The organism is Glycomyces paridis (genome assembly GCF_004912155.1).
GTDB classification, from domain to species: Bacteria; Actinomycetota; Actinomycetes; order Mycobacteriales; family Micromonosporaceae; genus Glycomyces; species Glycomyces paridis.
Genome location: NZ_STGX01000004.1, coordinates 57,081 through 111,628 on the forward strand (window position 1 = coordinate 57,081; position 54,548 = coordinate 111,628).

Annotated in this window: 61 protein-coding genes and 2 tRNA genes (2 of these 63 cut by a window edge); 21 read left to right on the forward strand and 42 right to left on the reverse strand. The window is 69.8% G+C overall.

Features of this window, described 5'->3' with window-relative positions; genetic code table 11:
• Positions 1-518, reverse strand: partial view of a YqjF family protein gene (locus tag E9998_RS06350; protein WP_136528874.1) — the 5' portion only. 220 nt of this gene lie to the left of the window's left edge; only the first 518 of its 738 coding nucleotides appear in the window; its start codon is at positions 516-518; its stop codon lies beyond the left edge, outside the window.
• Between the two features lie 20 nt (positions 519-538).
• The gene (locus E9998_RS06355; RefSeq protein WP_204745294.1) at positions 539-964 is read right to left on the reverse strand and encodes a DUF2000 domain-containing protein; all 426 of its coding nucleotides are present in this window, start codon (positions 962-964) and stop codon (positions 539-541) included.
• A 49-nt stretch (positions 965-1,013) separates the two neighbouring features.
• Between E9998_RS06355 and E9998_RS06360 the strand changes: the two genes are divergently transcribed.
• Together E9998_RS06360 and E9998_RS06365 are read left to right on the forward strand one after the other, a co-directional pair.
• Complete coding sequence (locus tag E9998_RS06360) at positions 1,014-1,793, forward strand: helix-turn-helix transcriptional regulator (protein ID WP_240037523.1); 780 nt, start codon at positions 1,014-1,016, stop codon at positions 1,791-1,793.
• A 76-nt stretch (positions 1,794-1,869) separates the two neighbouring features.
• Entirely contained in the window at positions 1,870-2,841 is a 972-nt protein-coding gene (locus E9998_RS06365) for an aldo/keto reductase (protein WP_136528877.1), read from the forward strand.
• Here the strand turns inward: E9998_RS06365 and E9998_RS06370 are convergent.
• A complete protein-coding gene (locus E9998_RS06370; RefSeq protein WP_136528878.1) occupies positions 2,834-3,481 on the reverse strand; it encodes a nucleotidyltransferase domain-containing protein in 648 nt (215 codons plus the stop codon). The two genes, E9998_RS06365 and E9998_RS06370, sit on opposite strands and share 8 nt — an antisense overlap.
• A 22-nt stretch (positions 3,482-3,503) precedes the next feature.
• On the reverse strand, positions 3,504-4,667 hold the full coding sequence (locus E9998_RS06375) for an FAD-dependent oxidoreductase (protein ID WP_136528879.1): 1,164 nt from the start codon (positions 4,665-4,667) through the stop codon (positions 3,504-3,506).
• An 87-nt stretch (positions 4,668-4,754) separates the two neighbouring features.
• Here E9998_RS06375 and E9998_RS06380 point away from each other — a divergent pair, with 87 nt between their 5' ends.
• Positions 4,755-5,351: a TetR family transcriptional regulator gene (locus tag E9998_RS06380; protein ID WP_136528880.1), complete on the forward strand. Its 597-nt coding sequence runs from the start codon at positions 4,755-4,757 to the stop codon at positions 5,349-5,351.
• Here the strand turns inward: E9998_RS06380 and E9998_RS06385 are convergent.
• Positions 5,334-5,762: a hypothetical protein gene (locus tag E9998_RS06385; RefSeq protein WP_136528881.1), complete on the reverse strand. Its 429-nt coding sequence runs from the start codon at positions 5,760-5,762 to the stop codon at positions 5,334-5,336. The two genes, E9998_RS06380 and E9998_RS06385, sit on opposite strands and share 18 nt — an antisense overlap.
• Before the next feature lie 402 nt (positions 5,763-6,164).
• On the opposite strand from E9998_RS06385, the gene E9998_RS06390 reads away from it, so the two are divergent.
• Positions 6,165-7,049, forward strand: coding sequence for a phosphotransferase enzyme family protein (locus E9998_RS06390; RefSeq protein ID WP_136528882.1), 885 nt, complete (start codon positions 6,165-6,167; stop codon positions 7,047-7,049).
• 24 nt (positions 7,050-7,073) lie between these two features.
• Here the strand turns inward: E9998_RS06390 and E9998_RS06395 are convergent, their stop codons facing one another.
• The 3 genes from E9998_RS06395 to E9998_RS06400 form a co-directional block, all read right to left on the reverse strand.
• On the reverse strand, positions 7,074-7,673 hold the full coding sequence (locus E9998_RS06395) for an Imm21 family immunity protein (RefSeq protein WP_158299710.1): 600 nt from the start codon (positions 7,671-7,673) through the stop codon (positions 7,074-7,076).
• Positions 7,674-7,701: 28 nt separating this feature from the next.
• Positions 7,702-9,231 carry a tetratricopeptide repeat protein gene (locus E9998_RS25175; protein WP_158299711.1) on the reverse strand — a complete coding sequence of 510 codons (1,530 nt, stop codon included), beginning with the start codon at positions 9,229-9,231 and terminating at the stop codon, positions 7,702-7,704.
• A 107-nt stretch (positions 9,232-9,338) separates the two neighbouring features.
• Positions 9,339-9,965 (reverse strand): TetR/AcrR family transcriptional regulator, encoded by a 627-nt coding sequence (locus E9998_RS06400; protein ID WP_136528884.1) that lies wholly within the window; start codon positions 9,963-9,965, stop codon positions 9,339-9,341.
• A gap of 80 nt (positions 9,966-10,045) precedes the next feature.
• On the opposite strand from E9998_RS06400, the gene E9998_RS06405 reads away from it, so the two are divergent.
• On the forward strand, positions 10,046-10,510 hold the full coding sequence (locus E9998_RS06405; protein WP_136528885.1) for a hypothetical protein: 465 nt from the start codon (positions 10,046-10,048) through the stop codon (positions 10,508-10,510).
• Between the two features lie 38 nt (positions 10,511-10,548).
• Here E9998_RS06405 and E9998_RS06410 read toward each other — a convergent pair whose 3' ends face one another.
• Positions 10,549-11,331, reverse strand: coding sequence for an SDR family NAD(P)-dependent oxidoreductase (locus E9998_RS06410; protein ID WP_136528886.1), 783 nt, complete (start codon positions 11,329-11,331; stop codon positions 10,549-10,551).
• A 441-nt stretch (positions 11,332-11,772) separates the two neighbouring features.
• Between E9998_RS06410 and E9998_RS06415 the strand changes: the two genes are divergently transcribed.
• The 7 genes from E9998_RS06415 (at position 11,773) to E9998_RS06445 (ending at position 18,684) form a co-directional block, all read left to right on the forward strand.
• The gene (locus E9998_RS06415; protein ID WP_136528887.1) at positions 11,773-12,123 is read left to right on the forward strand and encodes a hypothetical protein; all 351 of its coding nucleotides are present in this window, start codon (positions 11,773-11,775) and stop codon (positions 12,121-12,123) included.
• A gap of 72 nt (positions 12,124-12,195) precedes the next feature.
• On the forward strand, positions 12,196-12,882 hold the full coding sequence (locus E9998_RS06420; RefSeq protein WP_136528888.1) for an ABC transporter ATP-binding protein: 687 nt from the start codon (positions 12,196-12,198) through the stop codon (positions 12,880-12,882).
• Positions 12,879-15,140: a hypothetical protein gene (locus tag E9998_RS06425; protein ID WP_136528889.1), complete on the forward strand. Its 2,262-nt coding sequence runs from the start codon at positions 12,879-12,881 to the stop codon at positions 15,138-15,140. Before E9998_RS06420 ends, E9998_RS06425 begins: the two co-directional genes overlap by 4 nt.
• Positions 15,141-15,414: 274 nt before the next feature.
• Positions 15,415-16,200, forward strand: a complete 786-nt coding sequence (locus E9998_RS06430) for a hypothetical protein (RefSeq protein ID WP_136528890.1) — start codon at positions 15,415-15,417, stop codon at positions 16,198-16,200.
• A 134-nt stretch (positions 16,201-16,334) separates the two neighbouring features.
• Positions 16,335-16,958, forward strand: coding sequence for a hypothetical protein (locus tag E9998_RS06435; RefSeq protein WP_136528891.1), 624 nt, complete (start codon positions 16,335-16,337; stop codon positions 16,956-16,958).
• A gap of 50 nt (positions 16,959-17,008) precedes the next feature.
• Complete coding sequence (locus E9998_RS06440) at positions 17,009-17,893, forward strand: sulfotransferase domain-containing protein (RefSeq protein ID WP_204745295.1); 885 nt, start codon at positions 17,009-17,011, stop codon at positions 17,891-17,893.
• A 113-nt stretch (positions 17,894-18,006) separates the two neighbouring features.
• Complete coding sequence (locus E9998_RS06445) at positions 18,007-18,684, forward strand: GOLPH3/VPS74 family protein (protein WP_136528892.1); 678 nt, start codon at positions 18,007-18,009, stop codon at positions 18,682-18,684.
• Between the two features lies 1 nt (position 18,685).
• Here E9998_RS06445 and E9998_RS06450 read toward each other — a convergent pair whose 3' ends face one another.
• On the reverse strand, positions 18,686-19,144 hold the full coding sequence (locus E9998_RS06450; RefSeq protein WP_136528893.1) for a hypothetical protein: 459 nt from the start codon (positions 19,142-19,144) through the stop codon (positions 18,686-18,688).
• A gap of 186 nt (positions 19,145-19,330) precedes the next feature.
• Between E9998_RS06450 and E9998_RS06455 the strand changes: the two genes are divergently transcribed.
• Positions 19,331-20,047: a DUF981 family protein gene (locus E9998_RS06455; protein WP_136528894.1), complete on the forward strand. Its 717-nt coding sequence runs from the start codon at positions 19,331-19,333 to the stop codon at positions 20,045-20,047.
• A gap of 41 nt (positions 20,048-20,088) precedes the next feature.
• Here E9998_RS06455 and E9998_RS06460 read toward each other — a convergent pair whose 3' ends face one another.
• The 3 genes from E9998_RS06460 to E9998_RS06470 form a co-directional block, all read right to left on the reverse strand.
• Complete coding sequence (locus E9998_RS06460) at positions 20,089-21,207, reverse strand: sulfotransferase family protein (RefSeq protein ID WP_158299712.1); 1,119 nt, start codon at positions 21,205-21,207, stop codon at positions 20,089-20,091.
• Between the two features lie 345 nt (positions 21,208-21,552).
• Complete coding sequence (locus tag E9998_RS06465) at positions 21,553-22,350, reverse strand: NADPH-dependent oxidoreductase (RefSeq protein ID WP_136529175.1); 798 nt, start codon at positions 22,348-22,350, stop codon at positions 21,553-21,555.
• Between the two features lie 20 nt (positions 22,351-22,370).
• Entirely contained in the window at positions 22,371-23,402 is a 1,032-nt protein-coding gene (locus tag E9998_RS06470; RefSeq protein ID WP_136528896.1) for an aldo/keto reductase, read from the reverse strand.
• 164 nt (positions 23,403-23,566) lie between these two features.
• On the opposite strand from E9998_RS06470, the gene E9998_RS06475 reads away from it, so the two are divergent.
• On the forward strand, positions 23,567-24,631 hold the full coding sequence (locus E9998_RS06475) for an LLM class flavin-dependent oxidoreductase (RefSeq protein ID WP_136528897.1): 1,065 nt from the start codon (positions 23,567-23,569) through the stop codon (positions 24,629-24,631).
• A 1-nt stretch (position 24,632) separates the two neighbouring features.
• On the opposite strand, the gene E9998_RS06480 is transcribed toward E9998_RS06475, so the two are convergent.
• The 8 genes from E9998_RS06480 to E9998_RS06510 all read right to left on the reverse strand — a co-directional run bounded on the left by E9998_RS06480 (position 24,633) and on the right by E9998_RS06510 (position 34,056).
• Positions 24,633-26,354 carry an AIPR family protein gene (locus E9998_RS06480; protein ID WP_136528898.1) on the reverse strand — a complete coding sequence of 574 codons (1,722 nt, stop codon included), beginning with the start codon at positions 26,352-26,354 and terminating at the stop codon, positions 24,633-24,635.
• Complete coding sequence (locus E9998_RS06485; protein ID WP_158299713.1) at positions 26,351-29,653, reverse strand: helicase HerA domain-containing protein; 3,303 nt, start codon at positions 29,651-29,653, stop codon at positions 26,351-26,353. Before E9998_RS06485 ends, E9998_RS06480 begins: the two co-directional genes overlap by 4 nt.
• Complete coding sequence (locus E9998_RS25180; RefSeq protein ID WP_158299714.1) at positions 29,650-30,303, reverse strand: hypothetical protein; 654 nt, start codon at positions 30,301-30,303, stop codon at positions 29,650-29,652. The genes E9998_RS06485 and E9998_RS25180 overlap by 4 nt, the downstream gene beginning before the upstream one ends.
• A 138-nt stretch (positions 30,304-30,441) precedes the next feature.
• Positions 30,442-30,852: a cupin domain-containing protein gene (locus E9998_RS06490; protein WP_204745297.1), complete on the reverse strand. Its 411-nt coding sequence runs from the start codon at positions 30,850-30,852 to the stop codon at positions 30,442-30,444.
• A 121-nt stretch (positions 30,853-30,973) separates the two neighbouring features.
• Complete coding sequence (locus E9998_RS06495; protein ID WP_136528900.1) at positions 30,974-31,318, reverse strand: thioredoxin family protein; 345 nt, start codon at positions 31,316-31,318, stop codon at positions 30,974-30,976.
• Positions 31,319-31,369: 51 nt separating this feature from the next.
• Complete coding sequence (locus tag E9998_RS06500) at positions 31,370-31,798, reverse strand: winged helix-turn-helix transcriptional regulator (protein ID WP_136528901.1); 429 nt, start codon at positions 31,796-31,798, stop codon at positions 31,370-31,372.
• A 65-nt stretch (positions 31,799-31,863) separates the two neighbouring features.
• Entirely contained in the window at positions 31,864-33,123 is a 1,260-nt protein-coding gene (locus tag E9998_RS06505) for a DUF2786 domain-containing protein (RefSeq protein ID WP_136528902.1), read from the reverse strand.
• Positions 33,124-33,276: 153 nt separating this feature from the next.
• The gene (locus tag E9998_RS06510; protein WP_136528903.1) at positions 33,277-34,056 is read right to left on the reverse strand and encodes an MBL fold metallo-hydrolase; all 780 of its coding nucleotides are present in this window, start codon (positions 34,054-34,056) and stop codon (positions 33,277-33,279) included.
• Between the two features lie 63 nt (positions 34,057-34,119).
• On the opposite strand from E9998_RS06510, the gene E9998_RS25185 reads away from it, so the two are divergent.
• Positions 34,120-34,758 carry a TetR/AcrR family transcriptional regulator gene (locus E9998_RS25185; RefSeq protein ID WP_158299715.1) on the forward strand — a complete coding sequence of 213 codons (639 nt, stop codon included), beginning with the start codon at positions 34,120-34,122 and terminating at the stop codon, positions 34,756-34,758.
• 14 nt (positions 34,759-34,772) lie between these two features.
• On the opposite strand, the gene E9998_RS06525 is transcribed toward E9998_RS25185, so the two are convergent.
• The 4 genes from E9998_RS06525 to E9998_RS06540 all read right to left on the reverse strand — a co-directional run bounded on the left by E9998_RS06525 (position 34,773) and on the right by E9998_RS06540 (position 38,781).
• Positions 34,773-35,708: a sigma-70 family RNA polymerase sigma factor gene (locus E9998_RS06525; RefSeq protein WP_136528904.1), complete on the reverse strand. Its 936-nt coding sequence runs from the start codon at positions 35,706-35,708 to the stop codon at positions 34,773-34,775.
• A 10-nt stretch (positions 35,709-35,718) separates the two neighbouring features.
• Positions 35,719-36,897 (reverse strand): NAD(P)/FAD-dependent oxidoreductase, encoded by a 1,179-nt coding sequence (locus E9998_RS06530; protein WP_136528905.1) that lies wholly within the window; start codon positions 36,895-36,897, stop codon positions 35,719-35,721.
• A gap of 130 nt (positions 36,898-37,027) precedes the next feature.
• Positions 37,028-37,876 (reverse strand): ABC transporter permease, encoded by an 849-nt coding sequence (locus E9998_RS06535; protein ID WP_136528906.1) that lies wholly within the window; start codon positions 37,874-37,876, stop codon positions 37,028-37,030.
• Positions 37,873-38,781, reverse strand: coding sequence for an ABC transporter ATP-binding protein (locus E9998_RS06540; protein WP_136528907.1), 909 nt, complete (start codon positions 38,779-38,781; stop codon positions 37,873-37,875). Before E9998_RS06540 ends, E9998_RS06535 begins: the two co-directional genes overlap by 4 nt.
• 367 nt (positions 38,782-39,148) lie before the next feature.
• Here E9998_RS06540 and E9998_RS06545 point away from each other — a divergent pair, with 367 nt between their 5' ends.
• The 3 genes from E9998_RS06545 to E9998_RS06555 all read left to right on the forward strand — a co-directional run bounded on the left by E9998_RS06545 (position 39,149) and on the right by E9998_RS06555 (position 40,687).
• Positions 39,149-39,352, forward strand: coding sequence for a cold-shock protein (locus E9998_RS06545; protein WP_136529177.1), 204 nt, complete (start codon positions 39,149-39,151; stop codon positions 39,350-39,352).
• Positions 39,353-39,472: 120 nt separating this feature from the next.
• Positions 39,473-40,228: a helix-turn-helix transcriptional regulator gene (locus E9998_RS06550; RefSeq protein ID WP_204745298.1), complete on the forward strand. Its 756-nt coding sequence runs from the start codon at positions 39,473-39,475 to the stop codon at positions 40,226-40,228.
• Between the two features lie 48 nt (positions 40,229-40,276).
• A complete protein-coding gene (locus tag E9998_RS06555; protein WP_136528908.1) occupies positions 40,277-40,687 on the forward strand; it encodes a VOC family protein in 411 nt (136 codons plus the stop codon).
• A 206-nt stretch (positions 40,688-40,893) separates the two neighbouring features.
• Here the strand turns inward: E9998_RS06555 and E9998_RS06560 are convergent, their stop codons facing one another.
• From E9998_RS06560 to E9998_RS06645, 17 genes are all read right to left on the reverse strand, one after another.
• Positions 40,894-41,973 carry a tyrosine-type recombinase/integrase gene (locus tag E9998_RS06560; RefSeq protein WP_136528909.1) on the reverse strand — a complete coding sequence of 360 codons (1,080 nt, stop codon included), beginning with the start codon at positions 41,971-41,973 and terminating at the stop codon, positions 40,894-40,896.
• On the reverse strand, positions 41,973-42,188 hold the full coding sequence (locus E9998_RS06565) for an excisionase family DNA-binding protein (protein WP_136528910.1): 216 nt from the start codon (positions 42,186-42,188) through the stop codon (positions 41,973-41,975). The genes E9998_RS06560 and E9998_RS06565 overlap by 1 nt, the downstream gene beginning before the upstream one ends.
• Positions 42,185-43,543, reverse strand: coding sequence for a replication initiator (locus E9998_RS06570; protein WP_136528911.1), 1,359 nt, complete (start codon positions 43,541-43,543; stop codon positions 42,185-42,187). The genes E9998_RS06565 and E9998_RS06570 overlap by 4 nt, the downstream gene beginning before the upstream one ends.
• Before the next feature lie 99 nt (positions 43,544-43,642).
• Positions 43,643-44,101, reverse strand: a complete 459-nt coding sequence (locus E9998_RS06575; RefSeq protein WP_136528912.1) for a Pycsar system effector family protein — start codon at positions 44,099-44,101, stop codon at positions 43,643-43,645.
• Positions 44,098-44,478, reverse strand: coding sequence for a hypothetical protein (locus E9998_RS06580; RefSeq protein WP_136528913.1), 381 nt, complete (start codon positions 44,476-44,478; stop codon positions 44,098-44,100). The genes E9998_RS06575 and E9998_RS06580 overlap by 4 nt, the downstream gene beginning before the upstream one ends.
• 87 nt (positions 44,479-44,565) lie before the next feature.
• Positions 44,566-45,519 carry a hypothetical protein gene (locus tag E9998_RS06585; RefSeq protein ID WP_136528914.1) on the reverse strand — a complete coding sequence of 318 codons (954 nt, stop codon included), beginning with the start codon at positions 45,517-45,519 and terminating at the stop codon, positions 44,566-44,568.
• Positions 45,520-45,551: 32 nt separating this feature from the next.
• A complete protein-coding gene (locus E9998_RS06590) occupies positions 45,552-46,946 on the reverse strand; it encodes an FtsK/SpoIIIE domain-containing protein (protein ID WP_136528915.1) in 1,395 nt (464 codons plus the stop codon).
• A 127-nt stretch (positions 46,947-47,073) separates the two neighbouring features.
• Complete coding sequence (locus tag E9998_RS06595) at positions 47,074-47,286, reverse strand: hypothetical protein (protein ID WP_136528916.1); 213 nt, start codon at positions 47,284-47,286, stop codon at positions 47,074-47,076.
• Between the two features lie 26 nt (positions 47,287-47,312).
• Positions 47,313-47,585, reverse strand: coding sequence for a hypothetical protein (locus E9998_RS06600; RefSeq protein ID WP_136528917.1), 273 nt, complete (start codon positions 47,583-47,585; stop codon positions 47,313-47,315).
• 245 nt (positions 47,586-47,830) lie between these two features.
• Entirely contained in the window at positions 47,831-48,187 is a 357-nt protein-coding gene (locus E9998_RS06605; RefSeq protein WP_136528918.1) for a hypothetical protein, read from the reverse strand.
• Positions 48,184-48,429, reverse strand: coding sequence for a hypothetical protein (locus E9998_RS06610; protein ID WP_136528919.1), 246 nt, complete (start codon positions 48,427-48,429; stop codon positions 48,184-48,186). The genes E9998_RS06605 and E9998_RS06610 overlap by 4 nt, the downstream gene beginning before the upstream one ends.
• Positions 48,429-48,653: a hypothetical protein gene (locus tag E9998_RS25190; RefSeq protein WP_158299716.1), complete on the reverse strand. Its 225-nt coding sequence runs from the start codon at positions 48,651-48,653 to the stop codon at positions 48,429-48,431. Before E9998_RS25190 ends, E9998_RS06610 begins: the two co-directional genes overlap by 1 nt.
• On the reverse strand, positions 48,650-49,015 hold the full coding sequence (locus E9998_RS06620; RefSeq protein ID WP_136528920.1) for a hypothetical protein: 366 nt from the start codon (positions 49,013-49,015) through the stop codon (positions 48,650-48,652). Before E9998_RS06620 ends, E9998_RS25190 begins: the two co-directional genes overlap by 4 nt.
• A 320-nt stretch (positions 49,016-49,335) precedes the next feature.
• The gene (locus tag E9998_RS06625; RefSeq protein ID WP_136528921.1) at positions 49,336-49,701 is read right to left on the reverse strand and encodes a hypothetical protein; all 366 of its coding nucleotides are present in this window, start codon (positions 49,699-49,701) and stop codon (positions 49,336-49,338) included.
• Between the two features lie 1,003 nt (positions 49,702-50,704).
• Entirely contained in the window at positions 50,705-51,397 is a 693-nt protein-coding gene (locus tag E9998_RS06635; RefSeq protein ID WP_136528923.1) for a GntR family transcriptional regulator, read from the reverse strand.
• Positions 51,398-52,045: 648 nt separating this feature from the next.
• Positions 52,046-52,133, reverse strand: a tRNA-Ser gene (locus E9998_RS06640).
• Positions 52,134-52,207: 74 nt separating this feature from the next.
• Positions 52,208-52,987: a CPBP family intramembrane glutamic endopeptidase gene (locus E9998_RS06645; RefSeq protein WP_136528924.1), complete on the reverse strand. Its 780-nt coding sequence runs from the start codon at positions 52,985-52,987 to the stop codon at positions 52,208-52,210.
• Between the two features lie 344 nt (positions 52,988-53,331).
• Here E9998_RS06645 and E9998_RS06650 point away from each other — a divergent pair, with 344 nt between their 5' ends.
• From E9998_RS06650 to mshD, 3 genes are all read left to right on the forward strand, one after another.
• Positions 53,332-54,150 carry a ferric iron reductase gene (locus tag E9998_RS06650; RefSeq protein WP_136528925.1) on the forward strand — a complete coding sequence of 273 codons (819 nt, stop codon included), beginning with the start codon at positions 53,332-53,334 and terminating at the stop codon, positions 54,148-54,150.
• 42 nt (positions 54,151-54,192) lie between these two features.
• Positions 54,193-54,284: transfer RNA gene (locus E9998_RS06655), tRNA-Ser, on the forward strand.
• A gap of 121 nt (positions 54,285-54,405) precedes the next feature.
• Positions 54,406-54,548: the beginning of a mycothiol synthase gene (gene mshD, locus E9998_RS06660; protein ID WP_136528926.1), read on the forward strand. 793 nt of this gene lie beyond the right edge of the window; only the first 143 of its 936 coding nucleotides appear in the window; it begins with the start codon at positions 54,406-54,408; its stop codon lies beyond the right edge, outside the window.

The window sequence follows — 54,548 nt, forward strand, 5'->3', positions numbered from 1 at the left end:
AAGTGTTCGAGGTCGGTGGGCTCGCGCAGCGGCTCGCCGATGCGCACGCCGATGCGCGAGCGGGTGCCGCGCGGCCCGGGCCACCGGCGCTCGCCGGTGTAGACGCGCGTGTCGCCGGTCGACTCGATCCCCATGCGCGCCCACAGGTACGGGAGCCGGAAACCGATGCGGGCGGCGAGGACCGGGACGAGCCGGGCGGCGTCGAGGGAGCGGAAGACGACGCCGCGGCGGCCCTCGCCGTCGACGGAGTACAGGCGGATGTTCGTCTCGGGGAACGGCCCGAAGTAGGGGATGCCGGGCAGGCGCAGCCAGCCGACGCGGTGCATCCGGAAGGCGACGAGGCCGACGTACGAGACGCCGTCGAACGTGTCGGGCCGCGTGCCCGCGGGCAGGTGCGGCGCGACGGCGTCGGTGGGCACGGCCCAGTGCAGGAAGGCCGCGTCGAGCCAGGTCTGGGTGAGCATCGGGCGGTCGATCCGATGCGGCGGACCGGGTGTGACCGGCTCGGTAGGGCGCATGGCCCCAGCATCGCAGACGGTCAGGGGTGCATCCGGGCGCCCTTGACGACCCGGTCGACGGCGTTGCGCGGGCCGTGGAGCCCGATGCCGACGAGGTCGAGCCCTGCGGTCGGCACGGCCCGGACGGCGGCGCGGTTCTCCTCGTCGTTGCCGGTGGCGAAGAGCTCGGCGGTGAAGACCGAGAGGTGGAGGCCGCGCGCGAGGGCCTTGGCGTGGGCGGCGGCCAGGAGGTCCTTCGCGCCTTCGAGGACGACCACGGGCTGGCGGAACATGGCGAGGTAGGCGGCCTCGTCGGCGTCCTCGTACGGTTCGCCGACGACCTCGGGCGCGGCGGTGCCGATGCCGGAGACGAGGAAGGCGGTCACGTTGAGGCGCTGCCAGGTGGCGAGGTCCTCGCGCAGGAGCACGGCGATCTTGGTGTCGAAGCGGACTGGTTCGGTTGCCATGCCCGCAACGCTACGGAGCGCCGGGCGCGGGGTCTTGTACGTTCTTAACGTGGTCGGTTCGGTGGTCAGGGCGTGGCGCCCCGCGGTGGGCGGCATCGCGGAGGCCTTCCACGCGCGGTTCACCGACCACGCCTATCCGATGCACGTCCACGACACGTGGACGCTGCTGCTCGTCGACGAGGGCGCGGTGCGCTACGGCCTCGACCGGCACGAGCACGGCGCGATCGTCCGCACGGTGACGCTGCTGCCGCCGCGGGTCGCGCACGACGGTCGGTCTGCCACGCCGCACGGCTTCCGCAAACGGGTGCTGTACCTCGACACGACGCTGCTGGACGAGTCGTTGACCGGCCGCGCGGTCGATGGTCCGGAGATCGCCGATCCCGTACTGCGCGAACGCATCCACCTCCTGCACGAGACGCTGCGGCTGCCGGGCGAGGAGCTGGAGGCCGAAAGCCGCGTCGAGTTCGTCGCCGAACGGCTCCGCGGTCACCTGCGGAGCGCACCGGTCGAGCCGCGACGCGACCGGCGCCTGGCGCTGCGCCTGCGAGAACTGCTGGACGAACGCGTCACCGCCGGGGTGAGCCTGCGCGAGGCGGCGGGGATGCTGCACGCGCACCCGGTGCACCTGGTGCGGGCCTTCGGCGTCGAGTTCGGGATCGCGCCGCACCAGTACCTCGTCACGCGCCGCGTGGACCGGGCGCGGCGGCTGCTGCTCGCCGGGGAGGCGCCGCACGCGGTCGCCGCCGCCACCGGCTTCTACGACCAGGCGCACCTGACGCGCCACTTCAAGCGCGTGGTCGGCACGACCCCCGCGAGATTCGCGGCCTGACCTGCGGCGGGTCCGATGCGCCGCCGACGCGCCTACCATTGGCGGCCTACGACCGCATCGCGAGAGGAGTCGCAGCATGGAGTACACGAGACTCGGGTCCTCAGGGCTCAAGGTCAGCCGGATCGCACTGGGGTGCATGAGCTTCGGCAGGATGCCCGACGAGCCGGGAGGATGGGGGCTCGACGCGGACGCCGCGGCGCCGCTGTTCCGCCAGGCCGTGGAGCTGGGGATCGACTTCTGGGACACCGCGAACATGTACTGGGCGGGCGACTCGGAGCGGATCGTCGGCGAGGCCGTCGAGCGGTACACGCGCCGCGAGGACGTCGTGCTCGCCACGAAGCTCTTCTTCAAGGTCCATGATGGACCTGGCGGTTCGGGCCTGTCCCGCCGGGCGGTGTTCGAGCAGATCGACGCCTCGCTGCAGCGGTTGAAGACCGACTACGTGGACCTGTACCAGATCCACCGGTTCGACCCCGACACGCCGGTCGAGGAGACCATGGAGGCGCTCCACGACCTCGTCAAGGCCGGCAAGGTCCGCTACATCGGCGCGTCCTCCATGTGGGCCTGGCAGTTCGCGAAGATGCAGCACGCCGCCGACCTCGGCGGCTGGACCAGGTTCGTGTCCATGCAGGACCAGTACAGCCTCCTCCAGCGCGAGGAGGAGCGCGAGATGTTCGGCCTGCTGGCCGATCAGGGCGTCGGGTCGCTGCCGTGGAGCCCGCTCGCAAAGGGGCGCCTGGCCCGCGAATGGGGCGCGAGCACGACCCGTTCGCAGGCCGACCCGATGGGCGGGCGCTACGACGGCGAGGAGAACCGGCCGATCGTCGACGCGGTCCGCAAGATCGCCGAGGCCCGGGGCGTGCCGATGGCGCAGGTCGCGCTGGCCTGGGTCCTGCACCAGCCCGTGGTGACCGCGCCGATCGTGGGGCCGACGAAGTCGCACCACCTCGCGGACGCGGTCGCGGCCTTGGACATCGACCTCTCCGACGACGAGGTCGAGGCCTTGGAGGCGCACTACACTCCTCGCCTGCCCAGCGCGTTCAGTTAGTCGGTACCCCGCCGGAGCTCCGGCTCCGGCGGGGCCAGTCACCTTCGAGACGGTCGATCCAGACGTGGCCGGGGTGGGTGAGCGCGAGGGACTCGCGGAGCCACCGGCGCTGCGGTGAGTCGAGGACGGGCAGGGCCGCCGCGAAGTCCGCTTCGTCCTTGGGACGCAGGCCCTTCGCCTTGTAGAAGAGCTGGATCTCGGGCGCGAGGTACGGCAGGCCGTCCGGGCCGGTGCGGCCGATGGCGGCCACCGGGCGCCGGATGCGCGGGTCGCGCCGCGAGACCCATTGGCCGCCTTCGGATTCGTCGAGCATGAACTGCAACGCCCAGGGCCGGTCCGGGCCCGGTCGGCACCAGACGTCGTGGACGTCCGCGGGCAGGGTCTCGCCGATCTCCCAGGGCCGCAGTGTTCCCGGCGGGTCGGCCGCCCACCACTCCCAGTCCGGCAGCGCCCGCTGCGCGGCGAGCTGGTCGGTCCGCAGCAGCAGGACGTCGACGTCGCCGTGCGCGCGGAACGGCGTCCCGACGGCGAGTTCGATCGCGTAGCCGCCCGCGATCCACCACGGCGCGCCGACCGGCGCCATCCAGTCGCGCACCGCCGCGAGCGACGCGGGCTCCCAAGCCCCGAGCACATCCCCCATGTCGCCCCCTTCTGCTGCGAGCCTATCGGGAGGCGCGGATCGCGCGCTGCACGAGTTGTCGGATGCCGGGCACCTGGATGGCGCGCATCGTGAGGTCGTTCATCCAGATGTGCGCCTTGGTGGGCGGCGCGAACTGAGCCATGCCGCGCCGCGCGAGCGCCTGGCGCTTGCGCACCTCGGGCCGCAGCAGCGGCTCCCATTCCGCAAGCGCCGCCGGGACGTCGTCGCCGTGGCGCTCCAGTGCGTCGCCGAGGAGGTCGGCGCCCGAGAGCGCCAGCGCCGCACCGTATCCGGCGAAGAGCGTCACGCACCAGGCGGCGTCGCCGAGCAGCACCACCCTGCTTCGACTCCATGCGTCGGTGACGATCTGGCTCACCGAGTCGAAGTAGACGGTCTCGGGACGCATCTGCCCCAAGGCTTCCGGTGCGCCGCCGCCGAGGTCGCCGAACGCGGCGCCGAGCGCCGCGGCGGGTCCGAGCGCGAGTGCCGCTTCGGCGTCGTCGGTGCGGTAGGTGAAGAACGCCGAGGAGCGGCCGGGCCCGAGGTTGACGACCGCGGCGGTGCGGCCGGGGCCGATGAAGGTGGTGCCGGAGCCTTCGGCGAGGCCACTGGGGACGGTGTCGAGCGGGAAGGCGCCGACCATGTGCCGCATGTCGACACGGTGGTCGGACTCGGGCCCGAAGACCAGGCCGCGGACGCTGGAGTGGAGGCCGTCGGCGCCGATCAGGAGCTCGGCCCGTTCGGTCAAGCCGTCGCTGAGGGTCGCGACCACGGCTTCCGATTCCTGTTGCACCGCTTCGACGGTGGTGGCGAAGCGGAACTCGGCGGTATCCTCGACCGCCTCGTACAGGACCGTCTCCAGGTCGCCGCGGAACACGCTGAGCGCGCGCGGGCCCACGGCGGCCTCGACCACGGCGGCGGGGACCGTGAACTTAGGGCTGCCGTCGGCGCGGACGAGGATAGAGGTGAAGACGCCCAGGTCGCGCAGTTTGAGCGCGGGGATCAGCCCGAGCCGCTCGGCCGCGTCGTAGCCGCCGCCGAGGAGGTTGACCATGTAGCCGCTGCTGCGCCGCGCGGGGGCTCGTTCGACCACGAGCGTCTTCCATCCGGCGCGGTGGAGCCGCATCGCCGCGGCGAGCCCTGCGATCCCGGCCCCGACCACGATCGCCCGTCTGCCGTCCGCCATCTCGTCCTCCTCAGAATGAACAAGTGTTCATCCGAGTATGAACCATCGCTCAAACCTGCTTCCGGAGGGGCCGATAGACTGGCCGCCATGCCCAGAGGAATCGCGATCCCCCAGCTCAGGCAGCAGTTGTTCGCCGCCGCCGAACAGGTGGTCCTCCGCGACGGCCCGGCCCGCCTCAGCGGACGCGCCGTCACCGTCGAAGCCGGGGTCGCGGCCGGGCTGCTCTACGCCCACTTCACCGACCTCGACGACTTCCTCACCGCCTACGCGGTCGACCGCGCCTTCACCGTCAGCGCCGCCGCGGCCGCCCTCCCCGAACGCGCCGGCCGGGCCACGGTCGCCGCGAACCTCGCCGACGCCCTCCTGACCATCCCCCGCCCGGCCCTCACCGCCCTGGCGAAACTCCTCATCCTGCGCCCCGACCTGGTCCCCCGCGTCCACGCCGTCCTCGGCGAGGAGACCGCGGGCCTCGACGCCGTCGAACGCTCGGTCGCCGCCTACCTCGCCGCCGAACAGCGCCTCGGCCGCGTCCCGCAAGCAGCCGACCTTGCCTCGCTGGCCCTGGCGGCCGTCGCGGTCCTGCACCACCTGGTGCTCACCGAAGCGGACGCCGACCGGCTCAACGCAGCGGTCGCGGCCCTGCTCCCGAGCGCCGCAGAGCGCCGATTACGGACGGTCCACTGAGGCCTTCCGATCGAGGACCGCGGCGACGACGAGCAGCACCACCGGCACCGACACGAGCATGAACCCGCTCGGGCCGATGAGCCACACGCAGAACGACACCCACGCGAGCAGCGCCACCGGGAACCACAACCCGATCGCCTGCCGCTGTCGCCCGAAGCGGATCATCAAGAGCCCCAACAGGATCACCGGCACCGCCAGCCCGCCCGGCAGCGCCCAGAACGTTGCGATGGATTCCCAGTCCTCTCCAAGGACGCGAAGCGACCCGTCGAACCAGTCGGCCCAGGCCGCGGACGGCGCGATAGCGGCGATGTGCAGCAGCCCGATCGCGACCACCGCCCACCCGGCAATGACGGTCAACCGCGCGGCACCCCTGGTGGTCCGGCGGATCGGCACGAGATCGATATCGTTCATGCCCCCGAAGCTATGCGCCCCAGGACCCCCGCAACTCCCCCTGAAGCGCCACCCCACTCCCCCACCCGGGGGACCGACCAACCAAACCCGTCGAGCGCCCCGACATCCTTCACGCCCTCGCCGATTTCGCTCGGGCGTTGACGCACCGAGGCGACCAAACCACCGGTCCCGACGCCTCCCCCGAACGGGATGTCGCCACCGAGCGCCTCAGAACCGATCGAACCGACCCTGATCAGAAACGCCCGGCGCAGATCGCGGACCGCTCATCCCTTTCCGACCGCAAGGAGACCGACCCCGGCCGTACACGAAGCGTCCTCCGCGCGTCGTGAAACGCCCTACGAGACCGGCGCCCCGCCCGATAAGGCGTTGCGGTGGCGCCTGGCCGGTGATTGACTGCGGCGCATGATCAGTGAGGATCGCTTGCGCACCTGTCTCGGGGACCATTGGGGGCTTCACGGAGTCCGGGTCGAGCCGCATCACGGCGGCATGAACTCGGGCACCTGGTTCGTCACCGCGGGCTCGCACCGGTGGGTCGCCAAGGCCGTCGAGTGCGACACGATCTTCGACTTCGCGAGCGGACTCGCCGCCGCGGCCGTGCTCGACCGGCCCGATCTGCCGACCGGCGCCCCTGAACGCAGCCGCGACGGCCGCTACACCGTCGCGGTCGACGGGCTCCTTCTCGCGCTCCTGGCCTGGGTGCCGGGCGAAGGCATCGCCACCGACGGCCCGGCCGAGCAGCGCGTCATCGGCGACACGCTCGCCCGCGCCCACCTGCTGCTGCGCGACGCCGACCTGCCTTCCGCCGACACCTTCCACTGGATCGACCCGGCGGCCGCGCACCTCGACGTGCGGCCCTGGGTCCGCCCCGCCGTCACGGCGGCGCTCGCCCAGTTGGACGACCTCGACCCGGCCACGTTGACCTGGGGTCCCCTCCACACCGACCCGGCCCCGGAGGCGTTCCGGCTCGAACGGGACACCGGCGTCTGCGGGCTCATCGACTGGTCCACCTCGATGCGCGGGCCGCTGCTCTACGACCTGGCCTCCGCAGCGATGTACGTCGGCGGGCCGGACAACGCGGGCCAGCTCATCGCGGCGTACCTCGACCGGGGCGTGCTCGCCCGCGAGGAGGTCGACCGCGGACTGCGCACCCTCCTGCGCTTCCGCTGGGCCGCCCAGGCCGACTACTTCGCCCGCCGCGTCACCGCCAACGACCTCACCGGCATCGCCGACGAGGCCGGGAACGAGAAGGGCCTGGAGGACGCGCGCACTCGGCTCTTGCCCGAATGAGTAAGCGGCGCATCAGACTCGCACTCACACCGTGGGTGTGAACCGGTGCGCGATCGCGACGGCCGACCGCGTCGCGTTCGCGAGTTCGGCGGTCTCGATGCGGTACCGGCCGGGAGGCAGGTCGATGGGAATCGGCCGCTCCTCGTCCCATAGCCCGTTCTCGTAGTCGGCCAGGACGAACGCCGAATCCATCATGACCAGGCCGCCGGGCGGCACCTCCCATTCGAGCGGCGAGGTCCAGTCGGCCTGCGGCAGCGCCGCCTCCACCGTCGCGAACAGGTGCTCATAGGAGTCCGCGCAGTACCAGCGCAGCGCGATCCGGTGCACCGGAACGAAGGTCGACATGAGCGGCTCGTCGCCGAGCACCAGGGCGCGGAACGGCGCGCCGTCAGGCCCGAACTCGGCCTTGTACTGCGGCGCGATGCCTTCCACGGGTTCGCCGTACCCGACGAGACCGATCCGGTCGTCCACCCGGCAGGCGGTGCCGTAGTCGCCCCAGCCGTCGAGCTCGTCTTCGCAGTCCGGATCGTCCTCGGCGCCTCCCCAAGCCGCCGCGTGCAACGCTTGCAGGACCACGATGGGGCCGCCGGTCGTGTTGATCCACGCCAGATCCGAGTACGTCACGCTCCCACGGTATCCGTACCCGCCGACATCACGGGTCCACGAGTGATCCGAAGGCATCCCGGTAGTCCGAGTCGGAGCTCTCGACCGCCCGCCGCTCGGGCGGGTCGCCGAAGTAGTACAGGATCTCCGGGCAGTCGCCGCCGACCTGGACGTTCCCCTCGAAGACCACGGTTCCAGTGTGGACCTCGATCGCGGCGACCGCGTACTGCTTCGTGTAGAACTCGACCTCGACGCCGCCTTCGTAGATGCACGACCCGACATCCGCGCCCTCCTCCACTTCTCCGACGCACACCACCAGCACGGCATCGGTGATGTCGGAGGCGAACCAGCTCGGCGGGAACGCGTCGGCCCGGTCGAACCCGAAGAGCGCCATCGGATGCGGCCCCGAACCCGAATAGGCGGGCGCGGCCGACAGCGGCGCGGGCGAGTCGCAGTACTGCGGATCGGCGTCCTCGGCCTCGGGCCAGCCGTCGAGGAGCGGGCGCACGTTCGCCATCTCCTCTCCGGCCTTCGCGTCGGCGGCGCGCTCGTCGTCGGGGTACTCGGTTGCGAAGCGGCCGAACGCCTCGGCGGCGGGGTCCCAGTTCGACGCGGCCAGCAGCGTCTCCGCGCAGGTGAAGGTGGCGTCGGGGGCGAGGTTCGCGACGGTCTCGGTGAACACCGGGTACGCCTCGGCCCGCTTCTCGTTCGTGTCGATCCAGTCGGCGAAGCTCATGAGGGAGCACGGGTCGGCCGAGGCGGCGAGCCCGGTGCTGAACTCCGCCATGAGGTCCTCGGCGTCGTCGGCGCGGTCCGCGGCGCCCTCGATCGCGTCCTCGATGTGGTCGAAGGCGATTCGCAGCGGCGTCGAGCCCTGGGTGTTCGCGGTTTCGAGGCTCGCGGCGGCCTGCTCCAGCAGCAGGTCCGCGCGCAGCCCGGCCGCGCCGTCCCAGCGCGCCTCGGGGTGCTCCAGGTATTCGTCCAGCTCCGCGACCGCGGCCTCAGGGTCGCTCTCGTTCGCAAGCGCCGCAAGCACATACGTGCAGGCGTCGACCTGCTTCTCCCCGGCCACGACGGTCAGGCCGTCGACCACCGCGTGCTGCGGGCCGAGCGAGTCGGCGATCGCTCCGACCCGTTCGCAGTCGCCGTCCTCGTGGGCGCGGGTCAGGGTGTAACCGGTCCAGCGAGCGCTCAGGGCGACGAGGACCAGGACGAGGAGCACGGCCGCGCCGGAGGCGAGGCCGACGGCGCGCGGGCGCCTGCCGAGCGGCGGCGCGGGGTCCAGGCGCCAGTCGGTGCGGTGTCCGCCCAGGTACCAGCCGTGGAGCACGGTCGCTAGCCACCACACCAGGAGCGCGATCCGCCAGCCCCAGGCGGGCTGCTCGGCGTTGGCGAGGATGAGCGTCAGGACGACGCTGCCGCCCGCGGCGATCGCCGCGAGGCCGGGCCGGCCGACGACCAGGTAGCCGATGCCGAGGAACGAGGCGTTCCCCGCGGCCGTCGCGGCGGGCTCCCGTTTGAGCGGCGCGGGGACTCGGCGGGCGAGGCGCCGCAGGAGCGGCAGGGGTGCCAGAGCCAAGGGAGGAGGTCCTTTCGGAGGCACGGCGTCCGGAAGGGACGTCGCACCTCAGTATGACCGAGATGTGGGACGCCGTGAAGGGCTGCGCACCAGGGACTCTCGCCCGGTCAGCCTTCGGCGAAGCCCTGGAGCATCGCGTCGACGGCGCGGTCGAACCGCTCCCCTTCGCCGCGAGGGGAGCCGAGCGCCTCGGCGATGAGCGGGAACGCGTCCGGGTCGATCGCGGCGAAGTGGTCCTCCTGCGCGGGCGCCGTACCCTCCCTTGGCGCCGTGGCCATGTGGCCGATGACGTACTCGTTCAGCGAGTAGACGAGGTCGAGCGCGGTCCGCGCGGGGAAGCCGGCCTCGCGCAGCACCGCGAGGCCGTCTTCCATGACGCGCAGGCTCTCGGGGGTGACGGCGGGCCGCGAGACCACGAGCGGCACGAGGTTCGGGTGCTCCACAAGGGTCTTTCGGAGCGCGTGCGCGTAGTCGCGCATCCGCTCGCGCCAGGTGCCGGTGTCGGCGAGGGCGAGCGTGGCGCGGGAGAAGAGGTGCTCGACCAGGCCGTCGAGGAGGGCGTCCTTGTTCGCGAAGTAGTTGTAGAGGGTCATCGCCTCCACGTCGACTTCGGCGCCGAGCCGGCGCATGGAGAGTTTCCCCAGGCCTTCGCGGTCGACGAGGCGCACGGCCCCGTCGAGGACCGCGCCGCGGGTGAGGCCGGCCTTCTGGCCGCGGGTCCGGTTGGCGGTCATGACGCCCCCTCTTGATCATTCATACATCGTAAGTATAGACTGCACCCGGAAACATACAACGTATGATTGAGGGAGGATTCATGACCGCCACCGCACCGCACCCGGCGTGGGCGCCGTCCAAGTCGCGCCTGCTCGTCACCCTGTACGCGGGCCTACTGCTCACCGTCGCCGCCGGCGTCGCCCCGCTCATCGACATCGCGACCGCCGACAGCCTCTTCGACCATGTGCGCCAGGCCTACCCCGACTGGCCCGCCGACACCGTCCGCCAGGACAGGGACGCCATCGCGATCTACCTCGCGGCCGTCGGCGCCCTCGGCCTCCTCTGCTGGCTCGGCGCCATCTGGGCCGTCGCCGCCGAACGCCGCTGGGCGCGCGGCACCGTCACCGCGCTCTTCGCGCTCGGCACCCTGCTGGCGCTCACGAGCATGACCCTCGGCGGCGAGCAGTACGACACCATCGTGCCGCCCATTTACGGCGCGCTCGGCCTCCTGCCGTGCCTCGCCGGCCTGGCCGCCGTGGTCCTGGTCTGGCGCCGCGCACGCTGACGCCCCGGCCGCGCCGCACCCGGTGGCGCGGCCCGCGTTCAGCCCTCCCGGGCGGCCAAAGAGCCCTTGCCGGTCCACGTCAACACCCGCTGAAGCAGACCCAACGGGACGGCCCGCCCGCACGCGACGATGACCTTGTACTGCCAACCGGGCACGCTCAGGGCTTTGCCCTTCCGCAAGTCCCGCAACGCCTTCGCAACGAGGAAGTCAGCGTCCAGCCACAGCCGCTTCGGGATTCCCGACATGTCCATGCGGGCGCTGTCGTGAAAATCGGTGCGGGTGAACCCGGGGCACAGGGCCATCACGTCCACATTGCTCGGCCTGACGCTCCTCGCCGCCGCCAGACTGAAGTTGACCACCCACGACTTCGTCGCCGAGTACGTCGAACTCGGGAAGAACCCGAGCACCGAAGCCGTGTTCACCACCGAACCCCGCCCCCGGCCGGCCATCCCCGGCAACGCCGCCATCGTCAGCCGCAGCACCACCTCGGTCTGCAACCGGCACATCGCGACCTCTTCCGCCACCGGCGTCTCCAGGAACTCCCTGCGATGCCCGAACCCCGCGTTGTTCACCAGCAGATCGACACGCCCGCACCACTCCTCGACCCGCGCGACGTCGGCCTCCACCGTCAGGTCCGCAACGACCAGCTCGCACTCCACCCCGAGCGACCCCGCCGACGCCCGCAACAACTCCTCATTGCGATCCACCAGCACCAACCGGTACCCCTCCCGAGCCAACGCCCGAGCAAAAGCCGCCCCGATCCCAGCAGCAGCACCGGTAATCAGAGCGGTAAGAGGCGGCCCAGACCGCGCGTCAAGCATCCCCAGAGCATAACTTCGCCTTGTCCGACCCACTGGCGCCCAACGCGGGCGAGCATCGATGCCCCTCCGAGCGGTTATCGGCGACCCGATACCAACCTTTGAGCCGCGTCCCCGCAAGATGTGATTAGTACTACTTCCTCAAACATGGCGCCATTGACTCCAGTTGCAGACTAGAGCGCGCCATGCAATACCACCTCCCATTTCGACGGTCACATCAGTTGCAAATCCGTTGTGAGAACAGTCCGAAGGCACGTTCCGCCTCCCAGATGATGGAACGAAAGTTCTTCTTCGGCTAGTGAGCCAGTTCGACCACCCCATTGGATGCGAACATCCGGTACGTTCCAAGCAACGGTGAGTAGTCGGAGCGCATCTACCTGCGGTTCCGTCTCTTGCCGTGCCCCTCAGGGGCATCGGCTACCCCAACCGAAGGAAGAAGACCTCATGCTCAAGAAACCCTCTCGCCCGCAAGTGTTCGCAGCCGCCGCCGGAGCGATGCTCGTCCTCGGACTCAGTGCGCCCGCATTCGCCGCGACGTCAACCACCACCGGCTCCAAGGTCGAACACGGTCCCGCCTCTAGCCATATCATGGTGACCGACACCAAGTGCGACGCCGACTCCGCATACGGTCTGTACAAGTACAGCTCGGCCGGCGAAGTTTACCGGCGGGAGAACGACACTGGATGCAACTCAGTTGTCAGCAAGTACAGCGACAGCACCATCTGGTACATCAAGGCCTGCCGCAATACGACCTGGGCTAGCGACAATTGCGACTCGAACTGGCGCAAGTACTAGAACGCTGAAGCGCGGGGCGGGCGTCCAGGCGCCCGTCCCGATCCATCAGAATCCCCTACGATCAGGAATCTCATGACCTCCGAACCAGCGCTGCGGATCTCCAATCTCAGATACGCTCTCGCCGAACGGCAATTGTTCGACGGCCTCGACCTCTTGCTTCCCGCCGGAAGCTCCACGGCGATACTCGGACCCAGCGGTTCGGGCAAGAGTACGTTGCTGTCCTGTGTTCTCGGGCTTGTCTCACCGGACTCCGGCAGTATTCGTGTGGGAGTGCATGAGATCAGTGGTGCCAGTCGATCTCGGATCGCCAAACTCCGAGCCGACGCGATCGGTATGGTCTTCCAGTTCGGGGAACTGCTTCCGGAACTAAGCCCGGTCGAGAATGTGGCTCTTGCCGCGCTACTTGCAGGCAAGCGCGACAAGGGGGTATACGACCGCGCCGAGGCCCTTTTGGGTGAGCTCGGCGTACCTCGCGCCGACTCGGTCGCGACTCTGTCGGGAGGCGAACGACAGAGGACCGCTGTCGCAAGGGCGCTTATCAATCATCCTTCGCTACTCCTCGCGGATGAACCGACCGGCTCGCTCGACGCGGCGAATCGAGTCCGTGTGGCTCAGATGCTGTTCCAGCTCCCACGTAAGCATGGCTGCGGTCTCCTTGTCGCCACTCACGACTTCGAGATCGCCAAACTCGCCGACGCTGCATACACCATTCAGAGTGGTCGCCTCACGAAGATTGACGCCGCCACGGGGGGCCGATGATGCGCCGCGCTAATGCTTCAGTCCAACTTCTGCTCATAGGAAAAGCCGCCGGTACCCGGGCGGAGGCGGGCGGCATCCGGTTCTCAGCGCTGATGATCGCGGCCTTTCTGCTCCCACTGGGCCTCGCGCTTCCCATGCTCGCCGCCGCGACACTCCAAGGCCGCGATGAACGAGCAGCCGGGTTCACGTTCACCAGCGCAGAAGAAGTGGATCCTGGCGCCTCGACCGTCCTCGTGGTCGATGATCTCGACGCCCTGCCGAACTCGCGTCAGTTCCAGGTGCTCTACCTGACGCCGCTGGGCGAGGACGCTCCCCTGCCTCCCGGCATCGGCCGTTGGCCGCAGCCCGGTGAAGTGCTCCTCTCCCCGAAACTGGCGGAGCTCGGTGCGTCCTTTGATATTGATGAACGGTACGGAACCGTAGTCGGCACCATCAACACGGCCGAGCTTGTCGACCCCGACCAGCTCTTCGCCTATGTCGTTCCGGCGCAACCCATCGATCGAAGCGTCGCCGATCGCGCACCACTGGTGGAGGTCACGGCCTGGGGTACGGATTGCGACCCGGTTGCCTCCGCAAACTGGCTTCTGCTCAAGCAGGACTACTTCGACCTCGGCTTCTACGCCATCACGGTCTTCCTGGTGACGATCCCCGCTGGGGTGCTCGCCTTCGCGGCGACCCGAGTGGCCTCGCACGCCCGCGACCGAAGAGAGGTGCTGATCCGCCTCCTCGGCGGCCGCCCGCGCCATACCGTTCTAGTGGCGCTGGGAGAGTCGTGGGCCCCCGTCGCGATCGGCACCGGTGCGGCGCTCCTCGGACTGCTCGCTCTGGGGTGGACGAATCTCGACCTGCCCTACGTTGACTTCACGCTGAGCGCGCGTGACGTTCGAAACGCATGGCCTTGGACCTTCGGAGGCTTGGCCGTCTCCTTCACGGCGCTGATGTCGATGACCCTGCTGGTGAGCACCGGACGGCTCCAGGGCCGAGCGCCCGTGACCGCCGGCGGAGCCCGCCGACACCGCGCCGTCACTTCGTTGGCTTGGGGCTTCCCGATCTGCTTCGTCATCGCCGCATGGGGCCCCTCGCTCTTCCCGTTTCAGAGTCCATTCTTCTTCCTGCTCAATTACATCGGACAGTTGGGCCTCATCATCACGGTCGCCCCGGCCGTGGCCCTCGCCTGCGCATGGCTCGCAGGGGTCGCCGGGCGACTTCGCTGGGTGCGATGGCGCCCCTCGTTGCTCTCCTCGGCAGCTCGTGTGGCGGCCTATCCTCAAGCAACGGCCCGGCAGCTCACAGCGGTCATCGCGGCATTCTTCGTGGTGTTCTTCTCCCTCGCGTACCACTCGAACTGGACGAGCTGGGTGGAGGAGGACCGGGCCGCGGTCGCGCCGCTGGGCGGGAGTATGGCGGAGGTCCGGCCGTCCAATGCGGTGTTCACCGAGACCGAGACCGATCAGTTCCTCGATCGGCTCCCAACCGATCTCTCGGTGCTGGCCGTACACGTGGACCAGGGCTACGACGACGGGAGCGAAAGCATCGAGATGGTAGGCGATTGCGAGGCACTGGCGGCGTTCTCGCTCGAATGTCCCGAAGGCTCCGACACGATCACGGGAACCGTGCCCGACGATCGACTCGCGCACTGGGTGGGGCTGCATTTCCCCTTGGAAGCTCCCGAGATCAGCATCGTGTCCGGCTCGGCGACGCGGGTTCCCTCCATGGTCGACCCCGAGAACCGCACCACGACCGTGCTCCTCATCTCCACCTTCGATGGAAGCCCGATTCCAGAGTCCGACATGAGGATCGCGGGAACCGTGTTTCAGTTCGGCGTGATGATCGACGCACCCGGCCTCGCCGAGACGGGTACGACGCAGAGCGAGGAGCAGTCCCACTGGATCATCGCCTTCGGCACGATCGCGCTCGCGGTGCTCGCACTCGCTTCCGTCCTCGGAGCTTCGGGGGAATTCCTCCGGCACGGTCGGGCGCTCGCGCCGATCGGGGTGCTCACAGGCGGGCTGCGGACTTTCCGTGCTGCCTCGGCCGTCACGGTGTTCGGACCCCTCCTCGTGGGATCCGCCGTGGGCGTCGGCGTGGGCATCGCCGCCAGCGACAGCCTGATGCGGCCGGGCACGACGCTGGTCCGGGCGGGGATCATTGCTCCGACGCTGCTCGTGCTCTTCACCGTCACTGCTGTGATGTGGTGGTGGGCCTCGTCGGTTGCGATTCGGGAGGCAGGCAGATGGCGCCCCGGCAGAGGGGATTGACAACGCGACTGATCAGCCGGCTGCTGACGTGAGTGCGTTCCCGGCACTTGCACTCGACCGCCGACGGTCACGCTCGGCAGCGGGAGCTCCCGGTCGGGACGGGCCCGCAGAAACGGGGGTTGCGCAACCGGGGCCTTGCACCGATACTGCTCGGATGCCTGACGATAAGCAACGAAAGCGTCACCGTCCGCCAGCGGTGGTGCCGCGGCCCCGGCCCAGGGGGAGCGCGGGGCGTGCCGTCAGTGAGCGGGAGTGGCTTGAGGCCGACGCCGAGATGGACCGGATGGCGGCGGCGCTCGCCGACATCGGGAACGCGATCGTCGACGTCGAGGACGCGTTCGAGCGCGAGCTGCAAGCCTGTCAGGCGCTCGCCGAGCTCACGCTGCCGATCTGGCAGAGCCATCCGAGGGCGCTCGACGGGTTCGTCACCAAGCTCGTTCTGCACGAGAAGCCCGGAGGCCGGGCGCTCGCGCTCATCGGCGCTTCCTTCATGCCCGGCAAGGTGGGTGAAGTCCTCGCAGATGCCCGCCTCGCCCTGCTTAAGGTCGGCAGGCGCGCAGGACTTCCAGTGTGGACGCACCTCCCGACCACACGCCCCGACCGCGCGCGCTTCCTCCTCACCGAGGAGGCCGACGAGTCCCGGTCGCCCGGCCTGTACTGCCTCTTCGAGCGCGGCGGCGCCGAGTTCGGCTGGTTCCTCGGCTTCGACCAGGACGACTGCGGCATCCCGGTCGCCTTCCAGCCCATACCGACACGCTTCTGCGCGGACCTCACCCGCAAGGTCCTCAACCGCGAGACCGCCGGCGGCCTCCACGACGTCCGGGAGCTCTCCGAGCCCGAGGGCCGCTGGCTCCTCGAATCGTCCCTCACCGCCCTTGAGACCCATGCCTTCAAGTTCTCCGACGCCAACGAGGAACTCGTGAAGGACAGCCAGGGACCGATCCTGCGCGAGCGCATCGCCTACACCGCACTCCTCCGCTGGTACCTCCACGAAGGACCCCCGACCCTCGCCCGCCCGCTCCCCAAACACGGCGGGCACCTGCCGTTCCAACCCTGGTGAAGCCCACTCCGCACCCTCCCGAACCCGAGAACGCGAAAGCGTGCGCTCAGCGGCCGAACCCTGCGTTTTCCGGATAGCGGCGCACGCGAGAACCGCCTTACCTTGAGGTTCCACCGTCAAGGCTTGGAGGACTCGTGCGCCCACCGACTCCACAACAGACGCCGCCCCCGTGGCAGCCGGTCAAGCTCGCCGACAAGGCGGCGGTCATCCTCATCGACCTCGCCGTCGTGTTGGGCCTCATGTGGTGCTGCATGTCCGGCCTCATCGTCGCCATGATGGGCGCGGGCGGGGACGGCGGCGGCCTCGTGGTCCCCTTGATGATCGGACTCCCGGTCCTGGCAATAGTGGACGCGGCCGTCCTCGGGAGCACCGGCTGCTACGTCGGCGGCGCGATCCGACGCGTCCACCTCGTCGACGTCCGCACCGGCGGTCCGATCGGCTTCTTCAAGGCGCTCCTGTTCAACCTGATCCTGGGCACGATCGTCGTCGTCGACCTCGGATTGAGCGCGGTCAGCGTCAACCGCGAGCTGCTCACCTGCCAGATCACCGGCACCAGGTACATCAAACTCCGCGAGGACGTCTCCCTCCCGGTCGGCCCGGTCGATCGCCTCAAGGGCATGCCGGTCAACGTGCATTGGGGCGAGGTGATCCCCACCCAGGAGATCGGCGACGCGATCCTGGGCCGCCACGACCCGCAGCCCGGCCAGCCTGGCGCCGCACCGCCGGAAACGCCTCCGCAGCCGCCCACCGCCAGGTAGCCGAAGCCAAAACCCATGCGGCACTTCGCGGGCGCGCCTAGACTCCTCCGGTGACCCCGTACCGATACCTCTCCGAGATGGAAGACAGCCACCGGTGGCTCGACTTCCCGATGCGCGACGACGACATCGTCATCAGCACCCGCTCCAAGCACGGCACCACCTGGACGCAGATGATCTGCGCCCTCCTGATCTTCCAGACCCCCGACCTCCCCGCGCCGCTCCCCGAGCTCTCCCCTTGGCTGGACTGGACGATCGCGCCTCGGGAGGCGGTGTTCGCGAGCCTCGAAGCGCAACGCCACCGCCGGTTCGTCAAGACCCACACCCCGCTCGACGGCATCCCCATCCATCCGACCGCCCGCTACATCGTCGTCGCCCGCCACCCCCTCGACGCCGCCGTCTCGCTGTACCACCAGGGCGCCAACCTGATCCGCGAGCGCATCGCCGAGCTCACCGGCACTCCGATCCCGGAGTCCAAAAGGGGCCAACGCCCGCCCGTGCACGACTGGGTCGCCGCCTGGACCCGCAGCACCAACGACCCGCGCGAGTTCCCCGACATGCTCCCCGGCGTCATGGCCCACCTGAGCGACGCCTGGACGAGGCGGGACGAGCCGAACCTCCTCCTCGTCCACTACGCCGACCTCGCCGCCGACCTCGAACGCGAGATGCGACGCATCGCCGCCTGGCTCACCATCGACGTGCCCGAATCCCGCTGGCCCGCCCTGGTCGAGGCCGCGGGCTTCGCGGCCATGAAGGCGAACGCCGACACCACCGTCCCAGATCCGGTGGGCCTCTTCCGAAACCGCGACGCCTTCTTCCGCCGTGGCGAATCCGGCGCAGCCGCCGAGCTGCTCACCCCCGAGGAACTCACCGCTTACCGGGCCCGAGTCCGCACCCTCATTCCCGACAACCTGTCCGACTGGCTCCACCGCCCATAGCCCCCGCCGATCGATAGGCACCAGCCCGGCGCGTCAAGATAACGGTGGCGCGGCGTGTGGGACAGGTTTTCGGGCGAGACTCATCGGGGGGCGGCTTGCATTAGGGTCGGCGCATGGAGACGCTGATCGTGGAAGACCTGCTGTTGCTGCTGCTCGATGACGAGAAGGGGCACATCGCCGGGGAGGGCACGCTGTATTACGCGCTCGGCGGGGCGGTGCTGCTCGAACTGGCGCTCACCGAGCGGGTGCGCGTCGAGGCCAAGAAGTCGGCCTTCGGGTCCTCGCTCATCCACGCCGTCGGCAGCGCGCCGCCCGCCGATCCGGTGCTCGCCGAGGCGTTCGGGAAGATCAGGGAGAAGCCGCGGACCGCGCAGTACCTCGTCACGACCCTCGGATCGCACCTGCGCACGCGGATCGCCGACAGGCTCGTGGAGCGGGGGCTGGTGCGCCGCGACACGAAGAAGGTGCTCGGCCTGTTCCGCTCCACCACGTGGCCCGCCGAGGACACCCGGCACGAGGACGAGCTGCGAGAGCGCATCCGGGCCGTGCTCGTCGACGGCGAGGACCCCGATCCGCGCACGGGCGCCGTCATCGCGCTGCTGTCGGCGAGCGGGCAGATGCCCGTGGTGCTCAGGTATCCCGGCGTTTCCGCAAGCGCCGTCGCGAAGCGGGTCAAGGCCGTGTCCGAAGGCCTGTGGGCCGCCGAGGCGGTCAAGGACGCGATCGTCGCGACGAACGCCGCCATCGCCGCGGCGGGGACGGCCGCGGTCATGACGGTGATCTCGCAGTAGGTCAGTCCTGGGGGAGGGTGGGGCCGACGTCGGCCGCGTCCTGGATGATCTCGACGATGGCGACCGCGGAGTCGCTGCTCGCGCAGCCGCCGTTGCCGTTGGAGGCCTTGTCGTCTCCGGCGGTCAAGGACCACGCGTAGTCGGGCATGACCGCGGGGCAGACCGTGTCGTCCTCGGGATCGACGGGGAAGTCTTCGGCCTCGACCAGTTCGGCGATCTCGGCGACCTGGTCCTCTGTCAGTGCGCCCGAGGCGGTCTCGGTGCCGGTGCGGTGCCAGGTGCCGTCCGGGGCGAACGCCACGGTCGCCTCCATCACGACGTTCAGGTTCTCGTCGGTCTCGGTGACCGAGAAGGTCACCAGCGGCATGGACGGCGGCGCGGCCTCGTCGGCGCTCTCGCCGGGCTGCGCGCAGGCGGTCAGGGCGAGGACGCCCGCTGCGATGATGCTCGTTCTCCACATGTGTCTGAGACGCACCGGAAGCGCCCCCGGTTCCCGACTTGCACCGGTCGGTCCGTCGCGAACATGGGCTCACGATCGACATCGGAGGCGGATTTCCGGGCGGTTCCAGGCGTGACGTGAGCGCACTGGAGCCCTGATATGTGGGTTTTTCGGATTTTTCGGCCGAGTCGGACTTACGATGCGGCCATGGACCTCGCAACGCCCATCGCGGCGGGCCTGAAGATCGACTGGGCCCAGATGCCTACGTACAACACGATCATGTCGGTCGCCGCCGGTGCCGGTCTGCTGCTCCTCGTCGCTCTCGCACGGCGGCTCGCCGACCGGGGTCGCGCGCTCGGCGCCGAGGGCTGGGCGATGGCGTTCGGCGTGCTCGGCACGATCCTCACGCTCACGGGCCTGCACATGACGCTGACGTGGCCGCTGGCCGCGGGCGGGTTCCCGTTCGACAACGTCATCTTCGGCGAACCGGCCCTCGCCTTCGGCGTGCTGCTCCTGTTCGCCGCGTTCTACCTGTGGCGCAGGGCGGACCGGCTCGAAGAGGCGCCCGACCGGCTCGCGACGGCCGGTGAGGCCGCCGGGCCGGTGTCGGTGTTCGTCTTCGGCATGGGCTTGGCGGCCATAGCGATCGCCTTCGCGGGCGTGGGCTACGAGCTGTTCGCCGCGCCGCCCGAAGAGCCGATCTCCGGAGAGTTCGCCGACTACCCGATGGTCGAGGCGGTGTTCATCTCGGGCCTGTACGCGCTCGTCGGCGTCGGCGGCGTCCTCTTCCCGTTCGCGCTCAAGGCGAAGCGGTGGGCGTTCACCCTCACCCAGATCTGCTGGTTCCTCGCGGGCCTGGCGTTCCTGCTCTTCGGCGCGCTGAACTACTTCACCCACATCGGACTCATCGTCAACACCATGTAGGCAAAAGGCACAGGGGCCGCGGCGGGCCGAACCCGCCGCGGTCACCTCATGCCGTGGACCATGCGGGCGTAGTCGCCGAAGGCCCGGTCGATCATGTCGGGGTCGAGGCCGTAGTGCCCGAGGCTGTACTCGTGGCCGCGCTTCATCCACGGGCGCTCCATGGCGGCGCGGAGGTTGTCCTCGTCGGCGCCCTTCCACTCCATGTCGAGCTTCTTGAAGATGGCGGGCATCTCCTCGAACGGGTTGGCCGTCAGCTGGTGGTAGGAGACGTCGACGACGCGCTCGCGGGGCAGGTGGGTGCGCACGTCGCGCCCGACGCGCACCATCTGGGAGAGCATCTCCAGCCAGTCGCGGCCGATGTCGTGCGGGTCGTAGGTGCGGTTGCACAGGGCCACACCGGTCTCCATGAGGGAGCACCAGGAGCCCATGACCGTGTTCGGGTCGCGGTGCGTCCACATGATCTTGGCGTCCGGGAACACCTTGAGGAGGGTCTCCAGGTGTTCGAGGTGGTAGGGGGACTTCAGGACCCAGCGGCGGCGCGGCCCGCCCGCCTGGAGGGTCTGGAGGACGGCCTTGTAGTACTGGAAGTCGGGCAGGAAGTCGCGCGTCTCCAGGAACTCGCGGTAGCCGGGCATCCGCGAGCACACGAGCCAGTTGCGGCCGTGGGGAAGCGCGAAGACGCACTCTTCAGGGGACTCGGGCTCCATCGCGTGGATCTGCGGGAGCGCCGGGGAGAACTTGTGGCCGAAGCTCGCGGCCTGGCGGGCGACCTTGATGCGGCGCTTGCGGTCCGCGGGGTCCATGTCGGCGCGGTCGGTCGCCTGGAGCTCCCACATGAGCGGCGCCCGGTTGCCCTCGTGCTTGGCGAGGATCTTGTGCGCGAGCGTCGTCGCGGTGCGCGGCAGGCCGGTGACGATGATCGGCGCCTCGATGCGCTCCTGAGCGATCTCGGGGTGCTCGGCGAGCAGGCGGCGGACGCGGAAGCGGTTCGTCATGCGCCCGCGGATATCGCCGGTGATGCCCATCCAGCCCACGCCCGACATGCTGCGTACGGCGGCGGCCTCGCGAATGAGGAACCGGTACTCCTCAAGGAAGGCCTCGTCGCCGGCGGCGCTGCCGACCGAGGCGGCCTCGGCCTGGGCGACGAGCTTGTCGAACACCTCGTCCACCTTGCCTCGCTGGCGATTCGCCGATGACTGCATCATCGCGTTGACGGGGCCGACCATTCGGGATACGCGTCGCACGGAACCGAGTCCTTTCGAGGGGCTGTCGTTCGAGGGCCGTCTGACGGGGGCGCAGCGGGGCTCTGCTGCGCATCCTGGCATGGTCCGTCACGGGCGGTGCGACCGGGCCCAGTGGGTCTCATGGTTTCAACGGGTCCCCGGTGGCGGCACGCGTATGCCTGCGATGGTTTGCCCTGCAATGCAACGACTCTCGAAAGACGCGGGCGGAGACGGCGTCGCCGTCTCCGCCCGGGTCCGGCGGTCTGCCGTTGGGCCGCAACCTCACCGCGAAGGCAGGCCGAGCCTGAACAGGGTCTCGCGCAGGGCGTGGCGCCCGCCCATCGACTCGGGTCCCTTGAGCCGGGCCAGGATGCGGTCGGTCCAGGTGCCGGGCAGGCCGAACCGCGTGTTGTAGGCGCGCAGCCGCTCGTCGTACACCGGCAGGTGCGCGTCGGCCGCCGCCGCGTCGTAGCGTTCGCGGTGGAGGACGGCCTCGCGCGGCAGGCGCGGCTTGACGTCGGCCCGCTCGCTCGGATCGGGCTCCCCCACGGCCAGGCCGAAGGCGGCCACCGCGTGCGCAGGCAGGCCCAGCTCCTCGGCGACCTCCAAGGGGCGGTTGCGGATCGCCCCCACGAACACGGTGCCGAGGCCGAGCGACTCGGCCGCGACCACGGCGTTCTGCGCCGCCAGTGCGGTGTCGATGAACCCGATCACGGTGGTCTCCAGGTAGTCCGGCGCGCAGATCACCGCCCCCGCGCGCTCGGCGAGGCGCCGCGCCCTGCCCAGGTCGGCGATCCACACCAGGAACAGCGGCGCCCGCTCGATGAAGCCCTGGCCCGCCGAGAGCTCGGCCAGGCGGGCCTTGCGGGCCGGGTCCCGCACGGCCACAACGCTCCAGGGCTGGAGGTTCGAGGAGGTCGGCGCGGACTGCGCGGCAGTCACGAGCGCTTCGAGCTCGGCCTCGGTGACGTCCCTCGGCCCGAACTCGCGTACCGAGCGGTGTTCGAGTTGCACCCGCAGGACCGCGGTGTCGGCGCCGATCGCGGCGCCGGGCTCGCCGTAGCGGGCCGCGGCCGACAGGGTCGGGGAGTCGGCCATCGTCAGCGCCCCAGCCCGGTGCCGTCGACGCCGTGCTCGTCGATGACGGCCAGCTCGTCGTCGGTGAGCGCGGGGAAGCCGAGCGCTGCGACGTTGTGGTCGAGCTGCCAGGTGGAGGAGGCGCCGATGAGCGCCGAGGTGACCTCCGGGCGGCGCAGGACCCATTGCAGCGCAAGCTGGGCGAGGGACTGGCCGCGCTCGGCCGCAAGGTCGTTCAGGGCCGAGGCGCGCTTGCGGTACTCGTCGTCGATCTGCTCGGGCTTGAGGAAGGCCGAGTTCGCGGCGCGGGCCCCGGCAGGGATCTCGTTGAGGTACTTGTCGGTCAGAAGCCCTTGGGCGAGCGGGGAGTAGACGACGAGGCCGAACCCATCCGAGGCGGCGAGGTCGATGAGGCCGTTCAGCTCCGGGGTCCGGTCGAAGATCGAGTAGCGCGGCTGGTGCACCAGGAGCGGGACGCCCGCCCCGCGCAGCAGCACGGCGGCCTCGTGCGCCTGCTCGGGGCCGTAGTTGGAGACGCCGACGTAGAGCGCCTTGCCCTGCTGGACGGCGCTGAGGAGCGCGCCCGCGGTCTCCTCGATCGGCACCGTGGGGTCGGGGCGGTGGTGGTAGAAGACGTCGACGTAGTCGGTGCCGAGGTCGCGCAGGCTGTGGTCGAGGGAGTTGAGGAGGGTCTTGCGCGAGCCGCCCTTGAGGTAGGGGCTGGGGCCGATGGGGTTGCCGGCCTTGGTGGAGAGGACGATCTCGTCGCGGTAGGGGGCGAGGTCCCTGGCGAGGACGTCGCCGAAGCCCTGCTGGGCGGCGCGGTGGGGCGGGCCGTACCGGTCGGCGTTGTCGAAGTGGGTGATGCCCAGGTCGAAGGCGTGCAGGACGATGTCGCGCTGGATCTGGGCGGGGTAGTCGGTGCCGAACTTCTGCCAGAGCCCGAGGGAGAGCGCGGGCAGGTCGAGGCCGGAGGCCCCGGCCCGGCGGTACGGGAGGCGCTCGTAGCGGAAGTCGGCGGCCGCGTAGGTCTTCTCGAATGCGCCGTGTGCCATGGGGTTCGCCTTTCATCGGAGTGGTCGCGGCCGGCGGGCCGACCGGGTCAACGTGCCACGGCCGCCCGCGGCCGCGTGAGGCGGGGAAGCACTCCTCGCATAATCTCTATCATAGCGATAGGATAACTAGACAATCAACGCCTCGTCGATGGGAAGACCCGCTCATGAGCTCCGAACACCTCTGGTACATCCCGAACCAGGTCGACCCCGGCCACCGCGGCGACGACGCCGTCGAAGGCCACAACAGCCTCGCCACCCTCACCTCCCACGCCGAGGCCCTCGAAGCCCACGGCTGGGGCGGCGCCCTCATCGGCACCGGCTGGAGCCGCCCCGACACCTTCACCGTCGCCACCGCCCTCGCCGCCCGCACCACCCACTTCAAACCGCTCATCGCCATCCGCCCCGGCTACTGGCGCCCCGCCAACTTCGCCTCCGCCGCCGCCACCCTCGACCACCTCACCGGCGGCCGCGTCCTCGTCAACATCGTCTCCGGACGCGACGACCTCGCCGCCTACGGCGACACCGAAGGCGACCAGGCCCACCGCTACGCCCGCACCAAGGAGTTCATCCAGCTCATCCGCCGACTGTGGACGGAGGAACGCGTCACCTACGACGGCGAGCACTTCCAGGTCGCCGACTCCACCGTCACCCCGCGCCCCGTCGTCCACGGCGACCGCCGCCACCCCCGCCTCTACTTCGGCGGCGCCTCCGAAGCCGCCGAACAGGTCGCCGCCGCCGAGGCCGACGTCCAGCTCTTCTGGGGCGAACCGCTCGACGGCGTCCGCGAGCGCATCGAGCGCCTCCGCAACCTCGCCGACAAGCTCGGCCGCGAACACGCCCCGCTGGAGTTCGGCCTGCGCATCACCACCCTCGTGCGCGACACCACCGAACAGGCCTGGGCCGACGCCGAAGCCAAGGTCGCCAAGATGGCCGAGGCCCGCGGCGAGTCCTGGCGCGACTTCGACCGCCGCACCGCCGTCGGCCAGCAGCGACTCTTCGACCTCGCCGAACGCGGCGTCGTCCTCGACGACAACCTCTACACCGCCCCCGGCCGCTTCGGCGGCGGCGGCGCCGGCACCACCTGGCTCGTCGGCTCCCCCACCGACGTCGCAAACTCCCTCAACAAATACCGCGACCTCGGCGTCACCCACTTCGTCCTCTCCGACACCCCCTACCTCCCGGAGATCCGACGCCAGGGAGACCAGCTCCTCCCCCTCCTCCGCGACTGAATCAGCGGGGGCGCACGGCTTCGAGGAAGCGGACGGCGAAGGTGCGGGTGCGGACGAGGTCGTTGAGGCGTTGGCCGGACTCGTCGGCGTCGAGGAGGCGTTCGAGGTGGGGAACTGCTTCTCCCACGGCGCGTTCGAACTCGTCGCGCTCCCAGACGCGGTCGAGGAGGGCTTCGCAGTGCTTGCGGGCCTGGCGGGGGCCGGTCGGGAGATCGCCGGCGGCGAGGCGGCGGACGACGGCGGCCATGAGGAGGAAGCGGGCGGGCTTCCAGCGGCTGTCGACGCGGTTGTTGCGCAGGAGCCAGCCCATCTGGTACCAGACGGAGGCGGCCGCGTAGTAGACGATCGGCTCGTCGTTCGGCTGGAAGATGGTGAGCCGCTGGTCCTTCAGGAGCGCGGCGGGGCGGGTGGCCTCGTGCGCGCGGCCGCGGAAGACCGCCGCGTACGACTGGGCGAGGTGGCTCTGCTTGAGCACGCGCGTCTTGGTGACCGAGGGGTCGGCGTCGAACTGGCCGGTGCGCCGCTCGTAACGGAGCCGCCTGTCGCCCTTGGTGGTCAGGAAGTACGCCTCGATGTCGCGGTGGATCGTCCGGTCCGCGCTCAGGTTCTCCTTCGCGATGAGCGTCTGGCGGTTCGTCGCGAGCGTGATCTCCCCCGAGACGCCCACGTCGTCGGGGCGCGGCTCGATCACGGTGACCTTGACGTGCACGTCGTCGGTGAGCCGCTCGCGGTTCTCGAAGAGCACGTTGCCGGTCTGGCAGCCGTTGACGATCTGGAAGTCGCTCATCGAGCACTGCTGGCCCGAGACGTTGAAGCTGCGCGCGATCACGGTGATGCCGTTGTTGAGCACCGCGAACCGGCCCTTCCTGACCGGCTCGCCGAGCGTGGTGCGGATGCCGTCGTTGACCTCGTTGCTCTCGCCGAGGAACGGCCGCAGGTTGTCCTCGAACAGGAAGGTCCGCAGGCTCCCGCCCTCGTCCACGAGGAGGTCGCGGACGAACGCCTTGGCGGGCAGCGTCCCCATCCAGGCCTGCTGGACGCCGTTCATCGGCGGCATGGAGAGCTTGTTGGGCCAGTCGAACTCGACGCGGACCTTCCGGTTCGCGAGCTGGTGGAGCCGCTGGAGCTGCCGGAAGCCGACCACCTCCACGGTCGCCGAGTCGAAGCGCCCCAGGCCTTCCAGGGTCAGCCTGGCGGATTCGCACTTGGCGAGCAGATCGGCGTTGGGCTCCTGTCCGGTGTGGACGTACCGGACGGCGAGGCGCGGGCTCCCCGCCGCGTTCCGGTGGTGCCGCTCGAAGACCACCTTGAGGGCCTCGTGCAGCTCGACCACCCGCGGCGACGCGCTGTACGACATCGGCTCCTTGGAGCAGATCTGCTCAAGGTTGTCCTTCAGGTCCGCGACCACCTTCTCTTCGGCCGAGCCGCTCCGCTTGGCCTGCAACACGATCACGACCACATTCATCTCGCGGGCGGCCTCGACGGCGCCGCGCACCGAGTCGAGGTCGTGGTACAGCTCGCCGTTGACGACGATCCCCCACGCGTCCACCCCGCGGTCCTGGCTCCCGCCGGTGCGGTGCGCCTCGGGGTCGAAGTCCTCCTCGTGGAAATGGTGCAGCACGCAGTGCGCGGCGAACGCCTCGAACAGCTCCGCGTCGTCCAGATCCGTCAGGTCCCGCGCTTCCTTGAACTCCGCGAGCAACTCCTGGATCACCTCGTTCACGCCGCGCCTCCTGACTGGATCGCGGCCAGGATCTCGTCGGCCGTCGGGGCCGTCGGCGGATGGTGGCTCAGGCACATCGGTGCGTCGACGCGCTCGGTCGGCTTCCCGTCGGCCACGAGGTAGAACTGCCCCTGCCGCAGATGCGCGAGGTCCACAGGGGAGCCGCCGGTCTGCAAGGCGACGTCCGAGGCCGCCGCGATCTGCGTCGGCGAGTTCATCCGCCCGTACCAGTGCGTCGCGCAGTTCCCGACGATCCGGTTGTGGATCCCCTTCGGCGACTGCGTCGCGAACAGCATCCCCAGCCCGTACTTCCGCGCCTGCGAGGCCAGCGCGATCGTGGAGGCCAGGCAGATCGACGAGCCCGTCGACGGCGCGAGGTTCTGCGCCTCGTCGAGCACGAACAGGCCCGACAGCGGCCGGTCCACGGCCGGATGCTGTTTGGCCCAGGCGAACAGCGCGAGTTCGAGCTGGTTGACGAACCCTTGCCGCTGCTCCTCGGCGGGCAGCCCCATGAAGTTCACGACCGAGACCCGGGCCCGCTTGCCCTCGCTCGGCGTCAACAGCAGGCCCGGGTCCACAGGGGAGCCGTCACCGGCGAACACCCGGTCGTTGACCACGGCCGCACGGAGTGTCGCCGCGATCTGCGCGGCGGTCTCGGGAGCCTTCGCGAAGGAGCTGGCGTCCTCGGGCAGCTCGTCGAGGTAGTCGAGGAACGCGCCGAAGTCGGAGCGGCCGCGCTCGGCGAACCCCTCCAGCGCCTCCTTGAGGATCGCCCGCGAGCGGTCGTCCTTCGCGGTCGAACGCCCGATCCGCGCGCGCGGCACCAGCGACGACACGGCAGTCTCGATGGCCTGCTCGAAGTCGTCCTGGTCGTCGCGCACCGACGCGAAGTCGGGCAGCGGCTGGAAGCTCAACGGCCGCCCGCTCTTGCGCCCCGGCGTCCACACCACCACCTCGACCTCGTCGTGGTAGCGCCGAGCCGCCTCCTCGTCCCCGTCGAACCACGACTCCGGCCGGGCCGGCCAGGCCGTCCCCAGCCGTGCGAGGTCGTTGTTCGAGTCGAGCACGATCGAGGAGACCCCTTGCAGCGCGGCCGATTCGATGATCCGCCGCAGCAGCACGGTCTTGCCCGAGCCCGAGCCGGCGAAGACCCCGGTGTGTTTGGCCATCTTCTGGAGGTCGAGGTGCAGGTGGCGGCCGTCTTCACGGAGCGCGACCGGAACCGCTTCTGGGAGCGGGTCCTCCGGGTCGGCCTCCGGCCCGGTGCCCGCGGTGTCGATGACGACCTGGCCCTTGCCCGAGTCCCCGATCGCGCCGATCGAGGAGCTCGACTTGTCCCCGATCGCCCCGACGTAGACGTTCCCGCCTCTGGCGTTGCCGCCGTTCGCCACCGCGTGCGCCCTGACCGGCGGCAGCGCCACGTCGATGAACCTGGGCTCCTGAACGCTCGGCGTCGTCGCGGTCGGCGCGCCGGTGGGCTGCACCGGCTCCCGCTCGCTCCCCTGCTCGGGCGGGTCGCCGAAGACGGCCCGCATGAGCACGGTGTGCGAGGCGGGTCGACGGGCGCGGAGCCAGTCTCGGAAGCCGGGGAGGTGCTTGCCCTCCATCGCCCTGAGTGCGTCGAAGGTCCGGAGGTCCTCTTCGCTGGCCATGATGATGTGGCCTGCTTCGGCGAAGCGCTCGACCACGGTGGCGGTCTGCGAGCCGCTCCCCCAGCCCTCCCATCCGGCGTAAGGCGCGGTCACCCAGAGCACGCCGTGCCCGTCCCACACGGACTTCGGCTGCCCGAGCTTCGCGCGGCGGTACAGGCCGTCGACGCGGCTGCGGACGGCGTTCGGGTGGGTGTTCGCGATCGCGAGGAAGCTCCAGCTCGACTTGGGTTCGGCGTCCGCGTCGACCAGTTCCGCATGGAAGTGCTGACCGGTTCCGACCTGCGCTTCTACCTTCCATGAGGCGAAGCGGCCGTCCTCGGCGACCATCGCTTGCAGGGCCGCCTTGAGCAGCGGTGTGAAGTGCGGCTTCGCAGTGTCCGGGTCCGCGAACGCGGCGACGTCGGTCTGCGCCCGCAGCGCGGCGAAGACGTCGTCCAGGTTCTCGTCGAACACCGCCGGCCTCGGGCGCGGCGCGGGTGCCTCCCGCTCGGCTTCGAGCGGGCCGGACTCCACGACTTCGCCGTTGTCGAGGCAGCGGTTGAGGTGCGCGGAGGCGCAGGTCAGGAGTTGCCTGGGCCCGAACAGCGTCGCGGTCGAGAGCGCCAGCTCGCCGAACGGATAGGAGGGGTAGGGCGGATCGAATCCGGCCTCGTCGTAGATGGGGGCCAAGACTGCGGCGAGGAGCCTGCCGCCCACTTCGGCGTCGGGCAGGGAGCGGTCGAGTGTGACCGCCTTCTCGAAGCGGGCCAGGACGGTGTCGGCGACGTTCTGCCGGAACTCCTCCCAGGTGCCGTCGATGCAGGAGAGCAGGACCGTGGTGCGGCGGGTGGCGTCGCGCAGGTCGGTGAGGCCGTTGCCGAGGATGTCGAGCAGTTCGCCCGCTCCCGCCGTCCCCACCGCGGTGCCGCGGGAGGAGGCCCGCACGATCTCGTCGACCTGGTCGACCGCGATGAGCGTCGGACCGCACAGCGCCATGAGCTGCGACAGGTCGCGCACGATCGCCGCGGGAGGCCGCGGCGACACCTTGGGGAAACCGGGCACCTCGGCTTCGTCGCCGTGCAGGAGGAGGTCGGCGGCCTGGGCCATGATCTCGTCGGCGGCGTGGAGGAGCAGCAGTGCCCGGAGCGTGTTCCTCGCCGGGGCGACGCTGGGGTCCAGGGCCCGCACCGCCTCCAGGAAGTTCGCGACCGAATCGGGGTCGGGCTGGCGCTCGCCGAGGAGGCGTTTGCGAACTTCGGTGGGGACGTCGGCGGCCCGCGCGAGCGATTCGAGCAGGTGGCTGAGGCCGGTCTCGCTCATGCGGTGCGGCATGGTGAAGGCGGTGAGGTAGCTGTCCGCCAGGCTCTCCCAGAAGTCGCGCACGTTGATGATGTTGAGCCGCACGAAGAACCCGCCGCGGTCCTGGATCTTCTGACGCGCGACGCCGGCGAGGTGGCTCTTGCCGCTGCCGCCGCTGCCGACGATCGGCAGGCCGGTCACGCTCGACCGGGGGCTTCGCGCGGCGGCGTTGATGCGCGCCTCGACGGCGCGGAGCGCGGCTTCGTTGATGCCCTTGACATGCGGCCTCGACGAGTCGTGCCAGATGTCGTCGGGGGTGACGGCGAAGTCGCTCGGGGCCAGTCGGAGCGCTTCGAGCGCGGTGGTCATCGCGCCTCGATCGCCAGGAGATGCAGGTATCGGCCTCCGATCCAGACCGCCGCCTCGCGGTCGGCTTCGGTGAGGGTCTTCTGGTTCGACTCGGGGATGAGGACGATCTCGTGCGCGCCGAACAGCTCGGTGAGTGTCTTGTCCAGCTCGTCGCGGTCGATGTCGGCGAGGTGCTCGCGCAAGTGCCGCAACGGAACCCATTCGTTGACCGGGCCGAGGAGGTTCGGGTAGGCCTCGCGGATCGCCGCCTCGGTCTCGGAGACGGCGGTCTCGGGCGCGGCCGGGGGCTCCGGTTCCTCGGCGGGGTAGACGTCGGCGAACTCGGCGCCGATGCGGTCGAGGTGGGCGGACAGGTCGTTGGCGATGGCCCAGAGCACGCGGGCGGTGCGCACGCTGACCTTCTCCGGGCGGGCGCCCCTGAGCAGGCGGCGGGCTTCGAGCCGGCCGTCGTCGGTGAGCTTGTAGCGGTAGCCGCGTCCTTCTTTGTGGCGCTTGACGAGACCGTGCTCGGTGATCTCCTTCAGCTCGCCCTTGCCGACGCTCTCGGCGCCGTAGAGCTCCTTGAAATCCGTGGTGGTGCCCGAACCTCGCAGGTGCACCAGCGCGAGGAGGAGGTTGATCGTGGGGATGGAGAGTTGCAGCTCTGACACGCGGGGGTTCCGTTCCAGGACGACCGAACAGGGATGGGGGCCGGATACCGGCACCCTACCGGCTCCGCCCGCGTGTGTCAGCCCGCGCGTCCCGAATGGATGAACCTGTGGACGGTCCCGCTCACCGTGCGGGACCTGCTATTCGAGGAGTTCGGCGTCGTACTGTTCGAAGAGGAGCCGCATTGCTTCGGGTGTTCGGTCGGACGCGGCGTGGATCGCGTTGATGAGCGCGTTCGTCTTGGCGCCCATGACGAGCAGGTACCGCGCCGGTTCGGGGCGGGGGTTCCAGTAGGTGTGCGCGGTGCCGCCGGGGACGATCGCGGCGCCGCCCGCGGGGACCTCGACCTCCTCGTCGCCGATGCGAACTCCTAGGGCGCCTTCGAGGACGTACCAGGCCTCGTCGTCGCCGTGGCGGTGCAGCGGCGCCTGGTAGAGGCGCTCGCCGCCGGTCGCGCCCTCGGCCTCCCATTCGGCCAGCGCCATGTCGGCGCCGGGAGGGGCCAGGGTGCGCCCGCGCATCGCGGGCTCGAAGAACTCAGGTGCCGACACGGGCCTCACCACCTCGCTGGTCGAAGGATTCGACCGTACCGCCCGGGTCCGTCAGATCCGGGCGGTCGCCGGTTCGGGGCGGGCGACCGGCGGCACGGGCCGCCGGTCGCGGAGCGACCGTTCAGCCGATGGAAGAGGCCGCCTGGGCGAGGTGCGGCTCCAGTTCGCGGAGGATCGCGGATCGCGGCCGTGCGCCCATCACCTGCGTGACGACCTCGCCGGAGACGAACAGGGCCAGGGTCGGCATGCCCATGACCTGGTACTTCCTGGTGGTCTCCGGGTTGGTGTCGACGTCGAGCGCGACCACTCGCAGCCGGTCGCGCTCGGTCTCGGCGATCTGTTCGAGCACGGGGGCGATGGTCTTGCACGGAGGGCACCAGTCGGCGGTGAATTCGACGAGTACGGGGAGGGTGCTGGCCAGGACGTCGTCGGCGAAGGCGGCGTCGGTGGTCTCGTTGAGCGACATGCGGAGTCCTTCTTTCCAAGGTTCTTGTGGTGGTGGCGGGGGTGAAGGCGGTCAGCTGCGGACCTCGGCGATGAGGCGCCCGTGCGGGTCGATCCGCTCGCCGCACTCGCATTGCAGGGTCGCGGTGACGCGGCCGCCGCAGCTGCTGTGCCGGTAGACGATCTCGGGGAGGGCGCCCTCGGCGAGATGGCGTTCGCCCCAGTCGGACAGCGCCGACAGGACGGGGAGCAGGTCGATCCCCGCTTCGGTGAGCACGTATTCGTGGCGGGAGCGCTGGCCGGGCCGGCGGTACGGGCGCGTGGCGAGGAGCCCGGCCTCGGTGAGGCGGTGCAGGCGATCGGAGAGCACCTGCCGGGGCGCCCCGGTCGAGGCCTGCAACTGGTCGAACCGGCGCAGGCCGAGTGCCGTGTCGCGGACGATCAGCAGGGCCCATCGGTCCCCGACGACGCTGGCGAGCACCTCCGCGATGCAGTTCCTCATGAGTGCAGAGTCTAGACTTCGAACTCAGGTTCTGCCAGTCTTCGGGACCGAGACTTCAGCGAGCCTCAGCTCCGGGTGATGGACGGCCCCGCACCCAGTTGGGCGGCGTCGGCGGCGGCGCGGCCGGCCATGTGGCCCTCGTAGTCGGAGATGCGCAGGGAGCGGCCGGATTTGAGGCGGGGGAAGAGGGACTTGGTCCGGGCCTCGACCTGCTCGTCGCGACCGCGCATCACCGGGACGAGGTCGGTGCCGGTCTCGGCCGCCATCTCGCGTTCGGTGTCCTCGGCGGATTCCCGAAGGCGCTCACCGATTCTGAACGCGAAGGAGGCGAGGAAGGACTGGCGGAAGGAACGGGTGCGGGGGCGCCCGTACTCGTCGGTCCGGGACCCGGCGCGGGTCATCGCGGCGGTGGCCTGCACGAGGAGTGAGTTGTAGAGCAGTTCGACCGAGCGGAGGTCGTCGCGGTCGCCGATGAGGGTGGTGAAGCCGCCTTCGGGCCAGTGCACCGACTTGCAGTGGTTGGCGTGGGCGATCTGCGCGAGCAGTTCGGACTTGGACGACTCGTAGGGCCGCTCCACGAGCACCCGGATCGCCTCCGGTTCGCGCTTGTCAGTGCCGGTGCGCGACAGGAGCGCCTCGTTGATGCTGTGGCGGGCGATGAGCTGCTGGGCCTTGGCGGTGAAGGCCTCCGCTTCGGCGTCGGCGTCGGTGGACTCGGCCTTCGCCAGGAGGGCGCGGATGCGCTCGTAGACCTTTGAGGACTCATTGCCGGTGAAGCCGTGCACGAGTACGGGACTGCCGGGGAGCGGTTCGACGCGGGGGATGCCCGGGAGGTCCTCGATGCGGTCGGTCGCCTCCAGGACGGCCGCCCACAGGACGATCCGGTCCCACCGGCCCAGCCCGGCGGCGGCCTCGGCGACCCCCGCGTACGGGCCGTGCTCGGCCAGGGCGTCGCGCTGGTCCTGCCAGCGGTCGCTCAGGTGCGTGCGGGGGTAGCGGGCGAGCTGGCCCCTCATGAGGATCGCGCCCGCGCGCACGGCCTCGTCGCTGCGGGAGCGGCGCAGCGCGCCGACGGCTTCCTGCGGCATCCAGCCGCGCTGCCAGGCCTGCTCGACGGCGTCGTCGCCGAAGCCGGCGAAGGCGAGCGCGAGGAGGCCGGGCCATTCGGCGTCGCCGGAGAGGCCTTCGAGGGCGGCGGCGGCGTCGACCCAGTCGGGCGGTTCGCAGGCGCCGCAGTCGCAGGCGGTGAGCTGGAGGGCGCCGAGGACGGCCTGGCGGGCGCGGGCGTCGGGCGGCAGGGCGTCGAGGTCGTAGGCGTGGGGCACGGACCGGGCCGTGCCCGTCCGCGCGCGCTTGCAGGCGCCTCGCTTGCGCCGCTGGTTCTTTGCTCCCACCGAATCCCCCGCGCCAAGGGTACGCGCCGCAGCTGGGATCGGCGCGAACCGAGGCGGCGGACACCTCGGGGCGATATGCGGCGTTCAGGCTCCTCGTTTCGCCGCATCCGGAGCGATGACACTGCGCAGGCCGGTGGGCAGGATGCGCACTTCGGTGCGCGGGGCGAGTCGCGCGGCGGCGCGGCGGTAGTTCTCGGGGTCGCGGTCCTTGTTCGTGAGCAGTCGGTCGCCGACGGGGCCGCTCGAGAACGCGTAGTGGTGGGGTACGACCACGTCCGGGTCGAGGACGGCGGTGAGCCGGGCGGCGTCCTCGGCGTCCATGACGACCTTGCGGTTGAACAGGGGCCGGATGCGCAGGCCGTTGGTGGGCAGCAGGGCCAGTGTGAGGTGCCCGAACCTGCGCGGGATCTCGTCGAGCTCGGGGATGTACAGGCTGTCGCCGGCGAAGTAGACGGTCGTGTCCTCGCGGCTGAGCACGAACGTGGTCTCGGGGACCTTGTGCCGCGCCGGCACCGCGGTGATCCGGGTGGAGCCGAGCGTCGTCGACGCCCACCACCGCGGCCCATGGAAGGACTCCAGGCCCGCGGTCTTCGCACGGTCGGCGACGGAGGGGTCGCCGACGACGGGCACGTTCCGGCGACCGGCGGATGCGAGGGCGTCGAGGTCGCTGTGATCGCGGTGGGCGTGGCTGACGAGTACGCCGGTGAGGGCCGGAAGGTCGGCGGCCGTGTGGGAGCGGGGCTCGCCGGCGCGGTAGACCGGCGAGTGGTCGGCGAACCAGGGGTCGGTGAGGAAGACATCCTCGCCGAGGGAGATAAGCATGCAGCTGTGGGCGATGCGGGTGACGGACACTTCGACGGCCATGGAATACCCCTAACTAGACAACCGTAAGGTTACGGCTGTCAGGTTATAGCGTAGGATCGCGCCATGGCAAGTGGGCGAGAGCGGAACCGGCGCGGGCAAGGCGGGCTGCTGCGGGAGGAGATCCTCGACGCGGCGCACGCGGTCCTGGTCGAGTCCGGTGGCGAGGGCGCGGTCACCATCCGGGGCGTGGCGCGCAAGGCCGGCATCGCCCCGCAGAGCTGCTACCTGCACTTCGCCACCCGCGACGACCTCTTGTGGGCGCTGTACGCCAGGGAGTTCGACCGGTTGCACGCCCGATTGTTGGCGGCGGGCGCGGACGCGCCTCCGCTGGAGCGGCTGCGCGCCCGCGCCCGCGCGTACTGCGCGTTCGCGATGGACGAACCGGGCGCGTACGCCCTGCTCTTCCAGACCCGCGGCGTCGCCGAGCACGACTGGGACGGTCGGCTGCCGGGCCGGGCGACCATCGAACTGTGGGTCGCCACCGTCGCGGCCGTCGTCGACGACGGCCGCGACGCGCTCGTGGCCGCGACCGAGCTCTGGGCAGCCCTTCACGGATCGGTCACGCTGCGGCGGGACCTTCCCGCGTTCACCTGGCCCCTCGGGCAGGACGAGACCATCGACCGGGTCATCCGCGCCCTGGTGGCGCCGCGATTCCCGCGTTCGGACGCGGCGGGCCCGGAGCCGGTCGAGGACCGGGGCTGACGCCCCCGGCCCGGTCACCACGAGGCGATGAGCGGCTCCCCGTGTGCGCTGCGCCGCCACTGCTCGGTGGCGCGGGCGAGGCGGTCCTCGTGGGCGGTGCCGCGCGCCGCGGCCACCAGGCCGTCGCGCAACTCCAGCGTCACGATGCCGACGACGCGGTCGTCGAGGACGGCGATCACCGCGGGCGAGCCGTTGACCAGGCCCGCGTGGATGGCCGGGGAGCCGCCGACGAGGCGGCGCTTGGCCGGGGTCGGCTTGAACCCGGCGCGCATGGTGGCGGCGACCCGCTCGGGGCCGTCGAGGTGCAGGACCTTCTCGATGAGGCCGGCGCCGTCGGTGACGGCGACGGCGTCCTCGGTGAGCAATGCCACGAGCCGCGCGGTCTCGCCCGAGGCGGCGGCCTCCACGAAGGCCTCGACGATGCGGCGCGCGGCGTCCCGGTCGACTTCTTGGGCGCGCCGTTCGGCGGCGACGCGGCGCCGCGCCCGGTGGACGTGCTGCTGGCTCGCGGATTCGCTGATGTCGAGGATCTCGGCGATGTCGGCGTGACTGTGTGAGAAGGCCTCACGCAGGACGTAGACGGCGCGCTCGACCGGCGGGAGGCGCTCCATGAGTGTGAGCACGGCGAGGGTCACCGATTCGCGCTGCTCGGCGGTGTCGGCCGGGCCCAGCATCGGGTCGCCGTCGAGGAGCGGCTCGGGGAGCCAGTCGCCCACGGCGCGTTCGCGGCGCGCCTGCGCGGAGCGGAGCCGGTCGAGCGCGAGGTTGGCCACGACCTTCGTCAGCCACGCCTCGGGGACCCGGACGTGGGACCGGTCGGCGGCCTGCCAGCGCAGGAACGCGTCCTGCACGGTGTCCTCGGCGTCGGCGGCGGAGCCGAGCAGGCGGTACGCCAGCGAGGCCAGCCGGTCCCGGTTGGCCTCGAAGCGCGCCACTGCGGCGGTGTCCATGCCCCCGACTCTATGCGTCCACGGAGCGGCGTGCGGGTTCCGCCTTGACGTGCCGGCGCCGGACGGGGAGCCCGTAGGTGGGGTGGGCCATGTTCCAGACGGTGCCGCGGTAGACGAAGTGCTTGAGGGCCGCGGCGGTGCGCCCGCGCACGGCGCCGGTCGAGCGGGCTTCGCCGTCGACGAGCTGGAAGAGGCCGTCCTTGTCGCCGAGGCTGACGCAGTTGCCGTAGTAGGCGAGCGCGGTGCGCGGGGCGGGCCGGCCGGTGAGGTCGGCGATGATCGCGGCGGTGGCCTGCATCCGGGTGAAGCCCGCCGAGGCGCAGGACATCGGCAGGGGTTCGCCGTTGTCGCCGATGACGTGCACGGCGTCGCCGGCGGCGTAGACGCCGGAGTGCGAGACCGAGCGCATCGAGCGGTCGACGGTGATGCGGCCGTCCGCCTCGACGGCGAGGCCGCTGGCGGCGGCGATCGGGTGGACGGCGAACCCGGCGGCCCACACGGTCGCGTCGGCGCCGAGGCGGCCGCCGTGCGCGGTGCGGACGCCGTCGGCTTCGACGGCGGTGACCTCGGTGTGCTCGCGCAGTTCGACGCCGAGGCGGTCGAAGGCGCGGAGCATGTGGGTGCGGGCCTTGTCGCCGAGCCAGGCGCCGACCGCGCCGCTGGTGGCGAGGGTGACGTGGAGTCCGGGCCGGGCCTCGGCGAGGTCGGTGGCGGCCTCGATGGCGGTGAGGTTGCCGCCGACGACGAGGACGCGGCCGCCGGTGAGCGCGTCCAGGCGGTCGCGGAGGCGTTCGGCCGCGGGGCGGGTGGCGACGTGGAAGGCGTGCTCGGCGACGCCGGGGACGCCGTGGTCGGCGGCGGTGCTGCCGAGGGCGTACACGAGCGTGTCGTAGGCGAGGCGGTCGGTGCCGTGCTCGTCTTCGACGGTGACCTGGGCGGCGTCGGCGTCGACGGCGGTGACGCGGGCGATCCGCAGTGCGATGTCGGTGCCGGCGAAGAGGCCCGCGAGGCTGTGGCGGCGCAGGTCCCGGCCGGCGGCGACCTGGTGGAGGCGGATGCGCTCGGTGAAGTCGGCCTCGGCGTTGACGACCGTGACGGCGACGTCGTCGGGGTGGAGGTGGCGGGCGAGGTAGCCGGCTGCGGAGGCCCCGGCGTAGCCGGCGCCGAGGACGATGATGCGGTGCTTCATGGTCTCGCTCCTGTCTTGGCTGGTTCCTCCTCTGAACGGGGCGGCGCGCCGTTTCATGACAGGCCCGACCATGACGTGCGCCACGGCGAACGGCGGGGCGCCCGGAGGCGCCCCGCCGTTCGCCGTGTCGTCAGGCGACGTCGCGTCGTTTGACGAGCGTGAACGTCAAGGCGAGGAACACCGCGACGTAGACGCCGAGCAGGACGCTCGCCTGCGTCCCGGTGAGGACGTCGAGGACGCCGGGCGTGCCGTCCCCGCCGCCCGCGGCCGTGAGCGACCCGGCGAGCGAGCCCGCGCCCGACCCGGGCAGGTAGTCGGTGACGACGTCGAACCCGTCGATGAGGGCCGCCGCGCCGCGCAGCAGGTTCTCGACCGCGAAGGTCCACAGCAGCCCCAGGCCCACGCTGAGCGCGGGGCCGCGGGTGAGGGCGCCGAGGAACAGGCCCGCGGCGGCCCACATGCCGAGGATGAGCGCCGAACCGCCCACGGAGGCGAAGAAGTCGCCCCATGCAGGCGCGACGATGTCCTGCGACTCGACGGCGGCCACCAGCAGCGACAGCCCGTACGTGAAGGCGGTGCTGACGGCGACCAGGCCCGCGACGCAGACGCCGACGGCGGCGACGAGGCCGCCGGTGGCGGCGCCGCGTCCCGGCCCCTGGGTGAGCACGGTCTTCCAGGTGCCCCAGTTGTAGGCGCTGCCGACGGTGAGGGCCGCGAAGATCATGACGATGGCGCCGCCGAACATCGGCGTGCCGGCGATCAGGGTCTCGGGCAGCGACTGCGGGAGCATCGAGGCCAGGAGCTGGTCCATCGGCCCGCCCTGGAACGCGTCCGGGTCGCCGGTGGCGTACGCGATGTACGGGAAGGCGAACGCGAAGAGCAGCTGGAGCGTGAGCCAGACGCCGCCGAGGACCCAGGTGGCGGGCCAGCGCAGGAGCCGGCGCAGTTCGGCTCGGGCGGAGTGGGCAAGGGCGTTCATCGGGTCGCCTCCGTCATCGTGAGGAACACGTCCTCGAGTGAGCGTTCGCGGATCGCGACCGCGTGGACGTCGACGCCTTCGGCGACGAGGCCGCGGATCGCGGCGGGGACGTCGACGCCGTCGGCGTCCCCGGTGAGGACGGTGCGCCCGTCGCCGTCCTCGGTGAGGTCGAGCGCCGCGCCGGTGGCGGCCTTGACGGCCCGCACGGCGCGGTCGACCGGTTCGGCCCGCACCTCCAGCATCCGGGCGCCGCGCAGTTCGGCGACGGTGCCCTCGTAGGAGAGGCGGCCCTCGACGACGACGCCGACCCGGTCGCAGCACTGCTGGACCTCGGCGAGGAGGTGGCTGGAGAGCAGGACGGTCTGGCCGTCGTCGCTGAGGTCGTGGATGAGCCGGCGCATCGAGGCCATGCCGGCCGGGTCGAGCCCGTTGGTGGGTTCGTCGAGGATGAGCAGGTCGGGGCGGCCCAGGAGGGCCGCGGCGACGCCGAGGCGCTGCTTCATGCCCAGCGAGTAGGTGCGGAAGCGGTCCTTGCCGCGCGAGGTCAGCTCGACGCGGTCGAGCGCCTCGTCGACGTCGTAGCGGCCGAGGCCGCGGTAGCGGGCGACGACGAGGAGGTTGTCGACGCCCGACAGGTAGGGGAAGAAGCCGGGGCCCTCGATGAGGGAGCCGGTGCGGCGGAGCGCGTCGGGGCTGCCGGGCGCGAGGCCGTGGACGCTCGCGGTGCCGCTGGTGGGCCTGACCAGGCCCAGCAGCATCCGCAGCGTCGTGGTCTTCCCGGCCCCGTTGGGGCCGAGGAACCCGTACACCTCGCCGCGGCGCACGCCGAGGCTGATGCCGTCGACGGCGGCGCGCCCGCCGTAGTGCTTCGTCAACCGATCGGTCGACACGATGTGGTCGTTCATGTCCCCATCGTCGGCGCCGCGGGCGCCCCGGGACATCAGCGCGGGGACGTAACCGCACCTCCCCGCCTGGACGTAGCCCCGCCGCGCGTCCAACCCCGACCCGCCGCGAACGAGTGTTCCCAGCCATAGTCGCCGACCGTTTGCCTCAGCATCTACCAGGCAAAACGGTGAAATGTGAGAAGAGTTTCCGCGCTCGGCGTCCGCCCGGCGGCAAAAGTGCTGTAAGGTCCAGTGGCCGCTTCGTTTAGGCGAAGGGGTGAAGCGCCAGCAATGGCGGCAATATCAGGCCATGCTGCACGTGGCGAAGGGGCGAGAGCTCCCGAGGCGCGGCGGTCGGCCTGAGCATCAACACCAAGGATATACAGCAATGGCGCAAGGCACTGTCAAGTGGTTCAACTCCGAGAAGGGCTTCGGCTTCATTTCTCCGGAGGAGGACGGCCCCGACATCTTCGTTCACTTCTCGGCGATCACCGGTAGCGGTTTCAAGTCGCTCGAAGAGAACCAGCGAGTCGAATTCGACATCGAGCAGGGCAACAAGGGTCCGCAGGCCGCTAACCTGCGCACCCTCTAGTCTTCAGCTCACGAACACGAAGCCGCTGTCCTTCATCGCGAAGGTCAGCGGCTTTCATGGTGTCCGGGGCCCGTTCCGGTCGGTCGACCGCGGCGGGCCCCCGGCGTTACGATGTGGGACGTGGCACAGGAGCGATCCGGCGACGTCCCGGGCCTGGAGCACCGGCCCTCCGACTCGCCGTACGTCGAGCGGGTCTACCGGGTGACGCCCGTGAACGGCCCCGCTCCCGAGCGCATGGTGTCCGTGGCGAACTCAAATTGGGAACTCATCGCCTGGACGAGCGGTAGCGCGACGCACGTGTCCGTCCGCGGCCCCGAGACCCACCCGACCACGGTGCCGCTCGGCGGCGGGATCGACGGCGCCTTCGGCGTGGTCTTCCGCCACGGCGCGTTCCTGCGGCCGCTGCCGGTGGGCCCGCTCGTGGACACGAGCGTGTCGAGCCCGCACGCGACGGCCCGCACGTTCGTCCTCGAAGGCGACGAGTGGGAGATCCCCGGCTACGAGAACACCGAGACCTTCGTCGACCGCCTCGTCCGCTCCGGCCTGCTCGTCCGCGACCCCCTGGTCGCCGACGTCCTCGCCGGGGACGCCCCGATGCTGGTCACGCCCCGCTCGGTGCAGCGCCGCGTCGCCGCCGCGACGGGCCTGACGCAGGGCGCCATCCGCCAGATCGAGCGCGCCCGCCAGGCCGCGATGCTGCTCCTGTCCGGCGAGGCCCCCGCCGACGTCGTGCACCGCGTCGGCTACCACGACCAGCCGCACCTGGCCCGCTCCCTCAACCGATTCGTCGGCCGCCGGGCCACCGACCTGCGCGAACACGACCCCACCGAGGCGCTGTCGCTTCTGTACAAGACCGATGCCGAGGTGCGGCCTTAGGTTGGACGCAGGCCGGAACGACCGGCCGCGGAAACCTAGGAGCCTCCAATGGCCGTCACCGGTATCTACGTCAACCTTCCCGTCGCCGACCTCGCCGCCGGCAAGGCCTTCTACCTCGCGCTGGGCGGCACGCTCAACGAGCAGTTCACCGACGAGACCTCCGCGCAGATCGTCCTCTCCGACGCGGTCTTCGTGCAGATCATGACCCACGAGCAGTTCAAGGGCTTCACCGAGCACGCCATCGCCTCCGGTGGCATCGAGGCCATCAACGCCCTCGCCATGGAGTCCCGCGAAGAGGTCGACCGCCTCGTCGAGGCATCCGTCGCCGCCGGCGGCACCGAGCCCCGCCCCGCCCAGGACATGGGCTGGCTCTACAACCGCGCCGTCGACGACCCCGACGGCCACAGCTGGGAACTCCTCGCCTACGACGCGACCAAACTCCCCGGCGCCCCCGAATAACCCCACCAACGAAAAAGCCCCGGCGGCCCTGTCTAAAGCAGGGCCGCCGGGGCTACTTCACTGGCGGAGGCTGAACTTTCTGGCCTCCTCCACTTCGTTGCGGAGGATATGGGATTTGAACCCATGATCGGGTATCACCCGAAACCCGCTTAGCAGGCAGAGACGTTATCCCAGGTCAATACCCTTGAATTGACCTCACGCAACCCTCATGCACCCTTAAGCCGCTTCGGGAGCTTTGCCGCATCCCCGTGCGCCGCGATCTCCGAAAGCGCCTTGGCGATCTCGTCATCGCGACCGTCAACGGTGTGGAGGTACCGCCGCGCAGCCGCATCTGAGGAGTGCCCGAGACGCTTCATGAGGTCTTTCGTCGTGGCGCCGGCGGCGGCCGCGAAAGTGTTCCCGGTGTGCCGCAGGTCGTGGATCGTCAGCTTGGGAAGACCGATCTCGTCACGGGCCCGTTGGAACGCCCGATAGAAGGTGTGGCCCGTCAACGGCAGGCCCCGCTCGTTCAGGAAGAACCACTCTTCGCTGCTCCACTCCCGAGCCGCTTCGAGGAACGGCACCAGGTGCGGCGGAATCGCCACGGTGCGGAGGCCCGCTCGCGTCTTGGCCTTGCGGATGTGGATCTGGTTGGCTTCGAGATCCACATCCTCAGGCTTCAGGTTGACGATCTCGCCCCGGCGAAGCGAGCACCACGCCGCGATGAGAACGGCCGCACGGTAGCGAGGAGCCATCGCGCCAAGCAACGTCCCGAGTTGTTCAACCGTGGCAATCTGTCGTTCCTCGGCGTGATCCGATCCGGCACCCGGGATGTTGCACGGGTTCTTGAGGATCAGTTCATCACGAACCGCTTGATTCAAGACTGCCCGGAGGAAGCGATACGACTGCGCCACAACGGTTTTGCCGTGAGCATCGCTAGCCGACACCTTGTCAAACCACTGCCGGACCCGCCGCGACGAGATCTCGGTGAGCGCCAGAGATCGAAGGTCGGTCATGTGCAGGCGTAGGTTGTCGAGGCACGTGCCCCTCCACTTGTCTCCAATGGATGGACGTTGAAGGTATTCCTTGGCGTAGTCGTCCAGGAGGATGTTTGCCCCCTCCTGGCCGACCCAGGCGCCTCGCGAGATATCCGCTTCGACTCGGGAGAGCCAGACCTCGGCGTCTCGGCGTCGGATGAACGTGTCGGGTGCGGTATCGCGTTGGCCCTGCGGGTTGATGTAAGAGGCCTGGTAGCGGCCTGATCGCATCTTGACGATCTTGCCGAAGCTGCGGCGTTTTCCGGCCATCAGGCGACCTCCGCCCGTCCGTTGCGCCACGCGACCTTGACCGGCTCGACAACCTCGGCGGTTAGGAACGCGTCGAGGTCGTCTTTGGCGAATCTGACGTACTTGCCGACCTTGTAGTAGCGGATGCGGCGTTCGGCGACGAGGCGGCGGATGAACCGCACGGGCACGGACAGGTAGGTGGCGGCGTCCTCGACGCCGATCACGCGCGGGCTCATCGGGTGCGGTCCTTTCTGTTGTCGCGGTTGAGTTTTCGTTCGAGGAGTTGTTCGGCGATGGCCTCGGCGTATTCGCGTTCGGCGTCGGTGTCGTGGCCGAAACCGACCGCTTCCCAGTCGTTGACGACGATCACGTCATCGGCGGTGACGTCGAGGGCGGCGAGGGTTTCGGCGAGGCGAAACCGGGCGCGGATGCTCCGCAGCTCCCCGAGCGTGGTCGACCAGGCGCGGGACTTGGTCAGGAAGTGCCCGCGGAAGCCGAGCATGTGCGCCCACCGCCGCAGGTTCAACTCGGCGTACTCGGGGAGCCCGCCGAGCTCCCAAGCGGTCCGCATCATCGCTTTGTGATGCGCGGAGACCTCAAGGCGCTCAATGTCCTCCACCGATCGCAGCTTGCGGTCGGGACCCTCGTGAGCGCCGGTGGACTTGGTCGCGTACTTGGCGATGTACGAGGCGAGCCGCGAGGACCGGATGTCCTCCTCCTCACTGACGTCCCCGGTGCCGGCCGCGGCGGCGGTGATGTCCCGCAGGTCCAGCTGCGAACCGAACCGAAGTTCCAGCACCTCTCCGTTGCGGCGCGGCACTTCGAGCACGACCGAGGCGGCGGCGGTGCGGATCGCGTCGGCGAGGGCCTCTTTGGTGGCCCAGGCCGGGGGCCGGGTGGCAGCACCCTCAGAGCCGTCGAGGCGGATCGCGGCATGGAAGTGCACGAGCCCGCGCCGCTGGTACTCCGCGACCTTGGCATAGGAGAGCCGCGCCGTCTCCTTGAACTCGGTGACCGTCATGCCCGCGGCGTGCGCGAGGCGGCGGCGCAAGGCGATCGTGAACCGGTGCCAGAGCTTCCCGGCGTGCGCCTGCCACAACACCGCGGCCTCAAAGTCATAGGAGGCGAGGTCGATCGCCTGCCCGAGCCGCGTGTCAGCCTCGCGGTGCCACTCCCCGCACGAGCACGGGCGCAGCAACTTCCCGCCGGCGCCGGTGACGCGGGAGTGGACCGGGCCGAACGAAGGCGGGGTGAGCGTGGCGAAGTAGCGGGGCCGCGTCGCCACATCGGCGCTGATGCCTTTGGCGGTGTCGCCATCGAGGCCGGAGCGGATGAGGTGAAAGGCGTCCTCGGCGTACCACTGCGAGCAGGCCGGGCACAGGGCCTCGCGGCGGGTCCCGCACGGCGCCCACACCGAACCCACCGTCTCCTTCAACACCTGTCCGGTGATCTTGTGGGTGATGGTCGAGGAGCCGCGGAGCTTGATGGGCGCCGCGCAGCCGTGGACGGAGGCGACCTTGGACTTCCAGGACCGGAACCCCGGTCGGGTGAACAAGGCTTTCAGGCCTGCGTCAATGTCGGTAGGCTTCATGAGCGATTCCTGCTTTCCGTTTCGGTGGGAAGCACGACGCCCGGACCAGGGGAAAGCTGGTCCGGGCGTTCGCGTATTCGGGTCGGTTTCAGTTGTGGCTCAGGCGGTCAGCGCGAGGAGGACCGTGCCGAGCGCGAGGAGGCCGGCAGCACCGGCGAGGGCTAGGGCGGCGCGCAGCCACCGGAACTTGACGGCCACGATGCCTTCGAGGCGGATGACTTCGGCGGCGGCGAGACTGAGCCGCTGGGCTTCGGTGCCGGCCTTGAGTGCTTCGAGGAGCCTCTCGGGTGTCGAGGGCGCCGGGGTGTGGCTGGCGCGGGGCCAGAGCACGAGCCCGAGCAGGACCACCGCGCCCGAGCCGAGGGCCGCCGCCGACCACCCGGTGAGCGCGGCGGGGCCGTCGATACCGGCGAAGGCGCCCGCGGCGATCGCGGCGGCGATGGTCGGCACGAGCCCGGAGGCGAGCACTTGCGCTTTCGCGTCGGCGTGGCCGGTCTGCGTGCGGGCCTTCTCAGCTCGCGAGGCGAGGGCGAGGGCGAGGGAGGCCGGGGCGGTCACGGCCGGTCCTCGCGCTTGCGCTGGAGTTCCTCGGCGAAGGCCCGGATCTCGGCGTGTCCGCACGCTTCGAGGTGTTCGATGACCCGGTTCGCGAGAGCGGTGCCGTCGATCTGGCGGTCGTTGACGCGGAAGTCCTCGTAGTCGAAGAACCGCCGGTCGCCTTTGTAGTTGACGCGCATGGCGCCGTGTCCGTTGTTCCCTTCGATCCAGACATCGGGGGGCCACGGCTCGCCCGGCTCCCCGGTGTTGCTCCAGTTGATCCACGAGCCGGTGCCGGCCTGGATGTCCTCGCGGAAGCCGAACCAGTCGAAGCCGGTCATGATCCCGGACAGGCGCAGGTCAACGCGCTTGGCGTTGCTGGTGTCGTCAGATGCCATCTTGTGTCCTTTCTAGATGGTTGCGGCCCGGACCGAGCGTGGTGCTCGATCCGGGCCGAAGTGGCTGGTTATGTGGTGTGTATGGGGTTAGGCCGCGTGTGTGGCGGCGAGGTAGCGGGCGGTCTGGTCGGCCATCGAGGCGGGAAGGGTGATCACCTCCTGGACGTCGGCGGCGGTGATGGTCCGGCCGGCCGCGGCGAGCGTTGCAGCGCGGGTTTCGAGCTGCGCGAGCGTCGGGGCCGGGAGTTTCGGGCGCGAGTAGGTGACCGGCGGCGTCGGCGCGGAAGTAGCGGCGGCGACGGGCGGGAGGCTCGGCGAGACCGGCGCCGGGGCCCGGTCGAAGTCGGCTTCGAGGTTCGCGACCGTCACCGGCGACGAGACCCGAACCGGACTCTGAGCCGAAGCCGCCGCCGGGGCCCGAACCGGACTCGCCGCCGAGGCCGGTTCCTTGGCGGCCGGGGTGGCGTCGAGCCGGGCGATCTCGGCAAGGACCTTGGCCCGGGCGAGGGCGAAGCGATCCATGACCACGGGCATGACCTCGGCGAGGCAGAACACGAGCGCCGGGAAGGCAATGTGCAGCAGCAGCTCGACCTTGGTCGTGCCGAGCGCCGAGAGCACGTTCATCGCCATCGTGGAGCCCAGCAGGGCCCACTTGGTGAACGACACCCACCGCGATTCGATGCGGATGCCGCGCATGAGCATCGCGGCCTCCCAGCGAAGGACCGTGATCAACATGCCCGCGAGTGCGGGTTCGACCGCCCAGGCGCCCCACCACATCGGATCAGCGACTGTAAGGCCCTCGGCGATGAAGTCGTGCACGCCCACGGTGGTGTAGGCGAGGCCGACTGACAGGAAGAACCACAGCGCCCCGGTGATCGAGGACCGGAACCGGTCGAGTTCCACGACCTTCAGATACGGGTCATCGGCGATCGCGTGGACCTGCCGGGCCTCCCCGAGCCGCTTCCGCAGCTTCGTAACCTTCTTCGCCTCCTCCTCATCCTCCTCCGCGCTCTTGGCGATGGTCTTTTTCGTTGCAGCCATTGGGGATTGCCCCTCCTTTCGTAGTAGCTGGCCTAGGCGACGAGCCGCAGGTGCGACCCGCCCTGTTCCTCGTGGGCGCCGCGGGCGGCGAGGACGTGCTTCACGAGGCCTTCCAAGTCGGCATCGGTCGGGTACGCGGCCCGGACCCTGACGGGGGTGCGGGTGCGCTCGGCGACCTTGAAGCCGATCCCGGCGGTCTCGGGGATGTTGGGGATTTCGTCGGCCAGGGCCCCGCGGGTACGGGCGCCGTCGCCGAGGACCATCTCCGGGTGCACCGCCGCAGTCACCCTCAGGCACACCCGGAGCGTGAACAGGTCCCGGACCGGCACCGTGTCCTTCGTCGGCTCCTGGACCGCGCCCCACATGACGTGCCCAGTCGCCCGGCCCTGCGAGCCGACAAGCGCCATGCCCTGCCGGTTGCGGGCCATCCGCATCCGATCGGAGGCGTAGGCGAGCACGGCCCCGAGTTCGTCAACGAGGAGGATGTTCAACGGCGTCTCGGCGCTCGGGGTGAACTTCCGCAGGCCCTGCTCGTGGAGCTTCGCCTGGGTCGCCTGCTGGTCTTCGAGGAACTCGGCGACGACCTCCGCGGAGGCCTCCTCGCCGGAGGCGTAGCGGTGGGCGATCGGTTCAGCCACGGCGAGTTCGACCTGTTTGGGGTCGCACAGCCACAGGCGGACCGAGCCCTCGGCGATCATCGGCGCGAGGGAGAACAGCGGGGTCCACAGCACCGAGTTCTTCCCCGAACCCGAGGCGCCGGCGACAAGGAGATGGTTGTTGACCACCGACTCAGTCCACTCCCGACCGAACTCGTCAAACCCGAAATGCACCGCCGACAGGTCAACTTCCTCGACCGAGCCGGGCACCGCCGGGGCGGGAATCGTGTACGTGAACGGCTCGCGTCGCTGGACGACCAGGGCGAGCTTGGTCGGGGCGATCCGCTCGACGGTGACCCGCTCGGCGTTGAAGCACGCCGCGAGCACCTCGGCGGCGTCCGTCCAATGCTTCAACGTCTGCCCCTTCAAGAGCTTCACCCACACCGTCTCCACCGCCGCCGAGTACGAGCGCAGCCGCAGAATCCGCGGCACGAGGACCTGCCCTGTCGAGGGGTGTTCACGAACCAATCCGGCCTCGCGCATGTTCCGCCGCCAGGCCGGGCCGGTGTAGGTCAGCGACAGCCACCGGCGACGCAGCGCCCGCACCTGCGGCATGACCAAGGAGTCGAAGGAGTCCGGGTGCGCCCGGCCCCACGCGATCGCGGCAGCGAGCCCGGTGCCGGCAGCAGCAACGGTGATCTCCGGCGCCGTGGCGGCGGCGTAGCCGAGGGCGGGAACGCCGGTCGAGAGGACCGGGTGCCGGGCGGCCCAGGCGGCGGCGCGCCATTCCAGACCGGTCTTGCGCTTGGATTTCGAGTGGTGTTCGGACATGACAGATACCTCCCGCCTTACGGCGAAAATCGTTGCGTGGCTTAGTGATTGATTGGTTCGGCGGATGTGACCGCCCCCTCGGACCCCGTGTCCCGAGGGAGGATCAGACCGGCCGAAGCGCCGGCGTCTAGAGCAGGTCGAACAGGTCCTCCCCGTCAGGGGTGAACCGGGCCGCTTCATCGAGCAGGACCGACAGGACCGCGACCGAGGAAGCGAAGCGCGTGTGCGCGGCGTTGAGGCCCAGCCCCTTGTCGGGGACCTTCTTCATCGAGTCGCGCAGGTTCGACATCGCGATATCGATCGCCATGTTCGTGTCTTCGACCTTGGATCGTGTGAGCATGTTGTCTCCCTTGAATTCTCGGAGCCTTAGAGGCTCCACTCCCAGGACTTGAGCTTGGATTCGTGGCGGACGATGGCGACCCGCAGCGCGGCGAGGTCGTTGTAGGCCTCTTCGAGGGCCTTCTTCAGCACGCCCTGCTCCACCGACTGCCACGCGCCGGTCGAGCCCTCGGGGGCGTAGTCGGTGATCGCTTTCGCGGTGTCTTCGAGGGCGAAGCGGACGCCGTCGAGGTTGCCCATGAGGGCCTCGTACTTCTTGGCGGAACGGGCGTTGATCCCGAACCAGTCGATCTTGTCCATCGGCGAATACCTCCAGGTGTAGTGCCGATCTGGACACCGGGCGGTGACCACGAACCCCCACCGGCCCGCACTCGGGTCGATGGAGGATCGACGCCACCGCGGCGTCTAGGCGTGAAAGGTGAACCGCTGGAAGGTCCGCCGGATGAACCAGAAGTTCAACGACAGCGACCCGAGCAGCACCAGCGACAAAACGAGAATCACCAGTTCCATGCATCCTCACCTCCTCTCATTTCCGTTGGGGCCGTTCAACACAGCCCGCTTGCGTTCAGGTGGAACCTGGTTTCGGCGTCGGCTTGTTCGGCGACGCATTGGACGTGGACGACGTGGCCGCCCAGCAGATGCCGGGCGTAGAGCACGATCTCGGGGGCGGGCCCGAACTCGAAGCCCGGATCGGCGCCGGTGGCATCGCACCAATCGGCGAAGTCCCCGACCGCGCCGTAGCCGTCGAAGACCCCGACCAGCTCGCGGCCGGCCGTCCATCGCGGCTGCACCGTCCCAGCAGGCAGCACCGCAGCGAGGGCCCGCCGGAACAGCGCATCGACCGCGGCAGGGTCCCGGGTAGCGTGCGCCCGGGCGACCTCAGCGGCTCGGATACCGCTCATCGCAGCGCCTCGCCGAGGTAAGAGCCGGATTCGATCTCTTCGAGGCCCCGTTGCAGCCGCTTGACCTGCTCGGCGAGTTCGTCAGCCCACATCCGGGCCGACTTCAATCGGCTCCCGGACCGGAACTCGGCGGGAGCTTGATAGGCAACCGTCTCCAGTTCCTGCATCACCGAGCGCAGCACCGACAGCCGGAACACGACCGCCTCGGCGATCGCCGCTTCCCGCAACTCCCCACCGCCCATCACCGCACCACCAACCCGGCATGGGCCTGGTGCGCTTCGACGCACATCGGCGCGACGAACGGACTGATCGGCGGCAACTCCCCCTGCTCGACGCAGAAGGCGCAGACCGTGACGCAGGCCGTGCCCGCCTCGGTCTCGACCTCCCGGACCTCCAGGGACCGGCGGCGCCCACACGAGGCGCACTCCGACGCCACCGGGCAATCCCGCGTCGCGACGGCACTCATGAGGCGAACAGTTCCGAGCGGATGGTCAGCCACTCTTCCTCGGAGACCTCGTGCTCGAACCGGACCGTGACCGGACCGACCTGCACCGAGACGAGCAAGACCGCCTCATCCGAGGGCGTGTAGTCATAGCCCAGATCCGTATTCAGGCCCGCGGCGAGGTCGCGAACGTCCTGCACCGTCGACAAGCCCTGGGTGTACGCCACGAACTGCAACCCGCCCTCGAACTCAACTCCATCCAGCTCGAAACCGGCCGGCATCCTCGCGAACAACAGCTCCGTCACGGCCCCTTCCAATTCGGCGACCGAGGCCCCGACCTTCGACAGCAGCCGCGCAATATCCGCGTCATTCGGCATATCGTTCAAGTACTCTCACCTTCCTTTCCAGTGACCCGCACATCGAATCTCGATGCGCACAAACCCCCACGGAGAAGCAGCTCCTTCCCTGTGCCCGTGGAGGAATGAACCCATCGACCGCGACACGAAGTGTCTATTGCGGACGGCAGGTCAGCCCGGAAAAAGGCAAGCTCAAACACACTGTGCAATTCATCAAAAAACACACCAGCGAAGGGACCGCGCATCAAACCTCGGCGCGCATCGCTCCTCACCAGTCCCGCGCCCTTGCCGGACTCAAACCGGCCGCCCCGTCAAAACCCGGGGGAAGGGCCACCAAGCAGCGCCAGCCGCTAGTTGGAAGCCGCAGGCACCAGGCCCTCGGCGTGGAACTTCTGGGAGACGAACCGCCCGCCATCACCGTTCGTGAAGTCGCTGGTCGAAACGGTCGGGCGGTCGAGCTGGATGTAAGTGCCCTCCTCGAACTCCTGCTCGGGCTCGCGAGTGAACTCGACCTTGATCTCTTCGCCCTTGAGGCGCTTGCCGTGCTCGTTCTTCCCGAGCGGCTTGGCGAAGACCACCACGACATAGATCGGCTCGCCCGTCCCGTACATGGTCGCGATCTGGGTCTGACCGTCCTTGACGAACGACTTCAGCTCGGGAGCCTCGGTCACCATCAGCGAGTAACCACCCAGATTGATCGGGAGCTTCTGAAGCATTGAGAAGACCTCTTTCCGTGGCCCTCGGGACCTTCCCGGAGGGCCAACCCGGCTTGACCGGGTGATGAGATCATCGTATACGTAACTTCGTATACGTAGCAACGTATAAACCTAGGAAATAGAAGTGACTTGCATCACACATTTTGAAAGGTCGAGATCTCCCCCGGATACGCGAAACTGGGGGAATGCCTCAACTGACAGCAGAACGCCGCGAGGAACTACTTGCCCTGCTAGATGACCAGGAGCGGTTGCGAGCCGAATACCCAGCCGTAGCCGAGTACCTAGAGGTCAGCCCCGCGCTGACTGGAACCGGAGATGATGTTGCGGACGCAGCATTCGAACTGCGCCTCCTCCACTTCATGACGGCCGGGACCTCGGTAAGTGATCCCTACTGGGAGATCGTGGGGCCACTCGTTCAAGCTCAAGACGGCCGGCGAGTTCTTGCCCCCACCGGCGGATCCCGGCTTGCGTATGCCCAGACGGTTCTCCATCAGGCGTATGCCTACGCCGTGCCGTCGCCCGAAACCGTTGGTTGGGTGCGCGAGGTCGTTGCCGGCCGAAAGCTAGTGGAACCCGGAGCGGGGCGCGGATACTGGGCTTCCCGCCTTAACTCAGCGGGCATCGATGTAGTTGCCTTCGATGCCCAACCGCCCAACTCCGAGCCAAACCCGTCATTCCCTCGTGCGGGAACAAGGCCCCTGGCGACCTGGTACGAGGTCCAACATGCCCGGAGTCTCCTCGAAGTCAAGGCAGACAACAGCGGCTCTGTCATGTTCCTTTGCTGGCCGCCAGGCTGGGAAGATCCTATGGCATCCGATGTCCTCGCGGAGTTCGAAGATTCCGACGGTGAATGCCTTGTGTACATCGGCGAGCCACCAGGGGGGAAGACCGGAAACTCGGCCTTTTTCTCCGCCCTAGCGGCTCGCTGGAAGCTCGAATCTGTCGATTCGCAATATGTAAGCTGGTGGAACCTGAATGACTATGCTCAAGCCTGGGTACGGACTTAAGCTCCAGTTCGCTTCGGGAACTTCCCGCGAAGGTCCATACGAAAGACCATCGCATCGTAACGCTTTCTCGGATACGTGACATCCGAGATCATTACGACGCCCCCATCTGCATTGTAGAAGCGCTGCTGGACTTGCTTGACGAGTTCGCCCTCAGGGACACCGAGCCAAGCCGCGTGATCGGCAAGCGGCAGGCGGTCAGCGACAGTTTCCTCAAGAAACGCGGCGTCCCCAATCCCCTCCACGCCGATCCTCTGGAAGGTGTTCGAGATCGAGACAGGTTCCCCGGACTCGGATGCCCGGGTGACAGTGAGGCGAACAGCGTCGCCGTCTTCAAGACCGAATGCGGCTTGCAGGCTCTTGCTTGCCGGGATATCCTTCGATTCCCTTTCGACCTGCGCCTCGGCACCAGTTTCGTGACGATAAGTCGATTCTGCTGATTCCATCTGTCGCTCCGGTGAGACTCGCACCAGTGTGGCGCTATCGGAGACGAACACACCTTTCCTGCGGACACGTCTGACCAGACCTTGAATCTCCAAGAGATCAATGGCCTTGCGCGCCACAATGTCAGAGACCTCATTTGTCTTTGCGATGTCAGACAGACTAGGCAGTTGCACGCCAGGCTGGTAGTGACCACTGCGGATCTTTTCCGCGAGTCCGGCCGCTACCTTGACGTACTGGGCGTTGGTCATTTTGTCACCTCCATTCTTCGTTGACCTTCTCAGTATACACAACTACGTATACGAAGTGGGTTCCGGGTAACGGCATCAGCGTGCGTGTTCAAACTTTCTATACGTCATCAAGGGCGCGCTGCGCGCGCCTGGCGCGCGCCGCTCGCCCGGGGCGTGCGGCCTCCGGCCGTTCCGCGGGCGGCGGCGGCGCCAGCGAGACGGACTAGAGGAGGATCAGCCAGCAAGCAGCACGACGCCGGGCCGGGTGGGCGCAGGGGCGCCAGGGCAGCGACGAGGAGACCGTAGGAAGTCCGGCCCGCAGGGTGGCTGTACAGCGAGCGTCGAGCCCGCTCTAGCCCCGTTCACCGCCTCAGTCGAGGTCGACACGGACGTAGTCGGCCGCCGTCGTGGACGCGGACCGTGGCGGTCGGCGGCACCACCGTAGGCGAAGTTTGGGGAACTCGCCGCCGACTCCGTCGTCGGCTTCGGCAAGGTGGCGACACCGCGGTGAGCTGGGTCAATGCCTCCATCAGTCCTATGTGGTTTGCAACCTTCGTGCATCCCTAGCGGCGGGCAACAGCGGTCACCACCGGGCGCGCACAGCAAGAAGCCGACCGGCTCAAGCGAACCGGTCGGCTTCTGTTTTCGCAGGTCAACCTGCATTTGTTGCGGAGGATATGGGATTTGAACCCATGATCGGGTATCACCCGAAACCCGCTTAGCAGGCGGGCGCACTAGGCCACTATGCGAATCCTCCAGGAACGCACGTCGGACGTACGAGGATCGAGCATACCGGTAGGCGCTCAGTGGGTCCAAGCGGGTTGGGTGGGGTCACAGCCAGTCCACGTGGGGTGCGACGAGGAGGTAGCCGACGAAGGCGGCGATGTCGAGGAGGGTGTGGGCGACGACGAGGGGGCCGGTTCGCTTCCATTTGAGGAAGCAGAGGGCGAAGACGGCGCCCATGACGGCGTTGCCGATGAAGCCGCCGAAGCCCTGGTAGAGGTGGTAGGTGCCGCGCAAGAGGGAGTGGGCGGCGACGATGGTCACGGGCCTCCAGGCGAGCTGGCGCAGGCGCGTGACGAGGTAGCCGACGCCGATGACCTCTTCGATGATCGCGTTCTTGAGCGCGGCGAGGACGAGGATCGGGATCGCCCACCACACGTCGTTGAGGTTCGCGGCGGTGATGGAGGCGTTGATGTCGAGCGCGCGGGCGGTGAAGTACAGGCCCAGGCCGGGGATGCCGATGCAGGCGGCCAGGGCGGCGCCGCCGAGGAGGTCGAAACCGGGGCGGCGCAGGTCGAGGCCGATGCGGCGGAACGGGTTCGCGCCGTCGAGGCTCAGCAGGTGCAGGGCGAGCGCGACGGGGGCCATCGCGAGCGCGAGGCTCACGAGCTGGCGGGCGAGGTCGTACCAGGGGCGTTCGGCCTCGGCCTTCGCAGAGTTGAGGGACTGGACGGCGTCGGCGAGGCCGCCCGGTTCGGTGAGGGTGCCGACGATGCTCACGACCGACCAGACCGCCGAGGCGCCGAGGGAGAGCGCCAGGACGATCCAGACCTCGCGCCCGATGACGCGGCGGTCGAGCAGGGGTGCGGGGTCGGTGCGGTTCGACATGGGCTTCAGCGTGCCAGAGGCGTTGACGCGGATGTCGCGGGAGCGGGTCGCACTCGCACGGGACGCCGCCGCGGGGGGCACGGCGTGCGGCCGTTCAGCCTTGGTCGCACCGCGTGTGCGACGCGTTCGCGTTCGGCGCGTGCATGATCGTCATGCGAGGCGAGGTGCTGTGAATCTCATCCCACTCGGCGACGCTCACCCTCACAGCACCTCGCTCGTTCACGCCCTGTGGCGGCGCGGCGGCTGTCGGTTTCTTGACACTCCCTTGAAAGCTTCGGGTAAGGTTAGCCAGTCCTTACTTGAGAGGGGTACCCTATGCGGCCCACGACTGCGGCGGCGCGTCCATGCTGACCGCGACCGCGCGCCGCATCGCCCCGCAGGCCGTCCCCGAACCGCTCGACGCGCTCCGCGCCGTCGCCGACCGGGTCGACCGCCTCGCCGGACCCCACCCGCTCGCGGGCCTGCACCCCTGGCTCGACGGCTTCGCCCCCGAATCGGACGCGCCCTCGTTCCTCGGCGCGGACCTCGCCGAGGGCGAAGGGGTCGAGGCGCTCATGGGCACCGCCGCGGCGCAGTGGGGCGGTTCGCCGCACGCCAACGCCGCGCTCGCGTGGAAGACCTACTGCTACTGGACGCTCGCCCCGGCCGTTCTCGGTTACGTCGCCGCCCGCCGCGTCCCGGTCATGACCGCCGCGAACACGGTCCTGACGGTCGCCGGCGGTGCCCCGGCCCTCGCCGTCCGCCAGGTCCGGCCGCGCTTCCTGGCCCTGCCGCACGACCCGTGCGCGGGCCACCCGCACATCGAGGTCGTCGCGAACGAACAGGTCCTGCTCGACCGCCTGCGCGCCACCGTCTTCGAAGAGCACCTCGGCCCGGTCCTGGAGGCCTTCCTGGCCCGGGTGCGCGTCGGGCGCCGCACCCTCATGGGCTCCCTCGCCTCGGGGATCGCCTACGCGGTCGCCTCCGTCGGGCAGGCCGTGCCCGAGCCCGACGAGGTCATCGCCAAGACCCTCCTGGACGCCTTCGACGTGGACCACCTCGTCGACGTCGCGACCGACGAGGAGGGGCGCCTGGTGTACCGGCGCCGCACCTGCTGCCTCGCGCTCACCATCGACGGCGACCGCACCTGCTCGACCTGCTGCGTCAGGCCGGACCGGCCCTAGCGGCCAGCGGTTTGGTAGATTGGCGCTTGCCTTCGGGGCCCTGGAGGGGTCGCATAGTGGACTAGTGCAGCGGTCTTGAAAACCGCCAAGGGTGTCACAGCCCTTCGTGGGTTCGAATCCCACCCTCTCCGCCACCACGTCTGCGGCGCTCAGCGCCGGTCCTCGCGCACCGCCTCTGGGAGGCGAACGTGTCGCGGGCATGAAAAAGGACTCAGCACCCCGGCACGGTGCTGAGTCCACGATTAGGGTAACCCCATGGCGCAACATGCTTCACTTCCGGGTCGGGATATTCACAAAATCGTTACCATGGCGCTGCGGTGCGAGGACGCCGACGGCATCGCCCCCTTCAACGAGGAGACCACCCTCGGGCTCTCCCGCGGCCCCTCCCCCGAGCGCAT

Coding starts and splice junctions, on each gene's coding strand:
- E9998_RS06355 (WP_204745294.1), bottom strand. CDS start 964: ATGGCAACCGAACCAGTCCGCTTCGACACCAAGATCGCCGTGCTCCTG.
- E9998_RS06540 (WP_136528907.1), bottom strand. CDS start 38,781: ATGAACGACCACATCGTGTCGACCGATCGGTTGACGAAGCACTACGGC.
- E9998_RS06400 (WP_136528884.1), bottom strand. CDS start 9,965: ATGACCGCCAACCGGACCCGCGGCCAGAAGGCCGGCCTCACCCGCGGC.
- E9998_RS06450 (WP_136528893.1), bottom strand. CDS start 19,144: ATGTGGAGAACGAGCATCATCGCAGCGGGCGTCCTCGCCCTGACCGCC.
- E9998_RS06595 (WP_136528916.1), bottom strand. CDS start 47,286: ATGCTCACACGATCCAAGGTCGAAGACACGAACATGGCGATCGATATC.
- E9998_RS06510 (WP_136528903.1), bottom strand. CDS start 34,056: ATGGCCGTCGAAGTGTCCGTCACCCGCATCGCCCACAGCTGCATGCTT.
- E9998_RS06545 (WP_136529177.1), top strand. CDS start 39,149: ATGGCGCAAGGCACTGTCAAGTGGTTCAACTCCGAGAAGGGCTTCGGC.
- E9998_RS06365 (WP_136528877.1), top strand. CDS start 1,870: ATGGAGTACACGAGACTCGGGTCCTCAGGGCTCAAGGTCAGCCGGATC.
- E9998_RS06580 (WP_136528913.1), bottom strand. CDS start 44,478: ATGGCATCTGACGACACCAGCAACGCCAAGCGCGTTGACCTGCGCCTG.
- E9998_RS06590 (WP_136528915.1), bottom strand. CDS start 46,946: ATGTCCGAACACCACTCGAAATCCAAGCGCAAGACCGGTCTGGAATGG.
- E9998_RS06495 (WP_136528900.1), bottom strand. CDS start 31,318: ATGTCGCTCAACGAGACCACCGACGCCGCCTTCGCCGACGACGTCCTG.
- E9998_RS06420 (WP_136528888.1), top strand. CDS start 12,196: ATGACCTCCGAACCAGCGCTGCGGATCTCCAATCTCAGATACGCTCTC.
- E9998_RS06415 (WP_136528887.1), top strand. CDS start 11,773: ATGCTCAAGAAACCCTCTCGCCCGCAAGTGTTCGCAGCCGCCGCCGGA.
- E9998_RS06585 (WP_136528914.1), bottom strand. CDS start 45,519: ATGGCTGCAACGAAAAAGACCATCGCCAAGAGCGCGGAGGAGGATGAG.
- E9998_RS06570 (WP_136528911.1), bottom strand. CDS start 43,543: ATGAAGCCTACCGACATTGACGCAGGCCTGAAAGCCTTGTTCACCCGA.
- E9998_RS06430 (WP_136528890.1), top strand. CDS start 15,415: ATGGACCGGATGGCGGCGGCGCTCGCCGACATCGGGAACGCGATCGTC.
- E9998_RS06635 (WP_136528923.1), bottom strand. CDS start 51,397: ATGACCAACGCCCAGTACGTCAAGGTAGCGGCCGGACTCGCGGAAAAG.
- E9998_RS06475 (WP_136528897.1), top strand. CDS start 23,567: ATGAGCTCCGAACACCTCTGGTACATCCCGAACCAGGTCGACCCCGGC.
- E9998_RS06455 (WP_136528894.1), top strand. CDS start 19,331: ATGGACCTCGCAACGCCCATCGCGGCGGGCCTGAAGATCGACTGGGCC.
- E9998_RS06535 (WP_136528906.1), bottom strand. CDS start 37,876: ATGAACGCCCTTGCCCACTCCGCCCGAGCCGAACTGCGCCGGCTCCTG.
- E9998_RS06650 (WP_136528925.1), top strand. CDS start 53,332: ATGCTGACCGCGACCGCGCGCCGCATCGCCCCGCAGGCCGTCCCCGAA.
- E9998_RS06470 (WP_136528896.1), bottom strand. CDS start 23,402: ATGGCACACGGCGCATTCGAGAAGACCTACGCGGCCGCCGACTTCCGC.
- E9998_RS06560 (WP_136528909.1), bottom strand. CDS start 41,973: ATGGCCGGAAAACGCCGCAGCTTCGGCAAGATCGTCAAGATGCGATCA.
- E9998_RS06530 (WP_136528905.1), bottom strand. CDS start 36,897: ATGAAGCACCGCATCATCGTCCTCGGCGCCGGCTACGCCGGGGCCTCC.
- E9998_RS06445 (WP_136528892.1), top strand. CDS start 18,007: ATGGAGACGCTGATCGTGGAAGACCTGCTGTTGCTGCTGCTCGATGAC.
- E9998_RS06410 (WP_136528886.1), bottom strand. CDS start 11,331: ATGCTTGACGCGCGGTCTGGGCCGCCTCTTACCGCTCTGATTACCGGT.
- E9998_RS06645 (WP_136528924.1), bottom strand. CDS start 52,987: ATGTCGAACCGCACCGACCCCGCACCCCTGCTCGACCGCCGCGTCATC.
- E9998_RS06425 (WP_136528889.1), top strand. CDS start 12,879: ATGATGCGCCGCGCTAATGCTTCAGTCCAACTTCTGCTCATAGGAAAA.
- E9998_RS06390 (WP_136528882.1), top strand. CDS start 6,165: ATGATCAGTGAGGATCGCTTGCGCACCTGTCTCGGGGACCATTGGGGG.
- E9998_RS06380 (WP_136528880.1), top strand. CDS start 4,755: ATGCCCAGAGGAATCGCGATCCCCCAGCTCAGGCAGCAGTTGTTCGCC.
- E9998_RS06625 (WP_136528921.1), bottom strand. CDS start 49,701: ATGCTTCAGAAGCTCCCGATCAATCTGGGTGGTTACTCGCTGATGGTG.
- E9998_RS06605 (WP_136528918.1), bottom strand. CDS start 48,187: ATGAGCGGTATCCGAGCCGCTGAGGTCGCCCGGGCGCACGCTACCCGG.
- E9998_RS06375 (WP_136528879.1), bottom strand. CDS start 4,667: ATGGCGGACGGCAGACGGGCGATCGTGGTCGGGGCCGGGATCGCAGGG.
- E9998_RS06500 (WP_136528901.1), bottom strand. CDS start 31,798: ATGAGGAACTGCATCGCGGAGGTGCTCGCCAGCGTCGTCGGGGACCGA.
- E9998_RS06600 (WP_136528917.1), bottom strand. CDS start 47,585: ATGGACAAGATCGACTGGTTCGGGATCAACGCCCGTTCCGCCAAGAAG.
- E9998_RS06610 (WP_136528919.1), bottom strand. CDS start 48,429: ATGGGCGGTGGGGAGTTGCGGGAAGCGGCGATCGCCGAGGCGGTCGTG.
- E9998_RS25185 (WP_158299715.1), top strand. CDS start 34,120: ATGGCAAGTGGGCGAGAGCGGAACCGGCGCGGGCAAGGCGGGCTGCTG.
- E9998_RS06485 (WP_158299713.1), bottom strand. CDS start 29,653: ATGACCACCGCGCTCGAAGCGCTCCGACTGGCCCCGAGCGACTTCGCC.
- E9998_RS06370 (WP_136528878.1), bottom strand. CDS start 3,481: ATGGGGGATGTGCTCGGGGCTTGGGAGCCCGCGTCGCTCGCGGCGGTG.
- E9998_RS06565 (WP_136528910.1), bottom strand. CDS start 42,188: ATGAGCCCGCGCGTGATCGGCGTCGAGGACGCCGCCACCTACCTGTCC.
- E9998_RS06405 (WP_136528885.1), top strand. CDS start 10,046: ATGACCGCCACCGCACCGCACCCGGCGTGGGCGCCGTCCAAGTCGCGC.
- E9998_RS06555 (WP_136528908.1), top strand. CDS start 40,277: ATGGCCGTCACCGGTATCTACGTCAACCTTCCCGTCGCCGACCTCGCC.
- E9998_RS06525 (WP_136528904.1), bottom strand. CDS start 35,708: ATGGACACCGCCGCAGTGGCGCGCTTCGAGGCCAACCGGGACCGGCTG.
- E9998_RS06385 (WP_136528881.1), bottom strand. CDS start 5,762: ATGAACGATATCGATCTCGTGCCGATCCGCCGGACCACCAGGGGTGCC.
- E9998_RS25190 (WP_158299716.1), bottom strand. CDS start 48,653: ATGAGTGCCGTCGCGACGCGGGATTGCCCGGTGGCGTCGGAGTGCGCC.